The sequence below is a fragment of the Streptomyces sp. NPDC001970 genome, assembly GCF_053594115.1.
Genome location: NZ_JBSFDW010000049.1, coordinates 1 through 49945 on the forward strand (window position 1 = coordinate 1; position 49945 = coordinate 49945).

Consider the following 49945-nt stretch of genomic DNA (forward strand, 5'->3'; position numbering starts at 1 on the left):
CCATCTCCCCGGCCCATTCCCCCTGCATGTCTACAAGACTGGCCCCGACTCCACCGAGCCGGGGCCAAAACCCGAGATTTTCAGCAGTCTTCTAGGTGTCTCGTGCGGCGGCGCGCTTATCTACGGGGCCCCGGGACGCCGGGAGCTCAGTGGAGCGCGTCAGCTGCTGGAAAGACACCGACAAGGTGGGCAGAGCAGCCTGACCCACGCCGAGGAGAAGCTCGCCCAACTCGACGCCCAGATCTCCCGGAAGAAGGAGTCTGTCGACCTGGGAAATCCCACCTTCCGGGAGATCGTTGCACGCATCACCGCGGTGGCCGCATCGCCGGAGCCTTCGTGACCTGGACGGTTGTCACCTCCGGCGATGCTCAGTGAATGTTTGAGTACCTCAGAAGTGCAGGTCCACCGACCACTCAGGCTCCCGCCTGACGGCCCGCCGCACTTCGGGCATCGGTGGACGAGCCAACAGATCCCAGCAAGCAAGGGGTTGGTGCTGCACGCGGCTACGGATCAGACGGCACGCGGCCACGGCGAGGAGATCGCCCTGAGTGGCGCGCTGCGGGCGGTGGCCCGTGTGCGCCGGCAGTCATCGGTCGACACAGGCGTGCCCTCGACCGCCAAGGCGCGCTGCGTCGTGCGCCGTGACGGTCGGGGTTACGCCGCACCTCCGTTCCGACTCTGCCGCACTCCGGGGCCGTGAGGAGCAGCGCCCGGAGGTCACTTGGAGAGGTGGAGGGTCAGCTCGGTCTGCGTGGCGGCGACATTGGTGCCGTCCATATAGCCGCGGGCCTCGCGGAAGGCGCCGGTACCGCCGGTGATCGCGAGCCTGAACTTGGTGGGGAAGCTGTCGATGAAGGGCGCGAAGCCCTGCAGGGTGATGTCACCCTTGGTCAACCGGAGGGTGGACTCGCACTGCCGCAGACGCTGCTCGAGGCTGACGACGGTGCAGACGAAGCCGCCGGTGCCCGCCGATTGACCGTTCTGGAAGAACTCCGAAAAGCCCACGGCCTCGTCGCCGAGACTGAGTCCTGGGTCACCCACGTCGACGAGGGCGAATTCTCTTAGGAAGTCATCCAGCTTGATGACCTTCTCACCACGCGGGCTGGGGTCGCGGTCCGGGGAGGCAGCCTGCGCGAGCGGTGCCCATGCGAGGACCGCGGCGAGCGCGGTGACCGCGACCGGCCCCATTGCCTTGAAACGACGCATCGTGCGTCTCCTTCGAGCTCGATGGACTGACAAGCGGCAATTCCGCGCGCCACTTATCAATCCATTCATGGCTCAATCGGAAGCCCGCTACATCAGGCGCGCATTGGCTGTGCAGAAAGACGACCCGATCGGACGCGCGGGCGATCCGCATCGGATCCCGACATCAGACGTGTGGTGTTCGGGACGAAGAGGTCGTGGACCCACAGTCGCGCGAATGTCGTCGAGCTGCAGTCCCTGGCTGTCTGAGCGGCTGGCGTATTGCTCCCAGTTGAGTGATTGGGCGGGCGGCAGCTTCCGGTACCGGCAGTCCGACGGGGCCTGTGGGTTCGTTTCGGTGGCGGCTGGCGTGGTCATTGGGGCTCCGGGCCGTGGTTGGGCCACTGGGTGAACCCGATGTGGAAGTAGTGCGGGCCGTCGTGGCCAGGGCGGAGCGTGCAGCGCATCTGGGTGCCGGGCTTCTTGATCCAGCAGTAGCAGGGGATCACTACCCGGCCGGGCGTGGTGTACGGCGTTCGCGGGCTCACTACGCGGCCTTGCCAGCATGCTCGGCTGCCGCGATGAGCCCGCGCCGGTCACGGCAGGGTGTGCACGCGAACAGTGGGTACGGCGCACCGGAAGCGCGTTCGATCGTCGCAATCGTCTGAGCCGACGCAGAGGGACCGTCGTGCCAGTGGCACCAGCCCTGAGTTCGAGTTGGTCTCTGCGCAGCTGAGGACCACCCAGCCCTCTGAGATCGGCTTGTATCTCAAAGCCTTCGAAGAACTGCGGAGTATCGCGGTCTATGGGGCTCAGGCCCGCGCACTCATCACAAGGGCCGTCGAGGCGTTGCACTGACCTGCGCAGACGGACGATCAAACCGGGTACGAGTCCTGATGGCCGGCAATCGCGCCAGTCACCGCAGGTACGTCGGAACGCAACCGCCGTCCCAAGCGGTCAACCCACGTGTCCCCGCGTCTGGTTGGCCGAGTCCGGAGGAGGCCCGTGACCGGCTTCGCCGCGGCGGCCCGGGCCGGTCGGCGCTGGCTCGCCGCGCAGCATCCACCCCCACGTGGTGAGCGAGGTCGGGTAGATCCGCGCGGCGGACTCGCGATGCCCGCACCGGTGAGGTACCGATCGACCGCCGCTTCGTACGACGGCGGCGGGGCGGACTGCTTCGCCGACACCGCCTGCGCCCTGGCATCTAACGCGGCCCTCATCGATCACGACGCGGACGCCCCTGAGCTTCGCGGTTCAGAGTGATTACGGCGGCACGGGCACGAGGCCGCCATATCTGGGTTCGCCTCTGCCGCCTCGCTGGAGTGGCCTGGCAGTAGGTCCGCTACTGCCAACGCCAACTCGCCTCAGATCGGCCCACGCATCAAGCAGAAGAGCCAGAATAGGCCCATGGCCAACTCAACTCCGCCCGAAGAAAGTCTAGTTGGACTCACGGGAGATGCCTGGATCACCTTCACCGCGCCCTTTTACGCGGAAGGGAACCCGCTGGAGCCGAGGGAACCCTGCACCCTTCCGCCCGGTGACGACCTCGACGGAACCGGTCTTCTCCTGCGAAGACCGGTGTCGTTGAGCCCGTTACTCCAGGGCTCGCTCACGTACGGGGAGCCGACGGTGGACCTGCTCACCACTTTCGTCGGCAGCGACGAGTGGCACGGCGAACTCCAGCGCCGTCTCAAGGACCTCCTGGCCGCCCAAACCGGCCAGTCGCTGCTGGACATGGTCGATGTCATCGGCATGGTCTTCCCCGACGGCTACAGCTCGATCGCCGTCACGCTGCGCCTGCCCGAGGGCTGGGATGCGCGCTACCGGGACTCGACACACGCCGGTCTCGGCCGGGCCGGACGCGAGCTCCTGGCAGCCGAGTTGAGATCCATGCTGCTGCCTCCCGCGGAGCGGCTGCTGCGCCGCTGCGGCGCCGGCGAGACGGCGGCCGTACCGTACTTCAACCTCACCTACGTGGGCAGCACCGACCACCCGGATCCCGGCAGAGCCTGCCTCAGCGACGACCTGCGGCCGCTGGTCTACCCCGACTCGCCGATGCCGCTCGCCTCCAAATCGCCCTGGCGCGACGAGTTCCTCTTCGCGGGCTACGCGTACAACCTGCTGGCGACGCCGGATCCGAAGGCCGCCGCCGAGAAGTTCAGGCTACTGCTCCTCATCCTCGACGTGTCCTACATCCGGCTGGCCCGCACTGCCGCGGCGGCCGACGACGCGCTGCGCCGTGGACAACGCGCCGACGCGCGTTGGCTCTCGGAGCTGGAGCACCGGCTGCGATCCGAGTACCAGGCGCTGGTCACACCGACGTTCAGCTACGACCACCATGCCCTGAGGACGCGCGACGCGGTCCTGCAAGCCTGGGCGGCGGGCAACCTGCAGAGCCGGGCCGCGGACCTTCTCTCGACGGTCCGGCAGACGGTTGACTTACGGTTGGCCGAGGACCAGGCGCGCCGGATCCGCAAGGTGAACCTTGTGGTGGCGATCCTGACTGTCCTTTCAGGGGTGGCGACCGCCGAAGCAGCGATCTCGCTCTACGACCACTTCTTCGGATGAGTCGGATGAAAATGAAGGAGCAGTGATGACAGAGACCGATGCGGTGGTCTGGGTAGCCGACGGCCTGGCCGCCGAGGGACTTGACTACGGCGAGCGGCTCGTGGAGCGGCTGACTGGGCAGGGCCTGCGCGTCGAGCGGCGCGACCTGACCACCGCCACCGCTGATGACATACCCGGCGGGCGCCTGCACGTCCTGTCCGGCGGTTCGACCTCAGTGAACGACGCCTCCGGATGGATGCCCCAGGGGATGGCGGTCACCCGTCTCCTCGTCGAGGCCGCTCAGCGCGGGGAACACGCGGTGATCGGCGTATGCCTTGGATCCCAGATGATCGCCGAAGCGCTCTGGCCCGGTCAGGGGTCCGTGCGCGCCGCCGGCAGGATCGAGGTGGGCCTCACCGAGGTCCGCTGGCGGGAGGACGAGCGGACCGACGACGGCGAACAGTTCGTCGTCCCGGCCTTCCACTACGAGGAACTCGACCCCGGGCCGCTCCTGGAAGGCAACGCCCACGTGGTCGCGGACAACGGCCACTCACCTGTCCAGGGCTACCGTTACGGCCCCCGGATCTGGGGGGTCCAGTTCCATCCCGAGTTCGGACCCGCCGATGTCCGCCGGATCGTCCTGCACCACCGCCGCACCATCGAGACCTACCATGGCGACGTCCGGGACGCCCTGAACTCCGTGGACCGCTACGCGTCCTCGTGGAGCCTCGCCCCGTTCACCCGTCTTGTGCAGCACGCCCTCCAGCAGGCCTGACGGCGGGGCCGACAGGCCTCAGCGCGTCGGCGCGTACTTGACGCGCAGGGTGGCGGCACGTCCTCAGCGCGGCTCTGGCGGTCGCGCTGCCTCGGCATGTTCGGCCAGGGTCGGCCTCGGACGGTGACGCCTTGCGGGCGTGAAAACTGATGGGGTGGCGGCCGGGCGCCGCTCCGGCTCTCAAGGCCTGAGCGACACCCCCGGGCAGAACACGCTGTATCAAGCAGGACAGGGGTAATGTCGCCCGAGACGTGCCCCGTCGCGTGACGCTTGTCAGCGCCCGCGGCGAGGACACCCTGGCTGGACCGAACTCCCGCAGTGACAGCCGGAGCAGTGGGATATGGGGTAATTGGCAGCCCGACGGTTTCTGGTTCCGTTAGTTCAGGTTCGAGTCCTGGTATCCCAGCCAAGCACGGAATGCCAAGGGCACAGGATTCAGCACGGGTGAGGTTTCACGACCTGGAGGCGCCGACCCTGCTGGCCATCTGCACGTCGGCGTCATCGTGGCGCCATGCGCTGAGCACTCACGTTCCGCCCGGCGGCCTCGCGCCGCCGGGCCGGGACGCGACCTGAGCATCCGCATGGGGCCGGCAAACCCCGTGGCTACTTCCCCGACGCCCCCAGGTGTCAGCAGCCGGTCACCATCGTCGCCCTGCTTGCCACCCCGGAGGCCGCCCGCCCCGCCATGCCCACCGACCCCGACGTCATCCCGCTGCGGAGGACCCCCTGAACGACTCGGCCTGAACGTTACTGATCATCGGGCCCGGCGGCCTTCGACCACCGGGCCACAGCCGTTGCTGCGCGTAGGACAACGGGAACACTGAATCTCCTCTGGTCACGGGACCGGCCGGGCGGGCACGCGCTGTCAGGCTAGGTGGCCGGTGCGGGGCGGTTACGGCAGTAGGACCGGCAGTGCTGCGGCAGTTCACGCCAGGCTCCGCGTCTCGTCTCTCCGTGTCGTCGGTGTCTCCGGACATGCCGAAGGGCCCGCCGGAGGCGGGCCCTTCGCAACGCCGCGCGGTGTGCGCCGGCCGGATCAGAGCACGGGCTGGATGTCGGTACGCAGCCAGTAGCGGCCGCCCTCACGGCCGAGCAGGCACAGGTCGACGAGGTAGCGCCGCACGGTCACGTGGTCCGTACCGGCTCCCTCGCACCAGACCTTCAGCTTCTCGTTGACCGCACGCTCGTCGTACTCGGCGCCCTCGGCGAACGTACGGTGCGTCAGATGCTGGAGCACGACACGGCGACGGCCCCACTGGGACGGCAGCTGGATCAGACGGTCGTCACGGACGAAGGTGCGCAGCAGGTGTTCGACCTGTGCGTCCTCGTACCCGTGCAGCTCGGGCTCCTCGGTGGTGCGGTTGTCGCGCACGATCTGCTTGAAGTGTTCCGTGTCCGAGGTGAGCCGCCCGTCGGCGTCGCTCACGATTCCACCGGCGCGCAGCCGGCGCAGCGCGATGCCGGTCTCCTTGGCGGAGAGGCCGGCGGCCTCCGCGACGGCGGTGGGTGAGGAGGCCCCGAGGACCACCGCGGAGAACGCCCGCAGCCTGGTGGGCTCGGCGAGCAACGCGACAACGGCTTCAGGCCTCATTCGGGGTCAACTCTTATCTCGTGCGGGGCAGGAGGGGCTCGGTGCGGAACATCGCATCCCGATCCTCCGTAGGGCCAGCGAGCGCGTCAACCGACTTCCGGAGAGCTGCCCATAAGCTGCCGGTGGCGAGCCCGGGATGCGGGATCGGCAGGCGCTGGGTGATCCAGTGCAAGCACCGTTGCAACGGTGACAAGGGCTCGGCGATCGGCACTCCGGACCTGCACGTCCTGAACGGCACGGCGCGCGGCAGCTGCACGGCGCGGACATCGTCGTGCTGGTCACCAATGGGCGCTTCTTGGCGAAGTGCGCGCCTCTGGCGAAGTCTCAGCGGCTTCACCTGGTCGACCGCCGGCTGCTGGCGGAGTGGGCCTGTTCGCGCCCGCTGTGGTAGCTGCTCTGGCAGATCCCTCCTCCTTTTCGGAGGTCCGCCGTGTCAGAAGGCTTCACGAACGAGACTGCCGAGGCAGTCCCGTTGGTGAAGCCGTCGCCGTAGCTTCCGCGAACGGATGTGCGACGCTCGTCCGGCACCGCGGTTAGACCCGGCTGGTCATTTCGACGCAGTCCAAACGGGCGGGAGCTGGCCGACCTCTGCGGGCATGGACTGTTCGAGCTGGTCGACGCCGTGCTTATCGAGTACGGAACGGTCCAGTAGCGGCTGCGGAAACTGCCCGCCAGGGTCGTGGTCCACCTGCTGGAGCCTTTCCGCATCGGCACCCGGCTGGATGCGGCCCGCCATTGCCCGGCCCCGTACTCGCGCCCAACAGACAGCGCCGAGGTAGCTCTGGCCTCCTCATCACACTTGCTGATCGAGGCGGGTGCGATCGAGCGTGCCGGAGTGTGTTCGGGAAGTCTTGGACGGTACCGGCCAGGTGGTCGGCGGTGCGGGCCGACTGCTCGTGCTCGCGATGCGTCGGTAGTCGCCGGGTGGCATGCCATAGACGGCCCGGAAGGTGCGGCTGAAGTGCGAGGAGTCGGTGAACCCCCAACGGGCGGCGACCGCTGCGACGGGACGGCGGCTCAAGTCCGGGTCGGCCAGGTCGCGGCGGCAGCGCTCCAGTCGGCGGTGGCGTATCCACGCGGCCACCGGCAGGTCCTGTTCTGTGAAGAGCCGGTGCAGGTGGCGCAGCGAGATCTGGCACTCGGCCGCGACGGCGGCCGGGGTGAGGCCGGGGTCGCCGAGGTGCTGATCGATGAAGGCATGGATCCGCAGAAGCAGGGCCCGGCGGTGGATCTCGGGCGGCACCCCACGCTCGGCGTCCAGATGGTGCGCGCACAGGGCGGTCAGCAGGTCGACGGCAACCGTGGCAAGACGCGGCCCGTCGGCCACGGTGTAGGAGTCGGCGCCAGCGGCGACCTGCTTGAGGTAGCTGGCCAGGAGGGAGCCCACTCCATCCGTGCCCGGCAGCGGCATCGCAGTGAGGGAACGAACCCGGTCCGCCGCGAGAGGCAAGAGTGTTCGGGGGAGTTGCAGCAGGATGCCCTTGACCCGGCCGCGGTCCGCGTGGGCCCACCCGTGCCATGGCCGCGAGGTGTCGTACATCATGATCTGACCTACGCTGCTGGTCGCATCCCTGCCGCCGTGGACGATCCCGTGGCTGCCGTGCAGGTTCAGCATCAGCTGGTACTGCTCGGGGTCGGACCGCCGGATCAGCTTCGCCGGCCGGGACGTCACCAGCGACGGGTACGCCACCGCCGACACCAGCACCGATCCCAGATCCGTCATGCGCAGGCCGGCCCGAAAATCTGAGGCGTGATCGCTGTGCAGCGTGTTCGGTACCAGCGTGTTGTCAGTCAGGTCGCACCAGCTTCCGAACCGCTCCCGTCTCGGTAAGTCGCTCGTCCTGAACTCCGCCACCATCACCATGGATCCCCCAAGTCCCAGCATCTCGGCGGCCACCATTGACCAAGCCCCGCCACAAGGTCAAGACGGCGCACAAGCAACTGACTCCCCCCGGCAGCACCCCGATCGCTGTCGTACCTGCCGCTGCGGGTCAAAGGCGGCAAGATCCGCCCCAAACCCGTCGTCCCGCTCGCCCTCCACGCCTGGAGCGCTACCTCGACGGCCGCACCGACGGACCGCGCGCAGCCGCTCTCTGCCGATCACCTCGGCTTCGATGCTGGGGAAGATCTCGTTGTCGACGTGCGGGTGCCGGAGCGCCTTGCGGTGCTCCTCCTCGCCGGCGCGGTGCTTGTCGGAACTTGTTGGGGAAGTCGTACAGGCAGGCGCCCATGAAGTAGGTCGTGACGCCAGCCCCGCCTTCGAAGGTCCAGCTGCCTTCGACGAAGGCGCGCCGACGCAAGCGGGGCAGGGCGAGAGCCACGGTCATGGTCGCCAGCTCCTCGCGCAGGTCGCTGTCGGAAGTCAGACGCTCCAGGTCGAGCTCGTGCGGGTTGAGGCCGTAGCCGCAGCTCCCGGCCATCGTGAAGATCCAGCTGGAGTACATCCAGGCGCGCAGCACCGAGATGGCGTACCGGACGAGTTTGTTCTCGAAGGCCTCGTACCGGGATCCCGTGAAGCCGTCCTTAGCCAGCAACCGGACGAGCTGCTGGTCGGCCATGCGCCGGTCGAGGCTCTCCTGGAGTCGCTGGGCCTCCTTTCTCTGCCGTGGTCCCATCCCCTTCCAGTCGGCCCGCACGGGCGCATCGAGTGCTCACCGAAAGGTTGTAGGTCCCGGGCGCGTGCGGCCGCGGACTGCCCGCCCGCGTCGTCGCCCTGCATTCCCGTCCGCTCTCTCTTCCGGTTGTCGTCCGCCCGCCATGGAGTAACCGGGACTGTCCGCCCGCCCGTCACGACCCCGGTGTGCGGGTGCTTCTCGCCGGACCAGCCCTTGGCCGGCACGACTGACCAGGGCAGGTGCGGCAGAAGGCTTCGTACTCGCTCGGGCCCGATGAAGGCGGATCGCGGATGGCGCGCGGCCCGGAAATTGGGAGGGGCTGGGTCGGGCGGTGATGGAGCCGGCCCCACCGAGGAGCAGCTGATGGAGAACGCCCGTTGGCGTGAGCTGGTGCGGGAGCTGTCCATCCAGGTATCGACCCACCTGTACTGGGCCACCCTCGAAGGTGAGGCGGTGGTGAAGGGCTGGGCGTCGAGAGCTTTGGAGGAAAGGTATCGACCGCGACCGGTATGCAGCAGCCGCACACCACGGCCGCGGCTGAGCCAATCACCCTCACCACCCTTTCGGGCCCGATGCCGCGGGTGCCGGAGACCGTGCTGTTGTGCGGCCGACCGCCTTGGTGCAGCCGTCCAGTCCAGCACCCCAGGGCACTCCAGTGGGGGTGCCGCGCGGATACGGCCACGTAGGACTCGGGACGCGCGCGACGCGCGCGGAGAGAGAGGGGATGGCCCCGCGTCACGTGCGACGGGAAGCGAGATATTCGAGCCCAGAGCACTGTCATGAGGGCTGACTCACACCAGGCAAGACCGTCTCGGATGCGGCAGAACGCAAGCCAGGGAGGATGCACGGTGCTGTGCGCTCCCTGCCCCGGCTCTTTCGGGACCAGGGCACCACCGTCGCCGGGTGGATCCGCGCCGTCGGCTGGAGCGCTGCCGCCGGGCCCTGGCCGACCCCCTCCTACGCTTCCGCCCGTCCGCGCCATCGCCGGCCGCTGGGGGTTCACCGATCCCGCGCACTTCAGCCGCGCCTTCCGCGCCGCCTACGGACACAGTTCCAGGGACTACCGCCAGGAGCGTCAGTAGCCTGCCCGCGCCTCCACGTGGCACGCATCGTCAACCACTTGTCGCTGGTTGACAACGACTTCCCATGCGTCACCCGCGACACTCAAGGCGCCTGGTTGCGCCGCCTTGTCGTGACAGGTGCGACAGACGTGGCCATCCGGCCAGATGTGCCCACGACAGGAGAGTCGGGGGTAAGAGAAGGGGAGGAAGTATGCGTTTCACAGTTCCGCGGCGGATCGCGGCTGCCGCTGCCGGTACCATCCTGGCCGCCGGTGCGGGGGTGTTCGTATCCGCTCCGGCCGCCCAGGCCGCGTACAGCGACTGCCCTCAGGAGAGCGGGTACCTCTGCTTCTGGCAAGACGCCGGTTACTCGGGCGGGCCAGGAAAGCTGTCCGGCAGCAACACCGACTGGCGCGCCTTCAGCCGCCCCAACTGCCAGTCCGGCACGTGGAACGACTGCGCCTCGTCCATTGCCAACGAGGGCCTGAACTGCGAGGCGGTGGTCCACGAGCACCCTAACTACGGGGGCTCCTCGTGGGTGATCAATCGCGACACCTCCGCCGCGAACCTGACTCAATGGAGCAAGCCGAGCGGCGGCAACTGGAACGACGTCATCAGCTCCAACCGCTGGTGGTGCGGGTAGGCGATGACGGGATGCGACTGATGGGCCGACGTACCGCTGTCGGAGCAGCCGTCGCCCTGCTGGTCGCGGGAGTTGCCGGCTGCGCGCAAGCGCAGTCGGCAAGCCCGGACGGCCGGTCCGCCAAGACGGTACTCAGCAGCGCCGCCCTGGACCTGGCCGCTCGCGCCGGGCCCTACCGCGACGATCAGCGAGTACTGCAGCAGGCGGAGTACGAGCTAACCCGGCGCTGCATGGCCGCGCGAGGCTTCGACTATCCGACCTCGGACGGCGGAAGCATCGGCAACGATGATTCCTGGCAGCCGGATCTGGAAACCCGGCGCAGCCGCGGATACGGGTTCGCAGACCCCGCCCCGTCGCCTGGCGACCAGTACCCGCCCGGCCTTCCCGCTGCAGAGCGGGACTCCTATGTCCGTGCCCTCACCGGCGATCCTGAACGGCGTGCCGTGCTGCGGCTGTCCAGTGGGCCGGAGTTCACCTTCGGCGCCACCGGCTGTATCGCCGAGAGCAGGATCGTTCTGTACGGCGACGTCATCGACGCGGCCCGTGTCTCCTATGTGCCGCAGGAAGCCCATAACGCGCTGAACGTCCCGATTGCTGATAGTTCCGCCATGCGTGAGGCCATGGCGCTGTGGACCTCCTGCATGAGAGACCGGGGATATCCGTATGACTCGATGGAGGCAGCCCGTGCCGCTGCGCGCCAAAGCCACGACACGGCGGGCAGTGCGGACGCCGCGCGGCGGGCCGAGATCCGCATAGCCGTCGCCGACGGGGAGTGCGCGCTGGTCGCGGGTATGCCCGGGGTGGTCGACCAGGTGGGGCGCCGGCACGCGGCCAGACTTACCGCGGAGCAGCGAGCCGACCTCAACCTCGCCACCGAGCTGCGCGCAAAGGCGCTTGAGAAGGCCCGCAGCATTGCGAAGGGTAGTCCCTAGGCTGGTGCGAATCTGCAGGTGAGTGTCGCTCGGGCCAGCGGTGACATGTGCGGTTCGTGTCGCCGCTGTTTCGTTGAGGAGCTGGGGTTCTGCATCGGTGGTAGGACTCTTTCGCCCGCTCCGGCCAGGGCAGCAACCCAGGAAGAGGCGGTCGAGTAGGAACCACGCAGAGTGTGCGGGCGTTCAACGGCCGACAGTCCCCCACACGAGCAACTCGCTGCTACAGCTACGCGAGACCACAATTAGAGAATGCTGCGGTGTGCGCCGGCCCATCGCCCCCGAATGAGGTGAGATGGGCGATCTTGTGTGCCTGGGGGTGCACTGTGCTTGCGTATCGTCCCTGGGGGATACGACCGTGGCGGCAAGGACTGATATCGCCGACGGCGTGCTCGCCGAGCTGATCAACATTTTCGGTCTTGGAGAGGTGGGGGAGCGCCGCTACCTCGCCGACGGGCTGATGAATGCGAACTGGAGGGTGGACACGTCGGCCGGGGCCTTCGCTCTCAAGCGGGTCACGGACGTGCCGCTGGATCGGCTGCGCCGCAACCTCGGGGTGCTGGCTTCACTTGCCGCCGATGGTGTCCCGGTGAGTGCTCCCGTCGTCACCGCATCCGGTTCGCTCGTCGCCGAGGTCGGCGGCGGCATCTGGTGTCTGTTCCCGTGGGCGGCCGGCGCCCACGTCCGGGGGGTTGACCTCAGCCTGTCCCAGGCGGCCTCGCTGGGCGCGCATCTGGGCCGCCTGCACGTCAGCCTGGGCCGGGCCTGCAGCCGGGGTCTGCTGCCCGGTGTGCCCGAAACGGTCACCGCGGACATTACGTCTCCGGAGCGGGCGGTGGAGAAGGCCGACCGGCTGTCCGCGGTGGTGGCCGCCAATGGCACGGACAGCGGTTTCGACAGGATGGCTGCGGCCGCCCTCGACCACCGGCGGGTGCTGATCGGCAAGTACGCCGACCACCGTCCGCAGCATGCGGCCCCCGTCGGCGGGCATGGGTGGACGCATGGTGACGTTCAGTACCGGAACCTGCTCTGGGAGGGCGGGGATCTTGCCGCCGTCCTCGATTGGGACCGGGTAGGAGTTCGCCCGTACGCGGAAGAAGTCGCACGGACGGCGCAGGTGCAGTTCGGGGTGGACGGGGTGTTCGACCTCGCCCGCCTGTCGGCGTTCGTCGGCGGCTATAGGTCCGTGGTGCCGCTGGAATCCTCCGCCCTCGTGGACGGTGCTCGTCGGCTGTGGTGGAAGCGGATGACGGACTTCTGGCAGCTGGAGTTCCACTACGACCGTGGCGACTTCTCCTGCGACGAGCTGTTCACTGCGGACGAGGCGCTGCTGCACTGGTGGACGGACCGGCTGGATCAGGTCGAGGACGCATTCGCCGCAGGGTAGATCCCGAGCCTTTCGAGGTCCGGCAGGAGTGGCCGGGCCAGAATAGCCGCGCGCTGCCGGGCCTGCTTCCCACGCGTGACGTCCCGTAGGTTCGTCAGGCGTCAGGCGAGGAGCGGTTCTGCCTGCTGCCTCAGTTCCTCGACCTCGGGCACGTGCCGGTAGCCCTGAGCGTTACACCTTGATCGCTGTCAGTGTCCCGACACGTCGAAGCCCCCGCCGAGGCGGGGGCTTCGGGGCGCGCGCTACCGGATCAGTACGAGATCACCATGCGGGCCGATGGCTTCTCGATGACGTAGCCGTCGGCGAGTTGGCCGTCCGGGGTTCCTGCCGGGTAGAGGCTGATCACGGGCTCCGCGGCCCGGGCACCGCCCCACGCCCGAATCTGTGCGCACAGCCGCTCCGCGAGAGCGCCGCCGACCGGGCCGTACCCGACAGCGCCGAGCCGGAACCGGGGCTCGGCGCCTTCCTCGGCCGCGACGCGCTCCAGGGTGAGGTACGCCAGTGACTCGCCTTCAACGATCGCGGGGCTGAGGGCGGGCTTCGCGGGGCGCTGGAGCCCCGCGTCGATGGCGGCAGGTTTCACGGTGATGCGGCAGGTGGCCGGCTCGGTGGCGGACAGGCGCAGCCAGATCCCGTCGAACGATTCGACGGGGCCTACGGTCGTGTCGGTCCAGATGACGGTGCCCGGCTGGGAGATGGACGTGCGAAGGGCTGTTGGCTCGATGGGCTGGTCGTAATCCCAGAACAGGCGGATCAGGTGGTCGTCGTTGATGTAGCTGCTACGTTCCGCGTCCTCCCCGATCATGGGCAGAAAGCCGCACATCTTGACGGAGTCGGACTGGAGCCGGTCAGGTTCGCGGACGAACGCGACGCTGCGGGTCAGTCCTCGCCAGCGCAGGGGGATGACGAGCCGGCCGCCGGGGGTGAGCTGGTTCTGCATGGCGGGGGAGGGGTCCCAGACGCCGACGGTGGCGATGATGCGGTCGAACGGGGCGTACTCCTCGGCTCCGAGCGCGCCGTCGCGGGTGAGTACCTCGATGTCGCTGTTGCCGGTGGCGTCGAGTGTCTTGCGGGCGTACGCGGTTACGTCGCTGTCGATGTCGCCGGTGATGACACGGCCGGTGGGTCCGACGAGGAGGCGCATGTAGGCGGCGTTCACTCCGGTGCCGGCGCCGATCTCGAAGACCCGGTGCCCCTCTTCGAGCTGGAGCTGGACGAGCATGAAGAAGACGACGTCGGGCTGCGAGGCGCAGCTGAACGGCAGGGCGTCTTCGGCCGGGTTGTCCTTGATGGTCACGGCCTGGTTGGCGTAGGCGGTCTCGACGCTGACGCCGGGGAGGAATTCGTGACGGGGTACCGTCCGCATGGCCTGCTCGACCCGCGGATCGTAGAGCCCGGCCACTCGTTCCTGCACGATCGCGTCGACCAGCCGGTTCCGCAGAACTGCGGGGTCGGGGGCGGTGGGGTTCATCGGATTCCTTCCACGAGGTGCCCGGCGCTGAAGAAGGGCACGAGCCTAGCTACGGGATGTTGGTGTGCGATGGCGGTTGGTCGGGTCACCCGTCCAGGAGGAGACAGGCGTCCCAGCGGGGTACGGGCGCGGCGTTGACGGCCGTGTCGAGCTGGGTGAGGCGAACGCCATCGGCGCCTTCCATCAGTCCGCCGGTGGGCGGCCCCACACGATTCAGGTGGTCGCGCATGCGACCGCGCAGCAAGGGCAGGGCGCCAGCCAGTGGACTCTCCGGCCCGGCGTCGTCGGCCGCTCGCTGAACGGTGCGTATGAGGCCAGCCCAGCCATGACAGAGGGAGGCGTCGGTGAGCTTGGCGAGTTGGTGTTCATCGGTGGTGCATGCGGCGAGTGCTGCTTCTGCGCTGCGTTGCCGTGCCAGGTCACCGAGGGCGAGGGCGGCGAGTTGAAGCGCGCGGGCGATCCCGGGGGTGCCGTAGCACCAGGACGGGCGTTCGGGAACTCGTCGGTTCGCCGTGCGGCTCTTCCACTCCTCGCGGGAGAGCGTACCGGGCCACCAAGTTCCTTCCTCGGTGCTGACGCACCACTGATCCAGCGATGTGCAGATGTAGCGGATCGCTTCGGCGTGCCCGGGGACGATGATCCCTCGGCGCATCGAGATAGCCAGGAGCGCGAGCGGTCCGGTGATGCCGTGCGCCAGGCCGAAGTTCCCGTGGCCGCCCGGCCAGCGGGGGCTAGGTCGCAGCTCGGGCCCGTCGCCGGACCACCAGCCTGGCAGGAGCTCGCCATCGGCCCTGACCGGCTCCGTCAGGCGCACCAGGTAGGACAGCACCTCCGGCAACAGCGGGTGTTGACTGGTCCGGGTCAGGGAGTAGACACCGAGTCCGGTCAGTCCGCTGATGAGGTCGTACTCGCGCAGGCGGGGCAGCTCTCCGCGGTCGATGCGTTCGTGTGCCGCCCGCAGGCGTAGCCGGGTGACGTTGGCGATGTGGTGGTCGAGAGCTTCGAGAGCGGCCCCGTACGGTGGCCGGTCCGCCAGGTGGAGGGTGTAGGCGACGGCGGGCGCGCCCTCGAAGAGGCCGCAGGCGTCGGGGTCGGCGTTCACCTCGTGGCGGACCATGGCGGTGACCCACTCATGGACGGTGTCCCACCCTCCGCGGCCGGCCTGGGCGTTGGCGATGTGGCGTAGGGCGATTCCGGGAGCGCCGGAGTACAGCGACTGCTCCCACTGCATCGTGGGTTCGGTGGTCATCGGCAGGCCTGCCAGGTACGGGCCGCCTGCCGGGCCAGGTGGCGGCAGGTCTTCTCACCCGGTCGGTCGAGGCCGAGCATCCGGTTGTGGTGCATGTGCAGCAGCGACTCCAGAATCGCGTCGGTGTCCGCGTCGTCGGGGAGCTGTTGGCGGTAGTGCGCCAGGGTCACGCTTCTGGCGTGCCAGGCGTCGGTGACCTGGCTCTTGCGGTTGGGCAGGTCCAGCGGCGCAGGAAGCTGGGCCAGGCGTATGGCCTGCTCGGCGACGGCCCGGTCCGCGGCCGCCGCGGTGGCGGTGGGGCGATTGGCGAGCCACTCCATTCCGGCGTCGGGGCCGAGGAAGCCGCAGGCGATGTCCACCATGCCCATCGCGACGAGCGCTGTGGGGTGCATGAGCAGGGCCGGGACGTGGTGCAGGTTGGCGGCGACCGCGCGGGAGTCCGCGGCGAAGACCGCCTCGGCCGCTTCCAGAGCCGTGCCCTGTCCGTAGCGTCCGATCTCGGGGCTGTAGGCGTCGAGGACGAGTCGGCCCGCCAGGGCTCCGTTTCGGAGTTGCTCAGCCCACTGTCCGACGGCCGCCGCGAAGGTGGCGTACTGGCCGGTGCTCGGGATGCGGAGTCGCAGCCGAAGGTGGTCGGCTTCGTACGGGCTGCGGTAGCGCAGGAACCACCAGTCGGGCTCGCCGGGCAAGGCCGCGAGAAGCCGCGGGAGGTGCCCGGTGATGATCTCGTCCATCCGCTCGGGGTGGGTGTGGATCTTCGCGTGCAGCCATGAGGCGTCCGGGGAACCGGGCATGTGACCCAGCGCGCTGTTGACCAGCGTGGGCAACGGGCCGGAGAGCCCCGACGGGGCCGGCGGACGGGTGGTCACGAGGGGCATGGCGATCTCGTGGACGTGGTGGCCGATCCACCCGAAGTCGTCGGCAGGGGCCGATTCGGTCAGAATCGCTTCTCCGCGCCGGTCGAGGTGGGCTCGCAGGATCGCCGCATGCAGGGGCTCGTCCAGCGTGAGCCGGAGGGTGCGGTCATCGTCCCGCAGCTCCACCGCTTCGGGGCAGCGCCAGCGCACCCTCCACTGGTCGAGGGCTGGACCCCACTCGGCCGTGTCGCCGCCGGGAACGTCGGCGTTGGTGAGATACCAGCGGGCCGGGGACAGGATGGTGCGCCGGTAGCGGACTCTCGGTAGATAGGTGAGCTGGGAGGCCTGGGGGCCCCAGTCGAAGCCGGTCCACGAGGCGTTGAAGGCGCGAGGCAGGTGGGCGAGGAACCGGGCCAGCGGTGGCGGTTGCTTCTCCAGTGCCATGGCGTGGAAGACCTGGGGCTCGATGACGCGTCGGCGGGAGAGGCTGACCAGGTGCAGACGGCTGTGCGTCGCGGTGACGGCCAGATCGTCCAGCGGGATGGTCGTCACGGTCTCGTCCGGTCCGCGGTGCTCGCCGAGCGGGATGACGTGCGGCAGGTAGGCCGGGATGCGGCAGACGTTCTCTGTGTGTGGGTACAGCGGCGGGAAGGACAGCTGAGCCGGTAAGGCCCCGTCGATGCCTGCGGGGATGGTCCGGTAGACCTCCTCCAGCGCAGATCCGCCGGCGGCCGGTGTGAAGCGGGAGGTGAGTGTGCCTGCGGAGCGCGCCGGGGTGACGGTGAGGGTGAAGTCTCCCCGGTCCAGGGCGTCGACGCTGGTGGCGTGGACTCGGGCGCACATCTCCACGTGGGGCGGCACGGGAGCAGCGGTCGCCTCGCCCGCCAGGGCGCCGATGGTCTCGTCGGTGAGCACAATTTCCCGGCTGCCGTCGACCACGGCCTGCCACGTGAGCGCGAGCAGTCGTTTGTCCCGCTCGGAGACCAGCGTTGCTGGCGGGGTCATCACGCTCCCGGGATAGTCGGCCGGGAAGCCGAGCCCGGCCGCCGGGTCCAGGAGCTCCGTCAGCGGGACGAGCGTGCCAGTGCCGTACCGCTCCCAGAATGCTGTCTGGTAGTCGTGCCAGATGGCATGTCCGGCCGGGCGGCGGGTCAGTCGGAGCAGAGCGTCGGCCGCGGTCTCCATTTCGCGCGCCACGCTGACGGGAAATTCGACCGCGGAATCAAGCAGGAGGTCAACGGCCAGCGGGGCGCGGCCGGCGTCGGACATCGAGCGCAGTTGCCGGGCCAGGGCGTCACGGAGCCTGGCCTGACCGGAGCCTGCGGTTCGGTTGTGGTGGTGCACGGCCGCCGCGACGGCCTCAAGGTCACGCAGGACGGGAGCCACAGCACTGATCGTGTGCGCGTCAACCGCCTGCAGGCGGTCGATGAGATGGCCGAGCGGGTTGGTCACGGTGAGGGGGGCCCGCAGTCCTGTGATGAGGAACCCCTGCTGGACGAGCTCGGTGAGCATGCCGCGGACCTTGGCCGGGCCAGCCCCGGGGAAGACCTCCGAGAGCTTGTCGGCCACGGAGTTGAACCGGATCGGCACGGCTGCGCAGTCCTGAAGCGTCCGCACCGCGCTGGTGTACTTGATGCTCGCGCCGTGAGGGCCGCCGCGCGGGACCTGGAGGCGCCCGCCCCGTCGTGCGGCGAGGTTGTTCAGCACGACGTCCAGGCGCTCCAGCAGCTCCGGGCACCTCTCAAGTCGCTCGATGATGTCGCCGAGCCACATCGTGTCGACGCGCGCGACCGCTCGGTGGCCGGTGCCCCAGCGCACCGTGGCCGATGGCCCCAGGGCAACGGGCGCGACGCCGGCGAACAGTCCGAACGGGGTGGGCCGGCCGGTAGCGCGCAGGAGGTAGCGGGCAGTGGACAGCGCCGCCCGTCGTGCCTTCTTGCCGGACACCGCCTCGCTGGCGCGCAGGGCGTCGATGCTCAGGGCGAGCTCGCGGTTCGCCTCCCGGATCGGTCCGGCGAGGTCTGGGCGGGACCAGACGTGATCCAACCACGTCAAGCACCCGTCGGTGTCCAACGGGTCGGGCCACCAGGCGGGCGCCTGGCTCCGCGGCGCGGCCGCGGCCCGTAGCAGCGCCGTGCCCGTGTGCTCGTACAGCTTCCTGCTCATGCGCGCCAACTCCTTCACCGTCCGGGCCAAGCGGAGGGCCGGGGGGTGTCCCCGGCCCTCCAGGGGAATGCGTGCGTCAGACCGCGCTGGCGCAGGAAGACGAGCAGGTGGCCGCGCAGCCGTCACCGGTGCCGCACGCGGCCGGCATGGCGAGGCCACCGATGTCCGTGGTGACGTCCAGGTCCAGCGCGAACGGGTCCTCAACGTCGACCGCGGGGGCCTGCGGCTGGACGGTGTTCTCGGTCATGACAGCGGTCATGGCTACTCCTTGTCGGATCGGTGAACGTGTTCTTGCGGTGGTACGCCGCCCCGCGCGCCTACGGGTGGGGCGGAGCTCATCAGCCCCGTGGGCCGCGGAGGACGACAGCGGTCAGGCATCCGTCGTCGCAGAGGTCGTAGCGGGTGGTTTCCGCCCAGCCGTCGCCGAGCCTGGTGATCACTTCCTCTCGGATGCCGCGGTGCGCCGTTTCGGGCTGCTTCTCGTACACGGGCGTCATCACGTGCAGCACCCCGGTGGGGCGTAGCCATCGACGCACGTCGGTGAGGAACCGCGCCCGGTCCAGGAAGGCCATCACCAGGCGGCACACGACGATGTCCACGCTGCCCGGAGCGAGGTCGTTGGGGATCGGCCCGGCGTTGAAGTCGTTCTCGCGGTACCGCAGGTTGGGGTGGGTGAAGGCCTCTGCGGCTTCCTTTACGACCAGGGTCGAGAAGTCGTAGCCGGTGGTGATCAGGCCCCACTCCGCCATCATGTGGGCGAAGTCGCCGCGGCCGCACCCGACGTCGATCGCGGTCATGCCGGTCTCGGGCCGCACGTGCGTACGGAACAGGCCCAGCTCATCCTCACCGACGGGCCGGAACTGCGTGCCGTTGGCGAAGACGTCGTCCCAGTACCCCGGGCGCCGGGTCGGCGGCATGCCGGTCACGACGGCGTCCAGTGCTTCGCCCGGCTCTCTGCAGGGAGCTGGCTGTTCATCAGGTGGTTCTCCTTATTGTCCGTACAGGGCAAGCGGCACCATCAGCCCGGCGGTGGTAAGGACGATGAGGATCTGTAAGCACCACTGCCGCCAGCCCCACCGACGTTCGTCCATCCACCGGACCGGGTTCCTTCAAGTCGCGGCCTCGGGCACGACCAGCGCCGTGAAACAGTGGCGATCGGCCACGAAGTGCAGTTCTTCCTCGTACTCGGCGTCGTTCTCGCTGATGTGGCTGCGGTCAAGGACCAGCACGCCGTCCGCGAAGCCCTCGTGCATGAGCCTGCGGGCCAGTAGCCAGCCGGGGGACTGCTGCGGGGCGAGCGGTCCAGTCTTGTCATGGAGTCGACGGCCCACCTGCCAGCCGCGCTTGGTCGCCTCCTGCTTCAGGACTTGGAACACCGGCGCGGGATCAACTCCGTTGAGGGTGCGGACGTAGGCGACGACGCGCCGCTGGGTGCGGGTCCTGGGGCGGTGGGCGAATACCGGCGCGTTGAGCTCGTCCCGTAGCCGCTTCAACCGCAGGCCGGGCGCGACGCCAACACGTGGAACGGAGCCGCCGAACCGTCGAGCGAACTTGTTGTCGTGGTCCATCCACGTTGTGTCCGGTCTTGCCGTGCCACGCATCGTCGTCATCACGTCCTCTGGGGCCGGAAGGAGCGAGCGGAAAGGGGCGCTGCCGGCCGTCTGCTCGCTGGCATGCAGTCAGCTAACTCCTGCCGGAGGCACTGCGGTTAGGGCGGACTGGGCACCGAATCCATGTAGCCCCTAGGGGGATTTGACTTCTCGTCTACCTGACGTTGAGGCTTGACGGGGTTACGGTGCGTATATGGAACCCACGCGCAATGAGGTACTCGAAGCGTGGATGGACGAGCACGGGTACAGCTCCAATGCCCTGGCAGACGCGGTAAATCAAGCCGCTGCAGAGCTCACCGGAAAGCTCGGTGGCCACGACGGTTCCGCCGTCCGGGACTGGAAGGCCGGCCGGGTGCGGTGGCCCAAGTCAGTTACACGCGCGGCACTGGAGCAGGTCACCGGATTGCCAGCCACCGCCTTAGGGTTCGTGCCGCGGGGTCGCACTCCCCAGACCTCAGCTCCATCGCAGGAGGACCCCATGAAACGCCGCCTCTTCGTCTCGGGCATGACCGCCGCCCTCACTGCGGCCACCTCGGCACGCAGTGCTCCACGCCGCATCGGGATGAGCGATGTCGAGCGCCTGCAAAAGCGGTTCGCCGAAGTCATCGCCAGCGACCACCGCCACGGTGGCCAACTAGGTATCGAGCAGAAAGCCGCCTCGCTCGCAGCCAGCGCGCTCAGCCTCCAAGAATCGGGCAACGCCACCGAGCGTGTCCGCAGCAACCTGTATGGGTGCGCGGCTGCGTTCCGGTCCTCGGCCATGTGGGCGGCCATCGACGGTCGCCGGTTCGACGTCGCGACCGTCCACATGCGGGAGGCGCAGGCCTTGGCGGAGATGGCTGGGGACCCGGCGATCAAGTTCCGGATCTGGAGCCACGTCGGCGCCATGTATCGGCACATGGGACGCACAACGCAGGCCTTGTCCGCGAACAACGTCGCCCGCGGGCTGCACATCAACCGCCGCGACCCGATGTTCGCCTCCCTCGGCCTGGCCCGCCAGATGGCCATCCATGGGGCTGCGGGCGACCACACGGCCACACGGCGGGCGTACGACGAGGCACAGAACGCCATGGACCGCGCCGACCCAGGCGAGTACCGGCCCGTATGGCTGAACGCCTTCTACGACCAGGCCGAACTCGACTCCCTCGCCTTGTCCGCGTACATGTCGCTGGGCGACTACGAGAAGGCCGAGTTCCACGCCTATCGCTGCCTGACAGGGTTGCGGCCTCACATGCGCAGGTCGAAGGCCATCACCACGACTCGGCTCGCCCGCGCCCAGCTCGAACAGGGAGCCTTCGAATCGGCAACGGCCACCGCCATGTCCGTATCCGCCGAAGCAGCCACCCAGCACCCGCGTGTTGCCCTGATGCTGAAAGACTTCGGGGCCAGGATTACCGACCTCGCCATGGGAAGTACCGCGGCCGGCACGTGGACCGACTACGCACGCACCACCTGGGGGAAGGCCGCATGACAACAACACAGGCCGTCACCCTGCGCACCTTCCCCCATCTTGCTCTGGCCCGAGATGACCTCATCGCCGTCTACAGTGATGTCCGCGCCGAGCTACTGCACCTGCCGAACTATGCGGTCTCCACGTTCGCCGAGCGTCTGGACCGGCACGGCAATGACCCAGGCTTTGCTGCCGTACTCGCCTACGCGGAGAGCGGCGAACCGGTCGGCTACACCTACAGCAACGTTGTCCAAGCAGATGACCGCTGGTGGCAGCGGATAACGCCCGCCCCGGCGCCTCAGTACACCGAGCGGCCAGCCGTGGCGTTGAAGGAGCTCGGTGTACGAGTGCCATGGCGGAAGACCGGCACCTCCCTCCGCCTGCACGACGCCCTGCTGGCACATCATCCTGACGAGCCGTACGTATCCCTGATGGTGAATCCAGCCGCGGGCGATGGCAAGGTACAACGCCTGTACGAGTCGTGGGGGTACCGGAGCATCGGCACCAGCCAGCCCTCCCCACACTCGCCCGTCCTGACCGCCATGGCCCGCCCCCGGACCGCGACCACATAGGGCGTGGGGTTGCCCGCGGCCAGAGCGCCTGATCCGCGGGCAACTCGATCATGCCCAATGTGGAATCGCGTGCAGTCCGTGCACTGCTCCGGAAGAGTGATAGAACCAGGCATGGATCTGATCACGCCCAGCACAGCGGCAGCCGGAGTGAGAGCAGTCGGCCAGATCACCAGCGCCGCCATCGGCAGCTACCGCCCCACTGGTGTCCCTCGCCTGGGCAGCAAAGAGGACCGCGCCGCGGCGTACCGGCGGCTCCTGGACGCCAGCACCCGGGCGTTCAGCTGCATCTACATGTTCGGGCACATGAGGCGCACCTCTGGGCGCGCGGCGTACAAGCTGCTGATCGAGCAGATGCCAACGATGTGGGAGGCGAACGCCGAGCTGCTCAGCGCCCTCAACGGAGTGCGGCTGTGCGGCACGGTGCAGGTGATCACGGCCGCCGAGGAACTGGTCACCGCTGCCAGCGACATGGACATGGCCGAGCGTAGAGCCCGTATCGCGCAGCAGCAGGCCGACCGCATGGTGGAGGCGCAGAGGACGTTCCTGGAGGCATGCCGAGAGGATCTCGCCTACACCATGCGGTGGTGGCAGGTGCTCCGCAAGCGGAAGGAGCGCAAGTTCCTGCGGGAACAGAGCGAGCGGTCCCGGAACGCTGCCAGAATCGCCGCTATGCGCCGCCGCCTCGCCAGGAGAGAGAGCAGCGACGCCATTTGATTGGCCGGTCTGTCCCGATTCAGTAACGCGCGACGGTGGTTGAACGAGTCGTCATAGTATGGGCGGCCTCGCCGGGCCCGTTTTGGGGGGTGCCCGGCCTCACCGCAAGGAACATGCATGCTCCGTACCCGCACTGCGGCTGCCGTCGTGACGGTGGCCGCGTTCGCCGGCCTTGTTGCTCTCCCCACCCCGGCGCAGGCCGCCGGCTCCGTTCACCTGTACAAGGTCTACTACGACAGCCCCGGCTCTGACAGGGGTGGCAACACCAGCATCAACGCTGAGTACGTGCAGATCCGCAACACCACCAGCGCCGCCGTCAGCCTGAAGGGCTGGACGCTCACCGACTCGGCGAACCACAGGTACACGTTCGGCACGTTCACGCTCGGCAAGGGCAAGACGGTGACGGTCCGCACTGGCAAGGGCACCAACACCAGCACCACCCGCTACCAGGGCCGCGCCTGGTACGTGTGGAACAACGACAAAGACACCGCCACCCTGAAGAAGTCGACCGGCGCCACGGTCGACACGTGCTCGTACAACTCGACGCGGGTCGACTACAAGATGTGCTGACCAGCGCCATCATGACCGCGCCCGCCCCGTCGTCGCTGTCCGGGGCGGGCGCTCGTGCGTTACCGGTCTCTGTGCCCCAACTACTCACACCCGGCGCCGCGCAGTTTTCCCCTCAGCCGCACCCTCGCTTCCGGGGAAGCCGCCCACGGGAACCTTGGTGAGCGGATCATACTGGCCGGCATCGTGCGGCCGGCCGTACACCGTGTCCGCGGTGTGGGAGTCCTCAGACCACCGGCCGCGCCTGTTGCGCTCCCGCAGTGGCACGTCGGCGGCGATCACGTCCGTGTTCGGGCCGGCGCGAAGCGAGTGCGCGGTGACCTTCCGCCCGGCGATGTAGGGGATGCCCGCCAGGTCGGCGAGATGCTGAACCCGCTCGTTGAGCGCCCCGCCCTTCATCCTGTCGCCCCGCTGGGTCGCGAGTGCGCGGCTCGCCAGGTTCCCCTTGACGGTCAGCGCACGGAAGAGCGGCTGGTCGGGGCGGTCGGCGCCGAGCTGCCTCAGCACGGTGAGCCATGCCTGCGCACGGGCCCACGATCCGCAGGTCTACCCGGTCCTGGATGAACTCCGTCGAGCCCTACGGCGAAGGTGTCCTCGGCGAACTCGCTCTGAGCCAGGGCTATGCGGCCGAAGGGGGTGTCGTGCACCTGCGCGCTGAGGTCTGTGCGGTCCTCGGCCCAGCGTTCCAGCAGCGCGCTCCGAGCGGGGGCGGTCAACACGCCCCAGGCCTCCCCGTGGCGGGAGCCGATCCGCTCGGCCCGCACGTACGTCGTGATCAACGGCCAACCGCTCTTCGGCGACCGCGAGATCACTTTCGTCAGCGCCGCGCAGATGGGTTCCCGCCATCCGCATCCGCGTCGGCCGCCAGGCCGTCACCGTCATCCTCACCGGCGCGCCGCTCGCCTTCGGCCGCCGCGGCGCCACTGCGGTGTTCCCCCACCTGTAGCCCAGCCGGATGATCCACGCGCCCCGGACGGCGGCCTGCGGCCCGGGGCGCCGGGCCCTGTCAGCCCCGGTGGCACAACGGGTATTGATGAGGATCGCGTCCGCCAGCAGTCGCGACCGCGGAGGGCAGTCAGGTCCGAGACGGGGGGACCGGGCGCGTGGCGAGGTGGTCTTGGAGCTCATGGTGCCGGAACTGCCACGCCGCCCCCGCCACGCGCAGAATGCCCAAGCGGTAGCAGGCATCCAAGAACCGGCCCAGGCGCCACGGAAGCTGCCCACGGACGCACAGCAAGAACGCGAAATACCGCAGCGCCGCCCGGCCACTCCCGAGCGTGATCCTGCGCCCGAGCACACGGTTGAGCAAGATCGAAATAAGGAAGGCGAGTACGAGCGCGGGTGCGAGCACCAGTGAGAACGTGAGCAAAAACTCAAAGAGGAACTCTGTCCCGTTCGATGGCCAGCCGACTACTCCGACATTTGTTGCTGTCGCAAGCACGGTCACGACTCCAACCGCAAGCACGAGCCCCAGCGCGGCCGCGAGATCGCCACGCACGAAGTCGCGTGGGGTGGTCATCGACGCATGGCTCCCGACTGCGGGTCTGACCACGATCCCGACTGCGAGCACAAAAGTGAGCACGAACGCGAGCGTCGCTACAAACATACCCACACCCGCGATCGTGCTGTTGCGGTCCCAAGTGAGGACAAGCACGAGCACGCTCACGAACCCAAGTGCCAGGATGCCCCATCCGGCTCGAGTTCCCAGGCTACGCAGGTAAATGTGCCCAGGCTGAGGCCATGGTTCGCGCCACACCACAGCGATGGGGATCAACATGAGCAGGAATGCCTCGATCCGGAAGGCAAGGGACCCATCAAGCCATAGTGGCGCGGCGGGCACGAGGGTGATCAATGATGTCAGGGTCCGCTCGGTGCGCCATACCCGGTGTTGACTGGCGAGGGGCCACAGTTCGTGGAGGACCAGGTCGGTGCTGCTGAAGGCATGTCCCGCAACGGTGCGCGGCGGGCCGGAAGCGGTGCTTGCGTTGGTGTTCAGGTAGGCAGCGAGGATTGCCAGGCGGCGCCAGGTGGACTCGGCGTCCAGCTGCGGCGGCCGACGGCCATGCCGGGGGCGGCCTTGGCCGGCCGGGGTACCAGGGGCGGGATCGCTGGTTTCGTGGTGGGGTGCGCCCACGGCGGCGCCGATGTACCGATCCAGGAGGTAACCGTGGAGCCTCCCACTGGCGGCGAGGGTGACCAGGTCGGCGGGGTTACGCAGATAGCCACTGTCCGGGCTGCGTTCCTGGAAGACGACGGCCGCCAGGGTCAGGCGCCAGGGCGTGTCCAGCGCACGGGCCAGCATCATCGACTCGCCGGCAGTGGCGGGCGCTTCTCCGTCCGGACCGACCACCGGTGCCGCCGCGCCTGTCGCGGCGGTCTCCAGGGCATCGATGACCCGCCGCCAGCGGGCCCGGCCCTGGTCAGTGGCGGCGACCCGCTGCTCCAGGTAGGCGCGGGCGCGGGCCGGATCCACGCGGGCCAAGGCGAGATGTGCGACGACCCGTGGCTGGGCATCGGCATCAACCAGCGCCTGATAGTGAGCGTAGCGGCAGGTCAAAACGGCCCGGCAGTGCATGCCGCCGCTCTCGAAGCGCTCGACGGCGTGGAGCAGGCTGGCGGCGCGGGAGGTGTAACCGGGGGCGGTACCGGGATCCATTTCGTCCAGGCCGTCGATGACGGGCAGAACGAGATCGGCGTCCAAGAGCAGGGCGGCGTCGTGCGGGCTGAGGTAGTAAGTGCCTGTGAGGTGGGTGTACAGCCACTGCCGGACCTCACCGCCGGGCCAGGAGGCGGCGGTCAGCCGGACCGGGACCGGCTCACCCGCGGCGCGTTCCCTGGCCAGGCCCAGCAGCAGAGCCAGGGCCAGCACGGTCTTGCCAGCGCCCGCATCACCCCCAGCCGGCCCGCCAGCGTCGGGTGCACCACCGGTGGTGGGAGGTGTGCCGGTGATGACCATCCGCCCCGGCCGCAGGTTCCGGTAGAAGTCGGTGATGCCTTCCAGCGTGCCATCGGACGGTACGTTGCTCATGCCGGTGGCGGTCGCGGTGAACGCCAGGTCGATCCGCCCGCCCGGGGCCACCAGGCCGCTGCCCAGCAGCTGCTTGTACTCATCCCCCTCCACCTCAGTCACCGCACGCGCCAACTCCACGGCGACCGTCTCCTCGGTGCGCTGGATGCGCAGCCCCCGCACTGACACCCACAGACCCCAGCCGCCCACCACCGCGCCGACCAGACCAGGCCCGACTGACAGCACCCCAGCAGTGTCTGCATCCGCAAGTTTGACCTGACCCAACGCGAGCACCGTCCACCACGCCGCCCCCAGACACACCACACCGCTGAACACCACCGCGGCAATACGCCCAGCCCCCCAAGTTCTCATAAACCAGGTTCTCCCCTCACAGCCGACAGACCGCCCCGACCCACCTCATCGGTAATTACTTCGCTGCCCGGCACAGCACTGGATCATCCGCCAAGGAACGCATGAAACCGCGCGGGAGTACCTCGCTACAGAACAGAACCTCATCGGTGGGGCCAGGCGTATTCCGGGGTCGACCTGTCACCAAAGATGATCGAGCTGGCCCAGCAGTCGCCCAGCGGGTGGCGACCTCCTTCTTCTCCGGGGCCCAGCCCTGGAAGATGGCGGCGCGCTTCGTGTAGCCGAGGCCGGAGGTGGGCACGCCGATCTCGTCCGGCCACACGGCCGGGATGTCGTTGGGGTCAGCGGGCAGGTGGATGACGTACCCAGCTCTGCGCTCGGTGGTGGGCAGGGCGATGTTGTTCCCGGCAGTGAGCGGCTGGCGCAGCTTGGAGCTGTCGAGGGATTCCAGGTCGACAGGTGGGTGCCCAGGCGCAGCTTGATGCCGCACTTGCGGCCCAGGATCACGATCCGGATGCCAGGGCTACCGCCGTTGAACCTGCCGAGACCGAGCCCGACCACTCCGCTCGCCCGCGTCTTGGCCTTCGCCGCCGCGCACGCGGACCCGAGGCCGTGACTGAGGAGCACATTCGCCCTGGCGCTCGAAGGCCGGTTGTAGCGAAGAGCAGGGCGCGCCACCGCTCAAGTCCCCACAATCCGGGCTATGTTGATCGCGAAGCCCTGGTATGAGTCCGGGTCATTCTGGCAGTTCGCCGTCACGACGCTCGTCGCCGTGACGGTCGGCGCCCTCGGCGCCTTCGCGACGTTGCGCGCCAACAACCCCAAGCGGCGTCTGAGCTACCGAACACTGACGAACACCTCTTTGCTTACGGCTTCGACTCGCCAGGCGGCGCACCTGAGCGTTACATACGGCGGCATCGTGCTTGAACGCCCGCGACTGGTTGAGGTGCAGCTCCGCAACACCGGTCGGCGAGACATCACGTCTTCGATGTTCCATGGCAGCGATCCGATCAAGCTCGACCTTGGGGTCAATTCGCTTGCAGTGCTCGATGTCGAGCTTGAGCCTGCGACGTCAGAGCCTCCCCGAGTAGTCACCAATGGTGCGGTCGTTGAGGTGCAACCGAGCTTGCTGGTGCGTGGGCAGAGCCTTACCCTTTCTCTGCTCGTGGACGGGGATGTGGGCGAGCTCCAGTGCCGGGTCCCACTCGTCGACGTTCAGGTCAAGCAGGAGAGGTCGCCGGAAGAGATCGCGTCGGACACTGAGTGCTTGAACAAACTCGCCATACGCCTCACCGTGGGCGTCGCTGCGTGTGTAGCCTTCATCCTTCTCAATGATTTGCGACAAGCGTGGGCACTTCGACCCTGAGTCGCTCACCGAAGAGCACTTCGACCTGGCCCGCCGCGATCCGTGATCCATCATGGGCGCATGAATCTCGCTGGCCTTGCGGCAGTTCATGCCCCTGCAGGTATTCCAGTCAAACAGTGCTTTCCCGTCCACGTGTTCCTCCGGCAGGTGGGCGGCCCTGAAGAGGGATGGCGACCGGCTGGGCTGGTCTTCCACGTGGTGGAGCCCGCGAGGAACAGCACGGCCAAGGAGCCCCAGGTGTTGGCGGGGCGGAGTCCTGCCCCCGGGTGTGGGAGTCGGTGGTCGGCTCAGCCCGTACGGGTAAGGGCTGGCTGCGCGCGGCGGGGCGGCGTGCCTCGCGGTGCGTGGGGGGGGCACATCAGGTGGTGGGGCCGGTGGGCGGAGTGGGGATCACAGGGCCAAGCGCTTGGCCTCGCGGCACCGGTGGTCCTCCGCACAGTCGGGGCAGTGCTCGGGGCAGACACCAGCCCAGAGAGCTGACCCGGTCGGGGAGATAGCGGGGCTCGATGATGCGGAACCTCTCGCCCGTCGGGACGGGCCCGACGTGCCGGGCCTGCAGGTCGAGAATGCGGTAGACCCCTTGGGGGAGAATGGCTTCGTTCGTCTCTTCCGCTGCAAAGAGGTCATCGGCGTCCGGGGCGTAGGCCGGGGGGTGCCGCGGTGTGGGAGATCGAGCAGCTGGGGCTGTTCGCCGAGGAGGCCGTACCGGCGCCCCGGGCGGCTAGCAAGCCGGGTGGGCCGCAGCGCTGGGGGTCGCTGAAGTCCAGCGGCCGCCGGGGCTTTTCGTGTCGGTGCCGGTATCTGGGAGTCGACCACGCGCCTGCCCTCGGGCAACGCCAAGGGCCCGCCTTCACGGGGGGAGTGTGGGCCGAAGCGTGCCCCGGGCGCGCCGGCACGGGTAGCGTCCTGAGTGCGACGTCAGAACGGAGTCCATCATGGCGTATGACGCTGAAAATGGTCCGCACACGTTCGGCCAGCGGGTCCGGCGAGCACGTGAACGGAAAGGGCAGACACGGCCGGTCCTTGCCGGTCTCGTCGGCCGTAGCACGGAATGGGTCAAGGCCATTGAGAGCGGTCGCCTCAGCATGCCCCGTCTCCCCCTCCTCCTACGCCTGGCGGAAGCGCTCGGCGTGGACGATCTCGCGTCCCTCACGGGAGATGAACGTCTGACGGCCGCCACATTCAGCAAGGCGGCGCACTCCTCACTGCTGCGAGTGAAGGAGGCGCTGACGAACTACGACGTGCTGGCCCGCGACGAGGAACCCGCGCCGGCGGCAGCTCTCGCGGCGCGAGTCCAGCAGACGTGGCAGGCCTGGCACGGCTTCGGTGACCACCGCTCCCGCGTAGCCGACGTCCTTCCGGCACTGCTGGCGGACCTCAGGCACGGCGCCCGGGCGCACGAGGGAGCCGAGCGTCGGCGGGTCCAGGTGAGCCTCGCGCAGGCCTACCACCTTGCGCAGCTGTACCTCAGCTTCCAGCCCGCGCCGGAACTCGTGATGCTCACCGGCGACCGGTCCATGACAATCGCTCAGGACGCCGACAGTCCGCACGCCATCGCCGCCTCAGCGTGGTACCTCAACCACGTTTTCCGCGACGCCGGGGAACGGCACGATGCCCGCGTCGAACTGGCGATGACGTCCATCAAGCTGCTCGACCCGGACCGCGGACCCGAGGACATCGCCCTCGGCGGTCTGCTGCACCTGGCCGCCGCCCTGTCGTACGCGAAGGTCGGGCAGAAGGGGAACGCCGAACGGCACTGGGACAAGGCCGACGAGGCCGCCCGCCGTCTCGGCGACGGCTACGCGCACCCCTGGCTGGTCTTCGGCCGAGACATGGTCGACGCGTACGCGATCACCATGAACACCGATCTCATCCGGTCGGGCGCGGCCGTCGACGCGGCGACGCACATCGACCTCGGCACCATGCCGTCAGCCACCCGGCGGTCGTTCCACATCATCGAAACGGCACGCGCGTACAGCCTGGAGGGCGAGTCCGTCGCGGTCGTACACCTGCTGAAGAAGGCGTACGCGGCCAGCCCGGAGACGGCCCGCTTCAACCTCTTCGCCCGGGGAGCGGTCGCAGAGTTGGCGGACAGCGGCAGCGCCATCATCCGCGACGATGCGCGGGGCCTCGCGCGCCAACTGGGTGTCGCCGCGTAGAGGTACAACTTGTACCCCTCGGGGAGGGGGTAGCGACTGTACCTGCCGCTACCCCCTCCGGCATTTACGGTCGTGCTTCGACCCACCACCGACCCGAGGTCTGGCGATGCCCGGCATGACCGCAGTACGAGCCCGCAGCACGGGGTACCCCGGCTACAACGTGACGAAGCCGCGCACGCCGGAGACAGCAGCGAAGGCCCGGCGCCTGGCGCGCGCGGCGCTGTACGCATGGGGCCTGGACGACGCGGCAGAGACGGCAGCGCTGCTGCTGTCGGAACTGGTCGCGAACGCGGTCCGGCACGCCCACGGCCCTTCGGTCCGCATTGTCGTCGACCGTCCCGCCGACGATCGGGTCTATGTGGCCGTGGTCGACCGGGCACCCCGGCGGTTCCCGGAAATGCGCGCCCTGGATCCGGACACCGTCCATGGGCGCGGCCTGATCCTGATCGAGGAGCTCGCCGATCGATGGGGCTATGACCTGATGGGTAGCCGACAGCGACCGTGGGGTAAGCGTGTATGGGCTGAAGTGAAGGTGGGCGGATGACCACGAGCGACGAGTCGCCGGGGGTCGGTGACGAGGTGATGGAGGGCAGCCTTCGAGCGATCGTCACCGACGTCCGAGGTGGCATCGTGTGGCTGCGGGCCACCGGGCGGGTGGAATGGCCGGCGGAGGACCCGAAGCGGCTGAAAGTGAGGCGGACCCGCGCCGAACTGATCGCTGCTGGGGATCTGTGAGGACCCGCCGCAGGAACGGGCTGTATCCCGCCACGAACCCCGCTGCCCGCGCCACCCCCGTCGCGGGCGGCGGTCGGAAGCGGTGCCCCGGAACCCGACCCGTCATGGGTTCTGGGGCACCGCTACGCCCGCAGCCGGTCCGGCAGTCCGGCGCGGTGTACGGCATTGGCGAGCCACGGTATCCGTCTCAGGACCTGCAGGTTCAATGGCCTGAACCGCATCGTCGTCCAGTTCGAGGATCTGGACGATGTACGGCAGCCAGTAGACCGGCCTCGCGCTTGCCGGCCATTGCCTCCGGGAGGCGGCAAGGCCAGCGGTGAGCGGCGCCGTGGAGGGCCAGGTAGTCGACGCCCAGCATTCGTCCGCACGTCATGTGCGCTGGGGGCTTCTGGCTAGCTGTCGGAGGTGGCGCGGCTGAGTTGGTTGCGGGCTTCCTTTACGGCGCGCTCCCACTTCCAGGCCGGCTCGTTGTGCCGGGCTGCGAGTTCGGCGGCGACACCTCGGCGGTAGCCGCCGATCTCGCGCAGGTGTGCCAGCGCGGTGGCGATGCGCTGTTCTGTCTGTGGCTGGCGCTCGCGGGGCTGCGGGCCGGGCGGCCGTCCTGCGGCGCCGGTGACGTCTCCGGTGCGCTTGCGGTCGAAGTCCCGCAGGTCGCCGCGGCGGAAGGCGGGGATCTGACGGCCGGTGGGGCCTTCGACGGTTCCTACCGGTTCCGGGAAGTAGTCGGGGTTGGCCTTGAGGTACTTGCGGATGACACCAGGGCCGGCGAAGTTGAACCACTCTGCGGCCTGGTTGATGGAGATCCGGTCCTCGGCGTCTCCGTCGTACAGCGCCGGGTCAGTGGGGAGCAGTTTCTGCTTCTTGCGTTCCTGCAGGCCGGCGTAGAAGGCCTCGAACTGCTCCTTGTCGTAGAAGTCGACCCGCTCGATGGTGACAGCCTTTTCCGGGTGGCGGGCGTCCTCGGGCTGCTCGGCGCGCCTGGTGTACCAGAGGTTGACCGTGACCCTGCTGGCGCCGGTCTGCTCGGCCATCCAGTCGCGGTTGACCACGGCGCGGCCGTCGACGATGCGCTTCTGGGGACTGGGCTGCTTGGCCAAGACGGGACCTCCGGTGTCTGGGATACGGGCAACCTGCTCGTACGAGCGGGTTGCCCGTACACTGGAGGCACTCCTTCCAATTGGTGGGTTGGAGTACCAGTGGCCGGTGGGACATTCGGTCGGGGTTGCCGCCCTGGGCCGACACCCTTGGGGGTGTTCCCCGCCGGCCATCTTTGCGTGTGCAGCCGGCCTCACGACCGACGGTTATAATAGTGCGCGCTTCTTGGGTGGGGTGTCAACCGAGGCGCCCCGCACGCCTCCGCTCGCATCGCTGCAGCGGGGGAGTGCTGGCGATCTGCGATCACTGCTGGGGCCCGTGCCCTTGCTCACGCTCGAGCTCAAGGCCCGAGACGCTCATGCGCGGCGCGATCCACGCGGTTGTGAAGGCCGCGCCGTTGCGGGTCCTTGCTCGCTCTCGGCTGCCAACCAGCGCCGGCGGACAGTGCCGGCCGGATCCTCTGTCGCGCAGATCGCAGGGTCTCCCGCGGGGGCGGGGCGGGGACGCCGGGTCAGGGGTGCTGCCGGCCGGGCGCGGAAGCGAGCATCAAGGGGCGCGCAGGCCTTTTCGTACGTCGGCGGTCCGGGCGAGGGTGTGGTCGCCTTGGCGGCCGGTGGAGCCTTTTGCGCGCCCAGGCGCTGACGTCTCCAGCGAGGCCTGTAGTTCCCGCTGCTGAGGCTCTTTGGTACTCCCTCGCCCTGCCAGGGGACAGGTGCGTCCTCCGGAACACCCCCGCGTCGGCGGGGAGGACGGGCGCCGAAACCCGCCGCGGATACATGAGCACGGAACACCCCCGCGTCGGCGGGGAGGACGGCCTGCCGGGCGTACCCGAGGACCACCCACGCGGAACACCCCCGCGTCGGCGGGGAGGACGCGGGCGGCTGGGGGTTCGTTGCCAGCCACACCGGAACACCCCCGCGTCGGCGGGGAGGACGAACGCCGGGTCCGACTCGGTGATCGCGTTACCGGAACACCCCCGCGTCGGCGGGGAGGACTCGTTCGCAGGGGCGGCAGATGTACCGGCCGGCGGAACACCCCCGCGTCGGCGGGGAGGACACCTGGTCCATCTACACGCTCCTCACCGTCGTCGGAACACCCCCGCGTCGGCGGGGAGGACCACCCGAGGTACACCGCGCCGCTGGTGAGCTGCGGAACACCCCCGCGTCGGCGGGGAGGACTGAGCGACCGCCGCTTTGGTCTGCGCTTCTGACGGAACACCCCCGCGTCGGCGGGGAGGACGAAGCCACCGGATCCGATTGGATCTTCTCGACCGGAACACCCCCGCGTCGGCGGGGAGGACCTGGGTCTCGGGGTGGTCGTGCTCCTCCTCCGCGGAACACCCCCGCGTCGGCGGGGAGGACCTGATGACTGCCGCACTGAGGGATCGCAGGATCGGAACACCCCCCGCGTCGGCGGGGAGGACACTCGTACACCCAGCCGCAGCCACAGCCGTGACGGAACACCCCCGCGTCGGCGGGGAGGACGTCGGCGGCTGGGTCATCATCCCGGCCGCCTGCGGAACACCCCCGCGTCGGCGGGGAGGACCACAGCGAAGAGGCAGGGCCAGCCACGCGCGCCGGAACACCCCCGCGTCGGCGGGGAGGACCAGCAAGCCGACCTCGGTCTCTTGACCCCCTTCGGAACACCCCCGCGTCGGCGGGGAGGACCCAGAGTCCGGAAACGGCCATGGCTAAACCGTCGGAACACCCCCGCGTCGGCGGGGAGGACGGCGGCGGCGATGATCGCACCGTAGGGGCCCACGGAACACCCCCGCGTCGGCGGGGAGGACAGGAAGAAGTTGCGGTTCCACTCGGCGCTGTACGGAACACCCCCGCGTCGGCGGGGAGGACGGCCGGTTCGGTCGGCGCTTCGGGGGTCTCGGCGGAACACCCCCGCGTCGGCGGGGAGGACTCAGGGTGTTCGCGGCCCTGGATGCGCTGACACGGAACACCCCCGCGTCGGCGGGGAGGACGCTCCACCGCGGTGGGCAGATGGTCGTGCTCGACGGAACACCCCCGCGTCGGCGGGGAGGACCCCGAGCAATCCAAGCCGCCGTCTCTCAAGGACGGAACACCCCCGCGTCGGCGGGGAGGACACTTCCTGACCTGCATCTTAGCGATGGCATTGCCGTGCCTTTACCAAAGCAGAGGCAACCGGAGACGGAGAGCGCGTCAGCACGGGACCACCGTACCCGCTGAGGTCGGCAGGGCGTTGTCAGCGGGCTGTGCTTCGATCCAGCGCAGGGGTGCCGCGGAGGGCGCGGTGCGTTGGGGGGATGGTCATGTCTGGTGTAGCCCGGGAGATTCCCGACCAGTCGGTGTGGGGCAAGTCGAGAGGGCTGGATCCTGAGCTGCCTCCGTATCCGCTGGTGCGGCACTTGATCGATACAGCAGCGATGGCTCTGCACATCTGGGATGTGTATCTGTCGGGCAATCAGCGGCGGAGTATCGCTTGGGGGATGGGGTTCGAGGAGGAACCGGAGCGGGCGCGCGCCGTGGTCGCGCTGTGTGCCGGATTGCATGACCTCGGTAAGGTCTCAGGTTTTCAGTTCTGCTCTCATCGTGCTCGCGTTCATCTGAGTGCCACGTTCCTGTCCGAACAGGGAGCCCTCGGCAGCGAGCGGCTCGGCCACGACGTGGCCGGGATGCGAGCAGTGTCGGCTGTCCTGGGGGCTCTGGGTTTCGAGGACGACGCCGGCGAGTTGGCGAAGGCCGCGGAGCGAGTCGCGGAGATCGTCGGCGGTCACCACGGACGATTTCACCGCAACGAGTTCCACGGCGACCCGCCGTTCTTGGGCGGCCCGGCTTGGATGCGGCAGCGTGAGGCCCACGCCGCTGCCGTACACGAGCTGCTGGGCTCGCCACAGGCGCCAGGTGCATTCAAGGCGCCGGCCGCGGTGCTGGTGACCGGGGTGGTGATCCTGGCGGACTGGTTGGTGAGTCAGGAGGAGTACCTGTGCCGCCGCCAGAAGGCCCTGGAAGTCTCTTTGGAGGCGCACTTCGTGCAGTCGCAGGCGGACGCCGCGATGCTGCTGGCCGAAGCCGGGTTGGCCCCGGTGGATCTGGAACGCAAGGGATTCTCGCAGGCGTACGGCATCAAGGGGCTGCCAAATCCCTTGCAGTCGTCGGTGATGGAGGAATTGCCGGACGCGGTGGGTGACGGGGGCCGTGGCGGCATATTGCTGGTGACGGCTGCGCCTGGGGACGGCAAGAGCGAGACGGCGCTGGAGGCCGAGCGGGTCCTGTCCGAGGCGTTCGGTAGGCGGGGATTCGCGTTCCTGTTGCCGACGATGGCGACGAGTGATCAGATGTACGGGCGGGTCGCCTCGACGCTTCAGCGGCAGGCGGGTCAGGGTGCGGGACTGACGCTCACCCATAGCATGGCTTGGCTGAGCAGCGCATATTCCGAGAGCGATCTCGAAGCCGGGCAACGGGTGTTGGCCGGTGACGGTGACGAGGAGAGCGGGGCCGGTGGGCGGCGTGCCGAGGCGGACATGCGCCCCCGGCAGTGGCTGCGCGGTGCGAAGCGGCCCTTGCTGGCGCAGTTCACGGTCGGCACGGTCGATCAGGCGCTGATGTCGGTGCTGCCGGTGCGGCACAATGCGCTGCGGCTGCTGGCTCTGTCGGGCAAGACGTTCATCGTCGACGAGGCGCACGCGTACGACCCTTACATGCAGGTGCTGCTGGGCCGGTTGCTGAACTGGCTCGGCTGGTATGGGGTTCCGGTGGTCCTGCTGTCGGCGACGCTGCCCCGGTCGGTCAGTGACCGGCTGATCAAGGAGTATCTGCAGGGTGCCGGGCATGGGAAGAAGTCGTTGCGGGGGCGAATGTTTCCGGCGCCCTATCCGGGCTGGCTGTACGTGGACGGTGCGTCGGGGCGGGCTACGGAGATCTCGAAGCCTCGGCAGCTGGAGCAGGCAGCCGAGCGGAGCATGGAGCTGCGCGTGCGGGTGGAGCCGGTGGTTCACGGTGGGCGCGGGGGTTCACGGGATCGGCTGGCTGTCGTCGAGGGCTTGCTGGAGCCGGTGGTGCGGGGGGAGGGGGGCTGCGCGCTGGTGGTCTGCAACACCGTGGGCGACGCGCAGGAGACGTATACGAGGCTGCGAGAGAGGTTCGACGACCGGTCCCACGCCGAGGGCGGCGGTGTGCAGTTGCTGCACGCGCGGTTCCCGGGCGACGTTCGGGAGTCGCGGACGGCCGGGGTGACGGACGGGATGGGGCGCCGCGGGCCGCGTCCCGAGCGGCGGATCGTGGTGGCGACGCAGGTCGTCGAGCAGTCGCTCGATCTGGATGCCGACATCGTCATCAGCGACCTGGCTCCGCTGGCGCTGCTGCTGCAGCGGGCCGGCCGGTGCTGGCGGCACGAGAACTGGTGGGCTCGGCACGGTCGTCCGGGCGGGCGTGAGCGCCCCGGTTGGGCGCGGGAGCCGCAGTTGGTCGTCCTCGACCCGCTGGCGGACGGGGGCGGCGTCCCGCGGCAGTGGGGTGAGGTGTACGCCGAGTTCCTGCTGACCGAGACCTCGAAGACGCTGGGCAAACTGGCCGCGGGGGTGATCTCGATTCCCGGCGACGTACAGGACCTGGTCGAGGCCGTGCACGGGGACCGGCCTGACCTGTTCGACTGGGAGAACCCCGACGCGAGGCGATCGGCCGCCTGGAACGCGTATCGGGGCAAGGAGCTGGCGGAGCAGGGCGTGGCGGGAGTGGTCGCCATCCCGGCGGCTCGGAGCGTGCGCCATCTGCACGACCTGCACCACCTGCCCGGCAGCGAGGACGAGTGGGAGCTCACCACCCGGTTGGGTGCGGATTCCGTGCGGCTGCTGTGCGCGTACAGGCAGGAGAACGGCCGACTCACCCTCGACCTCGCAGGTGAGGAACCGCTGCCCGACCCCGGCCAGGGAGAAAAAGTGCCTTCCGCCGCGGTGCGGGCCGTGATGCGCCGCACCATCCCGGTCCGCGCGGACTGGTTCGGAGCCGAGGACGCGGAGACCCTCAGCCCGCCGCCTTCCTGGACAGACCACCCGATGCTGGGCGACCTCCGTGTTCTGCACCAGCCCGTGCGCGACGGGCAGCCGCAGGCCGTGGCTGTCGGCGGCAAGTCGCTCGTCCTGGAAGGCGACTTGGGACTGGTGCGCCGCTGAGCGGCTGGGGGCCTGGGCGGCTGTGCCGGATACGACGAGTTGGGGTCCGGTTGTCAGTGGCTGGTGCTTGAATGCCCGGAACGATGCCAGACGCGTTCGGCTGGGGGGTCGCGCCATGTCTGGGCGTCGTAGCGATGAATGCGCGAACAAGGGGGTTTGCCCGTGAGTGGGGGGTTCGATCTGCGGGACGAGCCGTGGATCCCGGTGCGGTTGCTGACGGGTGAGTCGGCTCGCGTCGGGTTCCGGGGGCTGTTTGCGCGGGCGCACGAGATCGAGGATCTGGAGTTGCCGGTGCCGCCGGCGGCGTCGGGCCTGCTGCGGATCCTGGCGGCGATGACGGCCCGGATCGCGCAGGATGCGGGTGTCCGGCTCGACGATAGGGACGCGGCGGAGGAGATCGAGGAGTGGGACGCGTTGCGCGGCCGGGTGCTGGCGCAGGGGCGGTTCGACTCGGACGCCGTGGACGCGTACTTCGACAAGGAGGTGCCGGAGGGACGCTTCGACCTGTTCGACGACAACCGGCCGTTCCTGCAGGACCCGCGGCTGGTCCGGGAGTGCGTCGACACGAAGGGGGCGCCCAACCCGTCGGGGGTGAACAAGCTGGTCCTCGGGCGTCCCACGGGCGTCAACGGAGCGGTGTTGTTCGGGCACTTCACGGACACGGATCCGGTGCCGGTCCCTGCCGTCGAGGCGGTCTGGCACCTGGTCGCCCAGCTGTACTTCGGGCCGTCTGGGCAGTGCACGCCGCGAAGGATCACCGAGCAGCGGGCAGGGAGCACCGACGCGGCTCCGCTGCGCAAGTCCGTCTCGTACTTCCCGTGGGCGCCGACGCTGTTCGCCGGCCTGGTCCTTGCCATGCCCAGCCCGCAGGACGCTGTCGACACGGAGACGGAGGACGCCTGCCCGTGGGAGGAGGAGCTGCCGGACCCGCTGCGGCCGCTCGCCCCTATGACCTGGCCCGGACGCATGCTCACCGGGCGGTTCCGGCACGCGGTGCTGCTGGTTCCGTCCGCGGATCGCCGTTCGGTGGTCGACGCCTACATCACATGGTCCACGCACGAGCCGCCGCACGAGGTGCGCGACCCGTTTCTGATCCTCGACCGGCGCAAGGACGGGGGATTCCAGGCCCGGGAGGCAGACGGCGCGCGGGCCCTGTGGCGGGATGTCGACGCCCTGCTGCTGGCCGACAGCTTGCAGGACGCGCTCAGGCCGCCCGCCCTGGAGGGGCTGCCGAAGCGGCTGCTGACGACCCTGCGCGTGCGGGCGTATGGCTTCGAGCAGGACGGCCAGCAGAAGGACAGCGTCTGGTTCCAGGCCACGACTCCGCCCGTGCTGCGCTGGCAGGAGGAGACGGAGCCAGCGATGGCCCACCACCTGGCCCGCTGTCACCGGGTCGGTGAGGATGCCGGCAGCAGACTCGAGTTCGCCGCCAAGGTGGCGTGGAAGATCGCCACCGATGTGAACACGGACCTGTCGCCCAAAGCAAAGGTGAAGATCGACCCCCGCAAGCCGGGCCCGTGGGCCGCCGCTGCGCTCACCCGCTACTGGCCTGCCGCTGAGAAGGAGTTCTGGCGGCTGGCCGCGCCCAACCGTCTCAGCTCCCCGGTCGAGCAGCCATTTGTCGATGCGGCGCTGGCCGCGCTCGATGAGGCGATCGGGCAGGCCAACCGCGCCGATATCCGCGTGGCGCGCGCCCGCAGCCGGGCCCGGGCGATCATCCGCGGTCTTCTCCCTCCGGCCCACTGATTGTTCCTCCGCCCCATCTGAGCCTCGTCGTACGTCTCGGCACATCACCGGCCCGCCGTTCGGCGGTGCCCTACCCATCCCTTCAACTCCCCCTGGGGGATGTCCCATGACCACTTCCGCGCCGGCGGCTGCTCAGCCGCCGACCAAACCTGTACGCCCGTCCGACGCCTTCGTCGCCTACGTCCTCGATCTGTGCGAGAGCAAGAAGGCCCAGGCCGACCTGCGGACCGGTCTCGGGCTACCGGTCGAGCGCTGCAACTACCTGCACCGCTACCTCGTCCCGCGCCTGTCCGAGCGCGCCGACCCCGACACCAAGCGGGCCCACTACGCGGTGGCCGCTCTGATCGCCGCCCGGCCGCGCTCCGCCCGCGAGGCCACGGCTCAGCACGCCAAGGGAGCCGGGGCGCCCGCGAACTGGTACGTGCGGCCGAATCTGGGCGCCGCACTGGCCGAGGGCGCACGCAAGGGCGTGCTCAAGCCCGACTCCGCCGAGGGCGACCTGCATCTCATGGCCCGACAGAGCAGCGAGGCGATCCACCCGAGGCTTCCGGCGCTGACCCGGCAACTGCTGACCGGCGGCGTCGTCATCGACTGGGCGGTCCTGCTGGAGGACCTCTCCTGGTGGAACCGCAACCGCGACGGCATCGCCACCCGCTGGCTGGAGAGCTACTTCCGCGTCAGCTACGCCGACGACGGCCCCGCGAGCGGCTCCGACACCGAAGACCAGACCCCGAAGAGCAGCGAGGAGAACAACTGATGTCCCTCTACCTGGACCTGAGCGCCCTGCAGTCGGTACCCGCCGCGAACCTGAACCGCGACGACCTCGGCTCGCCCAAGCAGGTGCGATACGGCAACGCACCGAGAATCCGTGTCTCCAGCCAGTCCTGGAAGCGGGTGATCCGGCACGGTGTCGAGCAGGACCTCGGCGAAAAGGCCGCCCGCACCCGCATGGTCCCGGTGAGGGTAAAGCAGGCTCTGAAGCAGGTCGGCTGGCCCGATGAGCTGGCCGCATTCGCCGGGGCACAGGTCGCCGCCAGCGCCGGCAAGAAGGGCATCGGCACGGAGAAGCAGGGACACACCTCGGTACTGCTGTTCCTGCCCGAGACCGCCATCGACGAGCTGGCCGCCGTCTGCGCCGAGCACCGCGAGGCACTGGAGAAGTCCCAGGGAAAGAAGAACCCCGGGCAGCTGCTGCCCCCGGACCGGATCGAGGAAATCCTCAAGCGACGCACCGCATCGATCAGCCTGCTCGGACGGATGCTGGCCGAGCTCCCGGACGCCAACGTGGACGGTGCCGCGCAGGTGGCACACGCCTTCACCACGCACGCCGCCGAGCCGCAGCGCGACTACTTCACCGCCGTCGACGACTGGCTCGGTGAGGCGGAGACCGGCAGCGGGCACCTGGACACTGCCGAGTTCAGCGCCGGCGTCTTCTACCGCTTCGCGACGGTCAACATCACCGACCTGGTGAAGAACCTGGAGGGCGACACGAAAGCGGCCCGCACGGTGCTGGGTTCGTTCGCCGAGCACTTCCTCCTCTCGCTGCCGCAGGCCAAGCGCACCAGCACCGCCCCGCACACCCTGCCCGACCTCGCCTACCTCGCCGTCCGCGAGCACCGCCCCCTCTCGATGGCCGCCGCGTTCGAGGCACCGGTGACCGCGGACGTGCTCGGCGGCTTCGCCAAGCCGTCGCGGTCCGCGCTCGCCTCGTACGCGCACAACATCAACCGACTGACAGGCGACGACCGCCATCGGCCCTTCCACGGCCACGCCACCATCGCCCCGCAGGAACAGCTCGCCGAGCTCGGCGGCGCCCACGACTCGTACGGCGACCTGATCGAAACCGCCTTGGAGGCCGCTCTGCCCGAGGCCGGAGAGCAGCAGTGAGCGGACTGTTGCTGCGCCTGGCCGGCCCGCTGCAGTCGTGGGGCGAGCGCTCGGCGTTCACCGCCGTGCGGGACACCGCGCCATTCCCCACCCGCTCCGCCCTGACCGGGCTGTTCGCCGCGGCCGAGGGCATCGGCCGCGGCGGCGGGCTCGACCGGTACGAAGGCCTGGAGTTCACCGTCCGCGTCGACCGGCCGGGGATGCGGCTGGTCGACTACCACACCGTCGGCGGCGGCCTGCCCAAGGCGCGCACCGCCGCCACCAGCGGCGGCAGCAACAAGGGCGCAGCAGTGATCACCCGCCGCCACTACCTGACCGACGCGGTGTTCGTCGTCGCCGTCGTCGGCCCCGACGAGGACATCACCCGCCTCGCCGACGCCCTGCGCCGCCCGTACTGGGCGCCCTACCTGGGCCGCCGCTCCTGCGTCCCGGACGAGCCCTTCCTGCTGCGCGACCACGTCCAGGACCCGGAGGAAGAACTGCGCACCCGCGTGCCCGTGAGCCAGACACCCCCGGACGACGACCGCGATCTCACCGTCGACTTCCTGTACGAGCGGATGCCGACCGACGTGGCCGAGGCGGACGTCGACGTCCTCACCGCCAACGACACCCCGGTCGACTTCGCCCAGCACGCCCGCAGCCACACCACACGCCGCCTGTACCGGACAGCAAGGACCGTCCCGAACGGCCTGGCCACGCCGCACCACACCCTGATGCAGCAACTCATCGACTACGCCCTCGACAAGAACACCGAGGAAGGCGCCGCATGACCGACCACGCGGTGATCGCCCGCATCCACCTCAACCCGCACAGCCGGGCCGTCCAGCGTGACCTGCGGGACGCGACCCAGATGCACCGCACCGTGATGCGCATGGTCCCCGACTCCCTCGGCGACTCGCCCCGCCACAAAGCCGGGCTCCTCTACCGGCTCGACGAGACCAACGACTCCAGCACCCTGCTCGTCCAGGCCGCACAACTCGACCCCACCCTGCTGCCCAGCGGATACGGCCACGCTGACGTCAAGAGCCTGGCCCCCATGTTCAACGCGCTCCGCAAGGGGCTCGCCGTCCGCTACCGCATCGTCCTCAACCCCTCCAAACGCGAACGCCTATCACTGGCGGAGAAGGGCCAGCGCGGCCGCGTGGTCCCGCTCTCGGGGCCGGACGCCGACACATGGTGGCAGCGCCGCGCCACCGAGGCGGGCCTGCAACTCCACGTCCTCACCCCGACCAACCTGGACGCGGTCCGCCCCCGCGGCAAGGACACCCCACCCATGCGCCACAGCCTGCTGCGCTACGACGGAACCGCGACCGTCACCGACCCGGCGGCCCTCACCGACGCCGTCCTGACCGGCATCGGCCGCGGCAAGCCGTACGGAGCGGGCCTGCTCAGCCTCGCCCCGGCGACCACCGCGTGAGCGCACCCAGACGGGGCGGCGATGCGCGCAAACGCCTCGCCGCCCCCACCCTCGCCATGCTCCCCCGCATCGCGGACTCCCTGTCCTTCCTCTACCTGGACATGGTCCGCGTCGTCCAGGACGACACCGGCGTCTGCGCCCAGATCGACGTCGGCGGCGGCCGCACCGACCTCGTCTACCTCCCCACCGCGTCGCTGTCCTGCCTGCTCCTCGGCCCCGGCGTGTCCATCACCACACCCGCCCTGAACACCCTCGCCCGCCACGGCACCACCGTCGTCTCCACCGGCTCGGGCGGGGTGCGCGCGTACGCCGGAATCCTGCCCGACTCCCTCACCACCCATTGGCTCGAACAACAGGTCAACACCTGGGCCGACCCCGTCCGCCGCCTCGATGTCGCCATCCGCATGTACGCCATGCGCTTCGGCGACGCTGAGATACCCGACGGCGTCACGCTCGACCAACTGCGCGGCATGGAAGGCCAGCGCATGAAGGCCCTCTACAAGATCCTCGCCCAGCAGCACGGTATCGGACGGTTCCGCCGCAACTACCACCCCGACCAGTGGCAGGCCCAAGACCCCGTCAACCTTGCCCTCTCCGCCGCGAACACCTGCCTGTACGGCATCGTCCATGTCGCCCTGCTCGCCCTCGGCCTCTCTCCCGCCCTCGGCTTCGTCCACGCCGGCACCCAGCACGCCTTCGTCTACGACATCGCCGACCTCTACAAAGCCGAGACCACCCTGCCCGTCGCCTTCGCCCTCCACCAATCCACCAACCCCGACCAGGAAGCCCGCCGCCGCTTCCGCGAGGAACTCCGACTCCTACGCCTCCTGCCCCGCATCGTCCGCGACGTCCAGGCCCTCCTCACACCGGACCCCGACACCGAGGACCGCTCCGAGCGGCGCGACGTCGACATGGTCCACCTGTGGGACCCCAAGACCGGCGCCCTACCCGCCGGGGTCAACTACGCGACAGGCACCACCTGATGCCCTCCATGTTCGTCATCGCCACCACCGCCGTCCCCGACCACCTCCGCGGCGCCCTCTCCCGCTGGGCCAGCGAAGTCGTCCCCGGAATCTTCGTCGGCACCGTCTCCGCCCGCGTACGCGACGAACTCTGGACCACCGTCAGCGAAACCGTCGGCGACGGTGCCGCCCTCCTCGTCCACCCCGCCCCCACCGAACAGGGCTACACCATCCGCACAGCTGGCACCCGCCGCCGCGTCCCCATCGACTTCGACGGCCTCACCCTCATCCGCATGACAGCCCCACCGGCAAAGCAATTGCAAAGCCCTCCTTGAGCTGCAGGTCAGAAAGGGTCCTCCCCGCCGACGCGGGGGTGTTCCGCCCTGTGCCACCGCCGGTTCTACCCCGAACAGGTCCTCCCCGCCGACGCGGGGGTGTTCCGTGGCCCCAAGAACAGCGGAAGCGCTGGACCGTGTCCTCCCCGCCGACGCGGGGGTGTTCCGGTTGCATGGGGTTGCAATGCATGATGTCTGCCGTCCTCCCCGCCGACGCGGGGGTGTTCCGTGGCCCCAAGAACAGCGGAAGCGCTGGACCGTGTCCTCCCCGCCGACGCGGGGGTGTTCCGGAGGCTTACCAGCTCGCCATCCGCCAGCGGAAGTCCTCCCCGCCGACGCGGGGGTGTTCCGTCAGCGGCCAGTTCGTCGCCGATGCCGCGTAGGTCCTCCCCGCCGACGCGGGGGTGTTCCGTTTCTGGGGGCCTTGGATACGGCGGAGTCCGGGTCCTCCCCGCCGACGCGGGGGTGTTCCGAACCAGTGAGCAAGATTGTCACATCCGCCGTCGTCCTCCCCGCCGACGCGGGGGTGTTCCGCGTTCTCCCGCTACCTGGAGACCGCGCCCACCGTCCTCCCCGCCGACGCGGGGGTGTTCCGGTGTGCACCCCCGGCTCGAGCTGGCACCAGATGTCCTCCCCGCCGACGCGGGGGTGTTCCGGTCGCGATGGGCGGCGGCAAAGACGCGGACGTGCCCTCCCCGCCGACGCGGGGGTGTTCCGGCTGCCTTCGACCAATACTGCGTGGTCTGGACGTCCTCCCCGCCGACGCGGGGGTGTTCCGATCAAAGGTTCCTGCTCCGCATGACCGGCCGCGTCCTCCCCGCCGACGCGGGGGTGTTCCGTCCATCTGGGCGCGGAGGGCCGCGTCGTCCTGGTCCTCCCCGCCGACGCGGGGGTGTTCCGACCATCTGTCGCGCCAGCATGCACGCGAACACGTCCTCCCCGCCGACGCGGGGGTGTTCCGGTCAACGTAGCCAAACTCGACACGGCCCACATGTCCTCCCCGCCGACGCGGGGGTGTTCCGACGGCGAAGAACGCTTTCAAGCGCATCGAGGCGTCCTCCCCGCCGACGCGGGGGTGTTCCGGTGGCGAGGAGTTCGCGGAGAGCAGTGATGGCGTCCTCCCCGCCGACGCGGGGGTGTTCCGACGGCGAGGATGCTGAGGCCGGCGATCGAGTGGTCCTCCCCGCCGACGCGGGGGTGTTCCGGTTGCATGAGGTTGCAACTACAGCCGTGTCGGGTCCTCCCCGCCGACGCGGGGGTGTTCCGTTCGAGGCGATCGCCTTCCCGATCCCGAAGACGTCCTCCCCGCCGACGCGGGGGTGTTCCGCATGCTGGCCACAGTGCTCGACGACCTCGTGGGTCCTCCCCGCCGATGCGGGGTGTTCCGCCCTCCAACACACCCGCTCCGCCGCCTCGACGTCCTCCCCGCCGATGCGGGCTTCCTGGTGGGTTGGAGCGCCAGCGGAGCAGGGTGGGTCCGCTCGGTGGCGGTTGGGGTGGGGTGCGTCCGCCGAGCCTAGCCGGGCCGGTGGGCGCACCGGTGGTTGGTGCGCGTTGCCGGGCGTTCAGCCGACCGGCGGTGCGGGCTCCGGTGCTGGGTCCTGCACCGGGATTGATGGGTGGCTTACGCGGCTTCGTGCTCCTTGATCCACTGGTGAGCGATGCGGGGTGCGATCGCTTCGTAGACGGTGCGCTGGGTGTCGCGGTCCACCACGCAATGGGTGTAGGGGCCGGGGTTCATCACGCTGCCGCGCGGGGCGTGGCGGGCTGTGTAGTAGCGCCCGTGGTTGCCGTCCATGTGGGTGCGGATCCGGTTGACCTGTACGGCGTGCTTGCCATGGTGGTTGGTGTACCGGTACCAGCCGCGCAGGCCGTAGGCGGCGGCGTAGGCGTCGAGTCGGGACGCGTGCCAGGGGCGGTCTGCCGCTGGGGCGGCGGTCTCGGCGGCGGCGAGTGCGTCCAGCACCGCGGCGTGAATGCTGGCGTGCCACGCGCGCACGCCGCGGCCGGTGGTCTGAATCCGGGCGGCGCGTCGGGCCGCCCTGTTGGCCGAGGCGCGGGCGCTGGCTTCAAGGTGGGCTGTCATGCCGGCGCCGTCCCATGGGCTGATGTCGCGCAGGGGTTCGGCGGCGGGTGGTGGTCCGTCGGGTATGCCGGTCGGATCCGACAGGTCCGGGACGGGTGCGATCGGGGGGACCCCGTCGTGCGTCATGTGACTCCCTCGGCTGCGGCGGGGGCGGCCGTTGGGCCTGCCGCCCCCGCGCGGGTGGTGGGTGGGAGCTGCCGGGCCGGGGGGTGCCGCCCCATTTGGCCCGACAGCTGTATTTCTACTCTCTTGTGGTTAAGTGCGGGTCACCAGCGGGATCCCGGGTTGATAGCTGGTGTCGGGCTCGGGGGAGATGGGGTCGCCGGTCAGGGCGTCGGTGCAGAATGCGGAGAACACTTCGGCTTCGGTGAGCGGGAGCGGCCACCCGTCCTGGGTCTTCCAGCCGCGCACGACGCTGCCCCCGTTGGTGCGGTACGTCCGCGAGACCAGTCCGCCTCCCGTTGCCATGGCGGCGGCAAGCAGGATGGTGAATACGCGCGCGTCGTCCACGGGCGCGGATGCGGTGGGCGGCCCCGGTTCGGTGCGGTCCACCTCGACCTGCAAGCACGCGACGACCATCTGTCCGTCGGCGCCTTCGGCGCAGCATGTCAGGTGGTGGCTGCCTTGTCCCAGCGCGGTCAGCAGGGCCTCGAACGCCGCGTACGCGCGGTGCATGTGACTGCTCATGATTTCTCTTTCTCCTCCGGGATGGTGAGCTGGGCCGGGGTGGCGCGGGTTGCCGCCCGCGCCACCCCGGAAAGCGGTCAGGCCGTGAGCCGCTGCCTGCGGTTCTCGCGGACGTGCGCGATGCGCTCCGCCTCGGCCTCCTCCTCGAAGTGCCGCAGTCCGCGCGCGAGCATGTCCAGCGGGTCCTCGGCGACCGTCACGGCGGCGTGGCAGAGGGCTGCCAGGAACTCGATGACGTCGCCGGTCTGGGCGTCGGCGGTCTGCACCATGACGGCGCCGCGCTCTTCGCCGGTCTGCAGCCCATACACGTGCCATGCGCCGCTGATCAGCACATCGGCGAAGTCGGCACCATCCATGTGGTGGAGCACATCAGCCACGACGTCAGTCAGCCGCTGCGCCGCTTCCGTCAGGTCCGCCTCGGCCTGCTCGGCGAGAGTGACCGTGTCGCCCGTAACGCGGGCGCCGTGGTCGGCCGCGGCCTTGGCCATGCTCGCGATGCCCTCGGCGCTGACCGGCGGCTGCTCCTTCGCGGTGCGGGTGTACTCGTCCAGTGCGGCCGCTCCCCGGCGGGCCCGCTCCGAGTTCGGGATGTCCTTGATTTCCACGGGTGCTCCTCTGTTGGTGGGTTGTACTGCTGGTCCGGGGGAGTTGCCACCCCTCCCGAACCAACGGTCATAATCATACTCTCTTGATTGGGTGCGGGCAACCTGCCCGCGCCCTGTGACGGCGGGTCACATGTAACCGATGCCGTGCCGCTCGCCGTTGCATGAGCATTCGCACGACGCGCGACGGGCGTTGACGCACCTGCCGTTGCAGACCTTCTCCGCGTTGTACTTGGCCTGGAGAGTCTCGCCCCACAGCGGGGCACTGTGGTCGGGGCAGATCAATCCGTTGTGCTCCCACACTGTCCGCTGCGACGGCTCCATCGGGATGGCAAGCCAATGGGCCGGGTGCTGCTGGCCGGACGCGTCCAGCAGATAGGGCACCTCGTAGCGCTTGGAACGGGTCTGGGAGATCCGGCGGGTAGCGGTGTGGGAGCGCTGGTCACGCACGATCGTGTGGCGGCAACCCTTGCGACGGCACTTCCAAAAGACTCGAACGGGCACGGCGGCACTCCTTGGATATCTCGTGGGCCGGGGCGGGTCCGCCGGCTGCGCGCACTGCCGTCGCGCCGGCGTCTGCCGGGGCGCTCGCGGGGCGCCTCCTTGCGGGAAGGGGCCGGGGCCCGGCTGACCAGGCCCCGGCGGGTACTCAGTGCTTGGGCTGGGCCTCGGTGTCGCCGGTCGGCGCGACGGCGGCCAGGATGGTCCGGGCGGCGGTCATCACGCGGTTACCGGCGGCCTTGATGGTGTCGCGGACTTCCTCGGGGGTGTTGCCTGCCCACCCGGCCACATACGGCACGGAGACGGCGGCGGAGTCCATACCGAACACTCCGGCCACGATGTACGCCACCGACTCGGCCTCGGTCTCCATACGGCCCCGGTGCCGCTTGTACTCCTCGTAGTCGGCCACGTGCTCACACACGATGTGCGCAACCTCGTGGCCGAGAGTCTTGGTGGCGTGCGCGTTCTCCAACTCGTCACTTACGTGCACTGTGCGCGTGGCGGGCTCGGTGTACCCGTTGGCCGGGGCGGTGCTTCTGCGCTCAAGGGCGTACCCGAGCGTCTCGGTGTACTGGGCGAGTTGGTCCCACATCTGCGCGGGAGCATCACCGGTGAGCCTCGGCACGGATACAGGATCGGGCTTACCGTCCATGCGGTCCGTCTGAGAGACGTCGAACACCTTGACCGGCCGATAGAACACCCTGGGCCGGTTGTTGTCGTCCTCACTGGGCTCATCGCTGCCAGGAGCCGACTCGGTCTCCTGCGCACGGGCGGTCATCGGGGCGAGAATCCAGATGGCACGCTCCCCACCGCGCACCTGGCGGCCCCGCTTCTGCCACTCGCGGTACCCGGCAACCTGCGAGGCGTGCGGGCACTGCTGAAGGATGAGCATCATGTTCCGGAAGCTGTACCGGTGGAAGTGAACGGCACCATTCAGCATCTCTCGCCACGCGTCACTGCCCGCAAGTTCGGATACCGCCGCGTCGAACGTTTCTTTAAGCTCGGCAACCCGTCCTTCCTGCTTTTCCGCACGCTCCTGCGGAGTGCTCGACCGGCGATTACGGGTTTTCGTGGCTGCCACGTTGTTCCTCCTGGTGGGTTGTACGCCGGGGGAGGTTGCCGCCTCACCCCATTGCCCTACAGTCATAATCGTACTCTCTTTGGGGGGGACGACAACGCCACCCCACACATTCACCCGCAACATCCCCAGCACTATCCCTCGCAACATCCCCCGTACCATCAACACTGCGGCACCAGAGTTCCCCCAGCTCACGCACCCTGTTTCCCGTGGTGAGTGCCCCGACTTCCCCTCGTCTGCTGCCTCTTCTTGTCCTGGGTGTTAATGATGGTGGCTGGGGGTGCGGCTGGGCGGCGGTCCTCGGGTCTGTGCCATCGCTGCGCGGGCTTGAGTGCGCGTCAGCATGGCTGCCGCGCAGGGGACTGTGTGTGGGCGGAGCCATGGTGGGATGGTCTTTTCGGGGGCCGAGGACGGCCACTTTTTGAATTGCTGTCAAATTGCCTGCGGTGGCGTGTGGGTGCGTTTACCTGGACCATTGGGAACCCTTGATCCCGGGTCCTCGGTCGGCCGGTCAGCGTGCACTCCATCACTCCTCGGCGGTGAGTACCACCAGCTCCAGACTATATCTAGACTCTATTTTGAAGCACGCATCGGTCGTACACTCTCTCCATGACACACTCTTGGTATGTGCTGCTGGAAGAGCAGACCGTTGAATCGAAGCGCATCGAGTCCCACGTTCTCGAGCTGCACCAGTGGAGGCTGACCTCTAGTCGGCACATCGAAGGAGACAGGGAAGAAGCCGAGCAGGCGGCGAAGGACCTGGCCGTCCACTACATACCGTCAAGGATGCAAAGACCCAGTCTGCCTGAGGACCGCCCTGCCCGAGCCGTCTTCCGGTCCAGTGACGGCGCATACCTGGTCACCCTTGATGACGGCCGCTACGAGGGGGAGCACCGCCTCCGCATCACAGTGGCCGAGCTCATCCACACAGCGGAGCGGGTCGTAGGATCACGAGAGAGTGTGGGGAAGCAGATCCGCAGACTCTTCAGCTGACACCAACTCAATCCTCGCCCAGCACACAGCCCCTCCGAGCACCCCACCCCCTAGCCAGCCTGAGGCCGCGTCAGCGGCCTCCAGAGGCCTGGAGGCGAAGCCGGAAGGCCCCAGGGGCGGGGGAGCGCAGCGGACCCGCCCACAACGGACCGCAACGCGGCCCGTATCGGCCCTGGAGCGAAGCGGAGGGGCCGGCCTCGGCGAAGCCGAGGCGCGGTGAGCGAAGCGAACCGCAACTCCCCAGCGAAGCTGGGGAGTTCGCAACCCGCAGAGCGGGTTGCGAACCACCTTGCGAAGCAAGGTGGTTCGCTTGCACATCGCTAGGGAATTCAACCCGGGTCAAAACCCGGACAACAAGGTTTTACTGGGTTTGCGTCTTGTGGTTGTGGTTGGG

The 49945-nt window shown here is 69.2% G+C and carries 41 protein-coding genes, 1 tRNA gene, 3 pseudogenes and 2 CRISPR repeat arrays; of the genes and pseudogenes, 26 read left to right on the forward strand and 19 right to left on the reverse strand.

The genetic code is table 11. From position 1 onward, the window contains the following. Positions 1 to 340, forward strand: a pseudogene (locus ACWCP0_RS37155) (hypothetical protein); the annotation flags it as partial. Positions 341 to 717: 377 nt separating this feature from the next. Here the strand turns inward: ACWCP0_RS37155 and ACWCP0_RS37160 are convergent. Then, positions 718 to 1206, reverse strand: a complete 489-nt coding sequence (locus ACWCP0_RS37160) for a hypothetical protein (protein WP_451083164.1) — start codon at positions 1204 to 1206, stop codon at positions 718 to 720. A 350-nt stretch (positions 1207 to 1556) separates the two neighbouring features. Further along, positions 1557 to 1730: a hypothetical protein gene (locus ACWCP0_RS37165; protein WP_451083165.1), complete on the reverse strand. Its 174-nt coding sequence runs from the start codon at positions 1728 to 1730 to the stop codon at positions 1557 to 1559. 166 nt (positions 1731 to 1896) lie between these two features. On the opposite strand from ACWCP0_RS37165, the pseudogene ACWCP0_RS37170 reads away from it, so the two are divergent. The 4 genes and pseudogenes from ACWCP0_RS37170 to ACWCP0_RS37185 form a co-directional block, all read left to right on the forward strand. Beyond that, positions 1897 to 2040 (forward strand): annotated as a pseudogene (locus ACWCP0_RS37170) (transcriptional regulator); the annotation flags it as partial. Between the two features lie 726 nt (positions 2041 to 2766). Then, complete coding sequence (locus ACWCP0_RS37175) at positions 2767 to 3750, forward strand: hypothetical protein (RefSeq protein WP_451083166.1); 984 nt, start codon at positions 2767 to 2769, stop codon at positions 3748 to 3750. Between the two features lie 25 nt (positions 3751 to 3775). Beyond that, positions 3776 to 4504: a type 1 glutamine amidotransferase gene (locus tag ACWCP0_RS37180; protein WP_451083167.1), complete on the forward strand. Its 729-nt coding sequence runs from the start codon at positions 3776 to 3778 to the stop codon at positions 4502 to 4504. Between the two features lie 334 nt (positions 4505 to 4838). Then, positions 4839 to 4913: transfer RNA gene (locus ACWCP0_RS37185), tRNA-Gln, on the forward strand. A 627-nt stretch (positions 4914 to 5540) separates the two neighbouring features. Here the strand turns inward: ACWCP0_RS37185 and ACWCP0_RS37190 are convergent. Continuing rightward, positions 5541 to 6095, reverse strand: coding sequence for a DUF2087 domain-containing protein (locus ACWCP0_RS37190; protein WP_451083168.1), 555 nt, complete (start codon positions 6093 to 6095; stop codon positions 5541 to 5543). Between the two features lie 146 nt (positions 6096 to 6241). Between ACWCP0_RS37190 and ACWCP0_RS37195 the strand changes: the two are divergent. Continuing rightward, a pseudogene (locus ACWCP0_RS37195) lies at positions 6242 to 6486 on the forward strand (restriction endonuclease); the annotation flags it as partial. A 402-nt stretch (positions 6487 to 6888) separates the two neighbouring features. Here the strand turns inward: ACWCP0_RS37195 and ACWCP0_RS37200 are convergent. Further along, positions 6889 to 7995 carry a helix-turn-helix domain-containing protein gene (locus ACWCP0_RS37200; RefSeq protein WP_451083169.1) on the reverse strand — a complete coding sequence of 369 codons (1107 nt, stop codon included), beginning with the start codon at positions 7993 to 7995 and terminating at the stop codon, positions 6889 to 6891. A gap of 151 nt (positions 7996 to 8146) precedes the next feature. Continuing rightward, positions 8147 to 8710: a hypothetical protein gene (locus ACWCP0_RS37205; RefSeq protein WP_451083170.1), complete on the reverse strand. Its 564-nt coding sequence runs from the start codon at positions 8708 to 8710 to the stop codon at positions 8147 to 8149. Positions 8711 to 9982: 1272 nt separating this feature from the next. Between ACWCP0_RS37205 and ACWCP0_RS37210 the strand changes: the two genes are divergently transcribed. The 3 genes from ACWCP0_RS37210 to ACWCP0_RS37220 all read left to right on the forward strand — a co-directional run bounded on the left by ACWCP0_RS37210 (position 9983) and on the right by ACWCP0_RS37220 (position 12730). Beyond that, positions 9983 to 10414: a peptidase inhibitor family I36 protein gene (locus ACWCP0_RS37210; protein ID WP_451083171.1), complete on the forward strand. Its 432-nt coding sequence runs from the start codon at positions 9983 to 9985 to the stop codon at positions 10412 to 10414. After that, complete coding sequence (locus tag ACWCP0_RS37215) at positions 10348 to 11346, forward strand: hypothetical protein (protein ID WP_451083172.1); 999 nt, start codon at positions 10348 to 10350, stop codon at positions 11344 to 11346. The genes ACWCP0_RS37210 and ACWCP0_RS37215 overlap by 67 nt, the downstream gene beginning before the upstream one ends. 355 nt (positions 11347 to 11701) lie before the next feature. After that, a complete protein-coding gene (locus ACWCP0_RS37220; protein WP_451083173.1) occupies positions 11702 to 12730 on the forward strand; it encodes a phosphotransferase in 1029 nt (342 codons plus the stop codon). A gap of 250 nt (positions 12731 to 12980) precedes the next feature. Here the strand turns inward: ACWCP0_RS37220 and fxlM are convergent, their stop codons facing one another. From fxlM to ACWCP0_RS37250, 6 genes are all read right to left on the reverse strand, one after another. Next, the gene (fxlM, locus tag ACWCP0_RS37225; protein WP_451083174.1) at positions 12981 to 14201 is read right to left on the reverse strand and encodes a methyltransferase, FxLD system; all 1221 of its coding nucleotides are present in this window, start codon (positions 14199 to 14201) and stop codon (positions 12981 to 12983) included. 85 nt (positions 14202 to 14286) lie between these two features. Next, on the reverse strand, positions 14287 to 15450 hold the full coding sequence (locus tag ACWCP0_RS37230; protein ID WP_451083175.1) for a lanthionine synthetase C family protein: 1164 nt from the start codon (positions 15448 to 15450) through the stop codon (positions 14287 to 14289). Continuing rightward, positions 15447 to 18473, reverse strand: a complete 3027-nt coding sequence (locus ACWCP0_RS37235; protein ID WP_451083176.1) for a lantibiotic dehydratase — start codon at positions 18471 to 18473, stop codon at positions 15447 to 15449. Before ACWCP0_RS37235 ends, ACWCP0_RS37230 begins: the two co-directional genes overlap by 4 nt. Before the next feature lie 76 nt (positions 18474 to 18549). Next, a complete protein-coding gene (gene fxlA / locus ACWCP0_RS37240) occupies positions 18550 to 18732 on the reverse strand; it encodes an FxLD family lanthipeptide (RefSeq protein ID WP_451083177.1) in 183 nt (60 codons plus the stop codon). Between the two features lie 79 nt (positions 18733 to 18811). Beyond that, positions 18812 to 19390 carry a class I SAM-dependent methyltransferase gene (locus tag ACWCP0_RS37245; RefSeq protein WP_451083202.1) on the reverse strand — a complete coding sequence of 193 codons (579 nt, stop codon included), beginning with the start codon at positions 19388 to 19390 and terminating at the stop codon, positions 18812 to 18814. Positions 19391 to 19582: 192 nt separating this feature from the next. Then, positions 19583 to 20041: a hypothetical protein gene (locus ACWCP0_RS37250; protein WP_451083178.1), complete on the reverse strand. Its 459-nt coding sequence runs from the start codon at positions 20039 to 20041 to the stop codon at positions 19583 to 19585. 235 nt (positions 20042 to 20276) lie between these two features. Between ACWCP0_RS37250 and ACWCP0_RS37255 the strand changes: the two genes are divergently transcribed. The 4 genes from ACWCP0_RS37255 (at position 20277) to ACWCP0_RS37270 (ending at position 23389) form a co-directional block, all read left to right on the forward strand. After that, positions 20277 to 21554: an XRE family transcriptional regulator gene (locus ACWCP0_RS37255; RefSeq protein ID WP_451083179.1), complete on the forward strand. Its 1278-nt coding sequence runs from the start codon at positions 20277 to 20279 to the stop codon at positions 21552 to 21554. Continuing rightward, positions 21551 to 22105, forward strand: coding sequence for a GNAT family N-acetyltransferase (locus tag ACWCP0_RS37260; protein WP_451083180.1), 555 nt, complete (start codon positions 21551 to 21553; stop codon positions 22103 to 22105). Before ACWCP0_RS37255 ends, ACWCP0_RS37260 begins: the two co-directional genes overlap by 4 nt. Before the next feature lie 111 nt (positions 22106 to 22216). Then, positions 22217 to 22819, forward strand: a complete 603-nt coding sequence (locus ACWCP0_RS37265; protein ID WP_451083181.1) for a hypothetical protein — start codon at positions 22217 to 22219, stop codon at positions 22817 to 22819. A gap of 117 nt (positions 22820 to 22936) precedes the next feature. Further along, on the forward strand, positions 22937 to 23389 hold the full coding sequence (locus tag ACWCP0_RS37270; protein ID WP_451083182.1) for a lamin tail domain-containing protein: 453 nt from the start codon (positions 22937 to 22939) through the stop codon (positions 23387 to 23389). 84 nt (positions 23390 to 23473) lie between these two features. Here the strand turns inward: ACWCP0_RS37270 and ACWCP0_RS37275 are convergent, their stop codons facing one another. Together ACWCP0_RS37275 and ACWCP0_RS37280 are read right to left on the reverse strand one after the other, a co-directional pair. Next, entirely contained in the window at positions 23474 to 23893 is a 420-nt protein-coding gene (locus tag ACWCP0_RS37275; RefSeq protein WP_451083183.1) for a hypothetical protein, read from the reverse strand. Between the two features lie 568 nt (positions 23894 to 24461). Continuing rightward, on the reverse strand, positions 24462 to 26729 hold the full coding sequence (locus tag ACWCP0_RS37280) for a hypothetical protein (RefSeq protein WP_451083184.1): 2268 nt from the start codon (positions 26727 to 26729) through the stop codon (positions 24462 to 24464). 736 nt (positions 26730 to 27465) lie between these two features. Between ACWCP0_RS37280 and ACWCP0_RS37285 the strand changes: the two genes are divergently transcribed. From ACWCP0_RS37285 to ACWCP0_RS37300, 4 genes are all read left to right on the forward strand, one after another. Then, on the forward strand, positions 27466 to 28128 hold the full coding sequence (locus ACWCP0_RS37285) for a hypothetical protein (protein ID WP_451083185.1): 663 nt from the start codon (positions 27466 to 27468) through the stop codon (positions 28126 to 28128). Positions 28129 to 29063: 935 nt separating this feature from the next. Further along, a complete protein-coding gene (locus ACWCP0_RS37290; protein WP_451083186.1) occupies positions 29064 to 30287 on the forward strand; it encodes a helix-turn-helix domain-containing protein in 1224 nt (407 codons plus the stop codon). A 106-nt stretch (positions 30288 to 30393) separates the two neighbouring features. Next, positions 30394 to 30831, forward strand: coding sequence for an ATP-binding protein (locus tag ACWCP0_RS37295; protein ID WP_451083187.1), 438 nt, complete (start codon positions 30394 to 30396; stop codon positions 30829 to 30831). Beyond that, complete coding sequence (locus ACWCP0_RS37300; RefSeq protein WP_451083188.1) at positions 30828 to 31022, forward strand: hypothetical protein; 195 nt, start codon at positions 30828 to 30830, stop codon at positions 31020 to 31022. Before ACWCP0_RS37295 ends, ACWCP0_RS37300 begins: the two co-directional genes overlap by 4 nt. 392 nt (positions 31023 to 31414) lie before the next feature. Here the strand turns inward: ACWCP0_RS37300 and ACWCP0_RS37305 are convergent, their stop codons facing one another. Next, a complete protein-coding gene (locus ACWCP0_RS37305) occupies positions 31415 to 32119 on the reverse strand; it encodes a hypothetical protein (RefSeq protein ID WP_451083189.1) in 705 nt (234 codons plus the stop codon). Between the two features lie 720 nt (positions 32120 to 32839). After that, positions 32840 to 34212: a CRISPR direct-repeat array (repeat unit 29 nt; unit sequence CGGAACACCCCCGCGTCGGCGGGGAGGAC). 186 nt (positions 34213 to 34398) lie between these two features. On the opposite strand from ACWCP0_RS37305, the gene ACWCP0_RS37310 reads away from it, so the two are divergent. The 8 genes from ACWCP0_RS37310 (at position 34399) to cas2e (ending at position 43604) form a co-directional block, all read left to right on the forward strand. After that, a complete protein-coding gene (locus tag ACWCP0_RS37310; RefSeq protein ID WP_451083190.1) occupies positions 34399 to 37257 on the forward strand; it encodes an HD domain-containing protein in 2859 nt (952 codons plus the stop codon). Between the two features lie 162 nt (positions 37258 to 37419). Continuing rightward, positions 37420 to 39003 (forward strand): type I-E CRISPR-associated protein Cse1/CasA, encoded by a 1584-nt coding sequence (gene casA, locus ACWCP0_RS37315; protein WP_451083191.1) that lies wholly within the window; start codon positions 37420 to 37422, stop codon positions 39001 to 39003. A 106-nt stretch (positions 39004 to 39109) separates the two neighbouring features. Then, a complete protein-coding gene (gene casB, locus ACWCP0_RS37320) occupies positions 39110 to 39760 on the forward strand; it encodes a type I-E CRISPR-associated protein Cse2/CasB (RefSeq protein ID WP_451083192.1) in 651 nt (216 codons plus the stop codon). Then, positions 39760 to 40890: a type I-E CRISPR-associated protein Cas7/Cse4/CasC gene (gene cas7e, locus ACWCP0_RS37325; protein WP_451083193.1), complete on the forward strand. Its 1131-nt coding sequence runs from the start codon at positions 39760 to 39762 to the stop codon at positions 40888 to 40890. The genes casB and cas7e overlap by 1 nt, the downstream gene beginning before the upstream one ends. Beyond that, on the forward strand, positions 40887 to 41660 hold the full coding sequence (cas5e, locus tag ACWCP0_RS37330; protein WP_451083194.1) for a type I-E CRISPR-associated protein Cas5/CasD: 774 nt from the start codon (positions 40887 to 40889) through the stop codon (positions 41658 to 41660). The genes cas7e and cas5e overlap by 4 nt, the downstream gene beginning before the upstream one ends. Then, positions 41657 to 42307 (forward strand): type I-E CRISPR-associated protein Cas6/Cse3/CasE, encoded by a 651-nt coding sequence (gene cas6e / locus ACWCP0_RS37335; protein WP_451083195.1) that lies wholly within the window; start codon positions 41657 to 41659, stop codon positions 42305 to 42307. The genes cas5e and cas6e overlap by 4 nt, the downstream gene beginning before the upstream one ends. Positions 42308 to 42363: 56 nt before the next feature. After that, a complete protein-coding gene (gene cas1e, locus ACWCP0_RS37340) occupies positions 42364 to 43290 on the forward strand; it encodes a type I-E CRISPR-associated endonuclease Cas1e (RefSeq protein WP_451083203.1) in 927 nt (308 codons plus the stop codon). Further along, the gene (cas2e, locus tag ACWCP0_RS37345; RefSeq protein ID WP_451083196.1) at positions 43290 to 43604 is read left to right on the forward strand and encodes a type I-E CRISPR-associated endoribonuclease Cas2e; all 315 of its coding nucleotides are present in this window, start codon (positions 43290 to 43292) and stop codon (positions 43602 to 43604) included. Before cas1e ends, cas2e begins: the two co-directional genes overlap by 1 nt. A 17-nt stretch (positions 43605 to 43621) precedes the next feature. Further along, a CRISPR array of direct repeats spans positions 43622 to 44931; the repeat unit is 29 nt; unit sequence GTCCTCCCCGCCGACGCGGGGGTGTTCCG. Positions 44932 to 45228: 297 nt separating this feature from the next. Here cas2e and ACWCP0_RS37350 read toward each other — a convergent pair. The 5 genes from ACWCP0_RS37350 to ACWCP0_RS37370 form a co-directional block, all read right to left on the reverse strand. Next, positions 45229 to 45816 (reverse strand): hypothetical protein, encoded by a 588-nt coding sequence (locus tag ACWCP0_RS37350; RefSeq protein WP_451083197.1) that lies wholly within the window; start codon positions 45814 to 45816, stop codon positions 45229 to 45231. 129 nt (positions 45817 to 45945) lie between these two features. After that, positions 45946 to 46377 (reverse strand): hypothetical protein, encoded by a 432-nt coding sequence (locus ACWCP0_RS37355; protein WP_451083198.1) that lies wholly within the window; start codon positions 46375 to 46377, stop codon positions 45946 to 45948. Positions 46378 to 46454: 77 nt separating this feature from the next. Further along, positions 46455 to 46982 carry a hypothetical protein gene (locus tag ACWCP0_RS37360; RefSeq protein ID WP_451083199.1) on the reverse strand — a complete coding sequence of 176 codons (528 nt, stop codon included), beginning with the start codon at positions 46980 to 46982 and terminating at the stop codon, positions 46455 to 46457. Positions 46983 to 47108: 126 nt separating this feature from the next. Next, positions 47109 to 47483: a hypothetical protein gene (locus ACWCP0_RS37365; protein WP_451083200.1), complete on the reverse strand. Its 375-nt coding sequence runs from the start codon at positions 47481 to 47483 to the stop codon at positions 47109 to 47111. 145 nt (positions 47484 to 47628) lie between these two features. After that, positions 47629 to 48720: an ArdC family protein gene (locus ACWCP0_RS37370; protein ID WP_451083204.1), complete on the reverse strand. Its 1092-nt coding sequence runs from the start codon at positions 48718 to 48720 to the stop codon at positions 47629 to 47631. 447 nt (positions 48721 to 49167) lie between these two features. On the opposite strand from ACWCP0_RS37370, the gene ACWCP0_RS37375 reads away from it, so the two are divergent. Beyond that, positions 49168 to 49551, forward strand: a complete 384-nt coding sequence (locus tag ACWCP0_RS37375; RefSeq protein WP_451083201.1) for a hypothetical protein — start codon at positions 49168 to 49170, stop codon at positions 49549 to 49551. The last annotated feature ends 394 nt before the right edge of the window (positions 49552 to 49945 follow it).

What these genes read in the sequence shown, in the direction of transcription:
- ACWCP0_RS37160 (WP_451083164.1), bottom strand. Translation starts at nt 1,206, where the DNA reads ATGCGTCGTTTCAAGGCAATGGGGCCGGTCGCGGTCACCGCGCTCGCC.
- ACWCP0_RS37180 (WP_451083167.1), top strand. Translation starts at nt 3,776, where the DNA reads ATGACAGAGACCGATGCGGTGGTCTGGGTAGCCGACGGCCTGGCCGCC.
- ACWCP0_RS37190 (WP_451083168.1), bottom strand. Translation starts at nt 6,095, where the DNA reads ATGAGGCCTGAAGCCGTTGTCGCGTTGCTCGCCGAGCCCACCAGGCTG.
- ACWCP0_RS37200 (WP_451083169.1), bottom strand. Translation starts at nt 7,995, where the DNA reads ATGGTGGCCGCCGAGATGCTGGGACTTGGGGGATCCATGGTGATGGTG.
- ACWCP0_RS37205 (WP_451083170.1), bottom strand. Translation starts at nt 8,710, where the DNA reads ATGGGACCACGGCAGAGAAAGGAGGCCCAGCGACTCCAGGAGAGCCTC.
- ACWCP0_RS37210 (WP_451083171.1), top strand. Translation starts at nt 9,983, where the DNA reads ATGCGTTTCACAGTTCCGCGGCGGATCGCGGCTGCCGCTGCCGGTACC.
- ACWCP0_RS37215 (WP_451083172.1), top strand. Translation starts at nt 10,348, where the DNA reads ATGGAGCAAGCCGAGCGGCGGCAACTGGAACGACGTCATCAGCTCCAA.
- fxlM (WP_451083174.1), bottom strand. Translation starts at nt 14,201, where the DNA reads ATGAACCCCACCGCCCCCGACCCCGCAGTTCTGCGGAACCGGCTGGTC.
- ACWCP0_RS37230 (WP_451083175.1), bottom strand. Translation starts at nt 15,450, where the DNA reads ATGACCACCGAACCCACGATGCAGTGGGAGCAGTCGCTGTACTCCGGC.
- ACWCP0_RS37235 (WP_451083176.1), bottom strand. Translation starts at nt 18,473, where the DNA reads ATGAGCAGGAAGCTGTACGAGCACACGGGCACGGCGCTGCTACGGGCC.
- fxlA (WP_451083177.1), bottom strand. Translation starts at nt 18,732, where the DNA reads ATGACCGCTGTCATGACCGAGAACACCGTCCAGCCGCAGGCCCCCGCG.
- ACWCP0_RS37245 (WP_451083202.1), bottom strand. Translation starts at nt 19,390, where the DNA reads ATGCCGCCGACCCGGCGCCCGGGGTACTGGGACGACGTCTTCGCCAAC.
- ACWCP0_RS37250 (WP_451083178.1), bottom strand. Translation starts at nt 20,041, where the DNA reads ATGGACCACGACAACAAGTTCGCTCGACGGTTCGGCGGCTCCGTTCCA.
- ACWCP0_RS37255 (WP_451083179.1), top strand. Translation starts at nt 20,277, where the DNA reads ATGGAACCCACGCGCAATGAGGTACTCGAAGCGTGGATGGACGAGCAC.
- ACWCP0_RS37260 (WP_451083180.1), top strand. Translation starts at nt 21,551, where the DNA reads ATGACAACAACACAGGCCGTCACCCTGCGCACCTTCCCCCATCTTGCT.
- ACWCP0_RS37265 (WP_451083181.1), top strand. Translation starts at nt 22,217, where the DNA reads ATGGATCTGATCACGCCCAGCACAGCGGCAGCCGGAGTGAGAGCAGTC.
- ACWCP0_RS37270 (WP_451083182.1), top strand. Translation starts at nt 22,937, where the DNA reads ATGCTCCGTACCCGCACTGCGGCTGCCGTCGTGACGGTGGCCGCGTTC.
- ACWCP0_RS37285 (WP_451083185.1), top strand. Translation starts at nt 27,466, where the DNA reads ATGTTGATCGCGAAGCCCTGGTATGAGTCCGGGTCATTCTGGCAGTTC.
- ACWCP0_RS37290 (WP_451083186.1), top strand. Translation starts at nt 29,064, where the DNA reads ATGGCGTATGACGCTGAAAATGGTCCGCACACGTTCGGCCAGCGGGTC.
- ACWCP0_RS37295 (WP_451083187.1), top strand. Translation starts at nt 30,394, where the DNA reads ATGCCCGGCATGACCGCAGTACGAGCCCGCAGCACGGGGTACCCCGGC.
- ACWCP0_RS37300 (WP_451083188.1), top strand. Translation starts at nt 30,828, where the DNA reads ATGACCACGAGCGACGAGTCGCCGGGGGTCGGTGACGAGGTGATGGAG.
- ACWCP0_RS37310 (WP_451083190.1), top strand. Translation starts at nt 34,399, where the DNA reads ATGTCTGGTGTAGCCCGGGAGATTCCCGACCAGTCGGTGTGGGGCAAG.
- casB (WP_451083192.1), top strand. Translation starts at nt 39,110, where the DNA reads ATGACCACTTCCGCGCCGGCGGCTGCTCAGCCGCCGACCAAACCTGTA.
- cas7e (WP_451083193.1), top strand. Translation starts at nt 39,760, where the DNA reads ATGTCCCTCTACCTGGACCTGAGCGCCCTGCAGTCGGTACCCGCCGCG.
- cas6e (WP_451083195.1), top strand. Translation starts at nt 41,657, where the DNA reads ATGACCGACCACGCGGTGATCGCCCGCATCCACCTCAACCCGCACAGC.
- cas1e (WP_451083203.1), top strand. Translation starts at nt 42,364, where the DNA reads ATGCTCCCCCGCATCGCGGACTCCCTGTCCTTCCTCTACCTGGACATG.
- cas2e (WP_451083196.1), top strand. Translation starts at nt 43,290, where the DNA reads ATGCCCTCCATGTTCGTCATCGCCACCACCGCCGTCCCCGACCACCTC.
- ACWCP0_RS37350 (WP_451083197.1), bottom strand. Translation starts at nt 45,816, where the DNA reads ATGACGCACGACGGGGTCCCCCCGATCGCACCCGTCCCGGACCTGTCG.
- ACWCP0_RS37355 (WP_451083198.1), bottom strand. Translation starts at nt 46,377, where the DNA reads ATGAGCAGTCACATGCACCGCGCGTACGCGGCGTTCGAGGCCCTGCTG.
- ACWCP0_RS37370 (WP_451083204.1), bottom strand. Translation starts at nt 48,720, where the DNA reads ATGGTACGGGGGATGTTGCGAGGGATAGTGCTGGGGATGTTGCGGGTG.
- ACWCP0_RS37375 (WP_451083201.1), top strand. Translation starts at nt 49,168, where the DNA reads ATGACACACTCTTGGTATGTGCTGCTGGAAGAGCAGACCGTTGAATCG.